The 57671-nt window shown below is 50.2% G+C and carries 38 protein-coding genes, 7 tRNA genes, 1 rRNA gene and 1 pseudogene (1 of these 47 running past the window's edge); 43 read left to right on the forward strand and 4 right to left on the reverse strand.

All coding sequences use genetic code 11. The features are described 5' to 3' along the window. From ACFQ0N_RS28205 to ACFQ0N_RS28340, 28 genes are all read left to right on the forward strand, one after another. A 23S ribosomal RNA gene (locus tag ACFQ0N_RS28205) occupies window positions 1–124 on the forward strand; the annotation flags it as partial. Window positions 125–229: 105 nt separating this feature from the next. Further along, window positions 230–305, forward strand: a tRNA-Asn gene (locus tag ACFQ0N_RS28210). A 3-nt stretch (window positions 306–308) separates the two neighbouring features. Further along, window positions 309–384 (forward strand) — tRNA-Thr (locus tag ACFQ0N_RS28215). Between the two features lie 30 nt (window positions 385–414). Further along, window positions 415–489: transfer RNA gene (locus ACFQ0N_RS28220), tRNA-Glu, on the forward strand. 43 nt (window positions 490–532) lie between these two features. Beyond that, window positions 533–608 (forward strand) — tRNA-Val (locus tag ACFQ0N_RS28225). Between the two features lie 3 nt (window positions 609–611). Then, window positions 612–686: transfer RNA gene (locus tag ACFQ0N_RS28230), tRNA-Gln, on the forward strand. Between the two features lie 4 nt (window positions 687–690). Then, window positions 691–766, forward strand: a tRNA-Lys gene (locus ACFQ0N_RS28235). Window positions 767–803: 37 nt separating this feature from the next. Continuing rightward, window positions 804–886 (forward strand) — tRNA-Leu (locus tag ACFQ0N_RS28240). 102 nt (window positions 887–988) lie between these two features. After that, window positions 989–1204 (forward strand): hypothetical protein, encoded by a 216-nt coding sequence (locus ACFQ0N_RS28245; protein ID WP_379332719.1) that lies wholly within the window; start codon window positions 989–991, stop codon window positions 1202–1204. Next, window positions 1176–1877: a hypothetical protein gene (locus ACFQ0N_RS28250; protein ID WP_379332721.1), complete on the forward strand. Its 702-nt coding sequence runs from the start codon at window positions 1176–1178 to the stop codon at window positions 1875–1877. Before ACFQ0N_RS28245 ends, ACFQ0N_RS28250 begins: the two co-directional genes overlap by 29 nt. After that, on the forward strand, window positions 1877–2071 hold the full coding sequence (locus ACFQ0N_RS28255; RefSeq protein ID WP_379332723.1) for a hypothetical protein: 195 nt from the start codon (window positions 1877–1879) through the stop codon (window positions 2069–2071). The genes ACFQ0N_RS28250 and ACFQ0N_RS28255 overlap by 1 nt, the downstream gene beginning before the upstream one ends. Further along, window positions 2019–2150, forward strand: coding sequence for an SEC-C metal-binding domain-containing protein (locus ACFQ0N_RS28260; protein WP_379332725.1), 132 nt, complete (start codon window positions 2019–2021; stop codon window positions 2148–2150). The genes ACFQ0N_RS28255 and ACFQ0N_RS28260 overlap by 53 nt, the downstream gene beginning before the upstream one ends. Before the next feature lie 226 nt (window positions 2151–2376). Next, window positions 2377–2550, forward strand: coding sequence for a hypothetical protein (locus tag ACFQ0N_RS28265; RefSeq protein WP_379332727.1), 174 nt, complete (start codon window positions 2377–2379; stop codon window positions 2548–2550). A 145-nt stretch (window positions 2551–2695) separates the two neighbouring features. Continuing rightward, a complete protein-coding gene (locus ACFQ0N_RS28270) occupies window positions 2696–5575 on the forward strand; it encodes an S-layer homology domain-containing protein (RefSeq protein WP_379332729.1) in 2880 nt (959 codons plus the stop codon). 160 nt (window positions 5576–5735) lie between these two features. Further along, window positions 5736–6275 (forward strand): hypothetical protein, encoded by a 540-nt coding sequence (locus ACFQ0N_RS28275; protein ID WP_379332731.1) that lies wholly within the window; start codon window positions 5736–5738, stop codon window positions 6273–6275. Continuing rightward, window positions 6250–6780 carry a hypothetical protein gene (locus ACFQ0N_RS28280; RefSeq protein ID WP_379332733.1) on the forward strand — a complete coding sequence of 177 codons (531 nt, stop codon included), beginning with the start codon at window positions 6250–6252 and terminating at the stop codon, window positions 6778–6780. The genes ACFQ0N_RS28275 and ACFQ0N_RS28280 overlap by 26 nt, the downstream gene beginning before the upstream one ends. A 442-nt stretch (window positions 6781–7222) precedes the next feature. Then, a complete protein-coding gene (locus ACFQ0N_RS28285; protein ID WP_379332735.1) occupies window positions 7223–11188 on the forward strand; it encodes an AAA family ATPase in 3966 nt (1321 codons plus the stop codon). Window positions 11189–11537: 349 nt separating this feature from the next. Continuing rightward, complete coding sequence (locus ACFQ0N_RS28290; protein ID WP_379332955.1) at window positions 11538–12827, forward strand: MFS transporter; 1290 nt, start codon at window positions 11538–11540, stop codon at window positions 12825–12827. Continuing rightward, on the forward strand, window positions 12817–13734 hold the full coding sequence (locus ACFQ0N_RS28295) for a polysaccharide deacetylase family protein (protein ID WP_379332737.1): 918 nt from the start codon (window positions 12817–12819) through the stop codon (window positions 13732–13734). The genes ACFQ0N_RS28290 and ACFQ0N_RS28295 overlap by 11 nt, the downstream gene beginning before the upstream one ends. 187 nt (window positions 13735–13921) lie before the next feature. Then, window positions 13922–16540: a right-handed parallel beta-helix repeat-containing protein gene (locus ACFQ0N_RS28300; RefSeq protein WP_379332739.1), complete on the forward strand. Its 2619-nt coding sequence runs from the start codon at window positions 13922–13924 to the stop codon at window positions 16538–16540. A 148-nt stretch (window positions 16541–16688) separates the two neighbouring features. Next, on the forward strand, window positions 16689–18458 hold the full coding sequence (locus tag ACFQ0N_RS28305; RefSeq protein WP_379332957.1) for a cache domain-containing sensor histidine kinase: 1770 nt from the start codon (window positions 16689–16691) through the stop codon (window positions 18456–18458). A gap of 3 nt (window positions 18459–18461) precedes the next feature. After that, entirely contained in the window at window positions 18462–19946 is a 1485-nt protein-coding gene (locus tag ACFQ0N_RS28310) for a response regulator (protein WP_379332741.1), read from the forward strand. A 200-nt stretch (window positions 19947–20146) separates the two neighbouring features. Next, a complete protein-coding gene (locus ACFQ0N_RS28315) occupies window positions 20147–21007 on the forward strand; it encodes an ABC transporter permease (RefSeq protein WP_379332959.1) in 861 nt (286 codons plus the stop codon). Next, window positions 21001–21861, forward strand: a complete 861-nt coding sequence (locus ACFQ0N_RS28320) for a carbohydrate ABC transporter permease (protein ID WP_379332743.1) — start codon at window positions 21001–21003, stop codon at window positions 21859–21861. The genes ACFQ0N_RS28315 and ACFQ0N_RS28320 overlap by 7 nt, the downstream gene beginning before the upstream one ends. A 14-nt stretch (window positions 21862–21875) precedes the next feature. Next, complete coding sequence (locus ACFQ0N_RS28325) at window positions 21876–23435, forward strand: extracellular solute-binding protein (protein ID WP_379332746.1); 1560 nt, start codon at window positions 21876–21878, stop codon at window positions 23433–23435. A 483-nt stretch (window positions 23436–23918) separates the two neighbouring features. Then, window positions 23919–24854, forward strand: coding sequence for an ABC transporter permease (locus ACFQ0N_RS28330; protein WP_379332961.1), 936 nt, complete (start codon window positions 23919–23921; stop codon window positions 24852–24854). 17 nt (window positions 24855–24871) lie between these two features. After that, entirely contained in the window at window positions 24872–25780 is a 909-nt protein-coding gene (locus ACFQ0N_RS28335) for a carbohydrate ABC transporter permease (protein ID WP_379332749.1), read from the forward strand. Between the two features lie 47 nt (window positions 25781–25827). Further along, on the forward strand, window positions 25828–27459 hold the full coding sequence (locus ACFQ0N_RS28340) for an extracellular solute-binding protein (RefSeq protein WP_379332751.1): 1632 nt from the start codon (window positions 25828–25830) through the stop codon (window positions 27457–27459). Window positions 27460–27530: 71 nt separating this feature from the next. Here the strand turns inward: ACFQ0N_RS28340 and ACFQ0N_RS28345 are convergent, their stop codons facing one another. Then, window positions 27531–29822 carry a helix-turn-helix domain-containing protein gene (locus ACFQ0N_RS28345; protein ID WP_379332754.1) on the reverse strand — a complete coding sequence of 764 codons (2292 nt, stop codon included), beginning with the start codon at window positions 29820–29822 and terminating at the stop codon, window positions 27531–27533. Between the two features lie 125 nt (window positions 29823–29947). On the opposite strand from ACFQ0N_RS28345, the gene ACFQ0N_RS28350 reads away from it, so the two are divergent. The 5 genes from ACFQ0N_RS28350 (at window position 29948) to ACFQ0N_RS28370 (ending at window position 34881) form a co-directional block, all read left to right on the forward strand. After that, a complete protein-coding gene (locus ACFQ0N_RS28350) occupies window positions 29948–31333 on the forward strand; it encodes an alpha-L-fucosidase (RefSeq protein WP_379332756.1) in 1386 nt (461 codons plus the stop codon). 54 nt (window positions 31334–31387) lie between these two features. After that, complete coding sequence (locus ACFQ0N_RS28355; protein WP_379332758.1) at window positions 31388–32425, forward strand: glycoside hydrolase family 18 protein; 1038 nt, start codon at window positions 31388–31390, stop codon at window positions 32423–32425. A gap of 184 nt (window positions 32426–32609) precedes the next feature. Continuing rightward, complete coding sequence (locus tag ACFQ0N_RS28360) at window positions 32610–33413, forward strand: HAD-IIA family hydrolase (protein WP_379332760.1); 804 nt, start codon at window positions 32610–32612, stop codon at window positions 33411–33413. Next, window positions 33403–34281 (forward strand): metallophosphoesterase family protein, encoded by an 879-nt coding sequence (locus ACFQ0N_RS28365; RefSeq protein WP_379332762.1) that lies wholly within the window; start codon window positions 33403–33405, stop codon window positions 34279–34281. The genes ACFQ0N_RS28360 and ACFQ0N_RS28365 overlap by 11 nt, the downstream gene beginning before the upstream one ends. Before the next feature lie 18 nt (window positions 34282–34299). Then, window positions 34300–34881 carry a glycerol-3-phosphate responsive antiterminator gene (locus ACFQ0N_RS28370; RefSeq protein ID WP_379332765.1) on the forward strand — a complete coding sequence of 194 codons (582 nt, stop codon included), beginning with the start codon at window positions 34300–34302 and terminating at the stop codon, window positions 34879–34881. Between the two features lie 316 nt (window positions 34882–35197). Here the strand turns inward: ACFQ0N_RS28370 and ACFQ0N_RS28375 are convergent. Then, window positions 35198–35398, reverse strand: a pseudogene (locus ACFQ0N_RS28375) (transposase); the annotation flags it as partial. A gap of 509 nt (window positions 35399–35907) precedes the next feature. Further along, complete coding sequence (locus tag ACFQ0N_RS28380; protein WP_379332767.1) at window positions 35908–36057, reverse strand: hypothetical protein; 150 nt, start codon at window positions 36055–36057, stop codon at window positions 35908–35910. A gap of 574 nt (window positions 36058–36631) precedes the next feature. On the opposite strand from ACFQ0N_RS28380, the gene ACFQ0N_RS28385 reads away from it, so the two are divergent. From ACFQ0N_RS28385 to ACFQ0N_RS28415, 7 genes are all read left to right on the forward strand, one after another. Then, window positions 36632–38209, forward strand: coding sequence for a response regulator transcription factor (locus tag ACFQ0N_RS28385; RefSeq protein ID WP_379332769.1), 1578 nt, complete (start codon window positions 36632–36634; stop codon window positions 38207–38209). Window positions 38210–38233: 24 nt separating this feature from the next. Then, window positions 38234–40978 (forward strand): sensor histidine kinase, encoded by a 2745-nt coding sequence (locus tag ACFQ0N_RS28390; RefSeq protein WP_379332771.1) that lies wholly within the window; start codon window positions 38234–38236, stop codon window positions 40976–40978. 92 nt (window positions 40979–41070) lie between these two features. Continuing rightward, a complete protein-coding gene (locus tag ACFQ0N_RS28395) occupies window positions 41071–41997 on the forward strand; it encodes an ABC transporter permease (RefSeq protein WP_379332773.1) in 927 nt (308 codons plus the stop codon). A 29-nt stretch (window positions 41998–42026) separates the two neighbouring features. Then, window positions 42027–42926, forward strand: coding sequence for a carbohydrate ABC transporter permease (locus ACFQ0N_RS28400; protein WP_379332775.1), 900 nt, complete (start codon window positions 42027–42029; stop codon window positions 42924–42926). Window positions 42927–42994: 68 nt separating this feature from the next. Then, a complete protein-coding gene (locus ACFQ0N_RS28405) occupies window positions 42995–44713 on the forward strand; it encodes an extracellular solute-binding protein (protein WP_379332778.1) in 1719 nt (572 codons plus the stop codon). Between the two features lie 75 nt (window positions 44714–44788). Next, a complete protein-coding gene (locus tag ACFQ0N_RS28410; protein WP_379332780.1) occupies window positions 44789–45997 on the forward strand; it encodes a family 10 glycosylhydrolase in 1209 nt (402 codons plus the stop codon). Between the two features lie 250 nt (window positions 45998–46247). After that, window positions 46248–51110 (forward strand): glycoside hydrolase domain-containing protein, encoded by a 4863-nt coding sequence (locus ACFQ0N_RS28415; RefSeq protein ID WP_379332782.1) that lies wholly within the window; start codon window positions 46248–46250, stop codon window positions 51108–51110. 821 nt (window positions 51111–51931) lie between these two features. On the opposite strand, the gene ACFQ0N_RS28420 is transcribed toward ACFQ0N_RS28415, so the two are convergent. Then, window positions 51932–53254, reverse strand: coding sequence for an aminotransferase class III-fold pyridoxal phosphate-dependent enzyme (locus ACFQ0N_RS28420; RefSeq protein ID WP_379332784.1), 1323 nt, complete (start codon window positions 53252–53254; stop codon window positions 51932–51934). Window positions 53255–53434: 180 nt separating this feature from the next. Between ACFQ0N_RS28420 and ACFQ0N_RS28425 the strand changes: the two genes are divergently transcribed. The 3 genes in view from ACFQ0N_RS28425 to ACFQ0N_RS28435 are tightly spaced (at most 32 nt apart) and all read left to right on the forward strand, a layout consistent with a single transcriptional unit that may run on beyond the window. Next, entirely contained in the window at window positions 53435–54382 is a 948-nt protein-coding gene (locus ACFQ0N_RS28425; protein ID WP_379332787.1) for a helix-turn-helix domain-containing protein, read from the forward strand. A 3-nt stretch (window positions 54383–54385) separates the two neighbouring features. After that, on the forward strand, window positions 54386–57097 hold the full coding sequence (locus ACFQ0N_RS28430) for a sensor histidine kinase (RefSeq protein ID WP_379332789.1): 2712 nt from the start codon (window positions 54386–54388) through the stop codon (window positions 57095–57097). Between the two features lie 32 nt (window positions 57098–57129). Next, window positions 57130–57671, forward strand: the beginning of a protein-coding gene (locus ACFQ0N_RS28435; protein ID WP_379332792.1) for a response regulator transcription factor. The gene runs 982 nt beyond the window's last position; the window shows 542 of its 1524 coding nt (coding positions 1–542); its start codon is at window positions 57130–57132; the stop codon falls past the right edge of the window.

The raw sequence follows: 57671 nt of genomic DNA on the forward strand, positions 1-57671 counted from the left end.
CCCCCTCAAGATGAGATTTCCCAATTAGTAAGACCCCTGGAAGACGACCAGGTTGATAGGTTCGAGGTGGAAGCGCAGCAATGTGTGGAGCTGACGAATACTAATCGGTCGAGGGCTTATCCTAAAATTCACGAAGTGAACACTTACTTCGGAAGCATAAACACAGCTAAAGATTTTCATTCTAGTTCGTATCCAGTTTTCAGGGTGTAATAACACTACTGAATAATGTTCCCTGATAGCTCAGTTGGTAGAGCACTCGACTGTTAATCGAGTTGTCACAGGTTCGAGTCCTGTTCGGGGAGCCATTTGCTCTCATAGCTCAGTCGGTAGAGTGCATCCATGGTAAGGATGAGGTCACCGGTTCGATCCCGGTTGAGAGCTCCAGCTTTACTTTAATGGTATGCTTGCGGTTTTGGCCCGTTGGTCAAGGGGTTAAGACACCTCCCTTTCACGGAGGTAACAGGGGTTCGAATCCCCTACGGGTCACCATTCTTTCCTTATGAGTAAAACGAGTACATACCGGCAATACTATGGAGGCTTAGCTCAGCTGGGAGAGCATCTGCCTTACAAGCAGAGGGTCGGCGGTTCGATCCCGTCAGCCTCCACCATATTGGGGATTAGCCAAGCGGTAAGGCAACGGACTTTGACTCCGTCATGCCTAGGTTCGAATCCTAGATCCCCAGCCATTTTGAGCCATTAGCTCAGTTGGTAGAGCACCTGACTTTTAATCAGGGTGTCGTAGGTTCGAGTCCTACATGGCTCACCAGTTTTCTAGAAATAGAAGACGGTGTAATAATAATTGTGCGCGTATGGCGGAATTGGCAGACGCACCAGACTTAGGATCTGGCGGGAGACCGTGGGGGTTCAAGTCCCTCTACGCGCACCATAATTGATAATCATGCTTTCAAGAGGGTAAAATCTTTTGAAAGCTTTTTGTGTTATAATAATAAAAAAATTAACGATCGATAATGATTGCAGGAGAAAGTGCATGAGTCGAAAAGATGCAGGAATCAATCCAGAGCTGATTGCTGTGATAACCGGAGGAAAGCAGCAGGTGGATGAAGTGCCTACTGCAGCGAAATTGCCGGGAAATGCAGCACGACTGGTTGCCAAGCGAATCAAAAAAGTTGCTCCTATCTATAAACCGAACAAGCAGCTGTTAAAGTGCATAGTGCATGCGATGCGATTACATATCTGTATATGATGTAGGCTTGACTGCTTTTGACATTACAGGTTGGGAGAAAAGGGGGGAAGATAGCGATCGTTTCTCCAATTCGGACACGAATTCCGGTATGCGGCAGAAGCTGATTGACCACATGCAATTTACCGGTTACATTCGTTGCGTCAATTGTAATGGAGCAGGGGCATGGGAGTTCATCTCGCCTCATTTCACGTTGGGGCTAATGGGACAACTTTTAGGGGCAAATGAGGATGTGGATACAGGCTCTATGGTTGGCCAACTGCAGTTATATGACGAAACGAGCCCGCAATGGCAAAGTGATGGAGAAGAACAGTTTCTGGAGCGGCTCAAGCTTGACCCTGAAGATAGCTATCTATGGAGCAAGCTGGGGAATTTATACAAGACGGGCGGGCGGCCCGAGCTGGCAGCGGCTGTTTTCGAACATTCGGTTGAAATTGATGCCTCGCAGGTGGAGTCTCATTATTCGCTGGCTGCTTTGCTGATGCAGATCGGGGAACTGGAACTGGCCGCGAAGCATTTTCGGCAGGCTCTTGTACATGCTCGCGTATATACCAAGCTGGATGCTTTGAATTTACGGGAGCTTTTGGCACACGGCCTGTGTGATCTGTTGGATATCCATCAGGCAACGAAAGAACAAGGTCCTTTTCTGCCCACACAGGAGGAGGTTGCTGTGTAATGAAGCAACTGGCTGAGGCGGACGCCGCTGGATTGCATGATTTACATATGTATGATTTTGATTTGGAGCCGGGAGAAACGGATTCGTTTCTGGCGCTGGCGGAAATGTATATGGGGAAATTAACCGAAGGCATTCCTGAACATGAGCGAAAGCTGGGTAAGCCTTTGTCCATGCGGCAGCGGTACGAAATATAAGTTTTGCTGCGCAAAAAAGATGAATAATTTTGATAGGGACGATTATTTGAAAACTTTTGCTAACGAAACGTCAGCATGAGCAGACTCTATTGCAGGTCCAATTACGAGAACTTTTCGTAGTTGGACTTTTTTTGTGCGGAAAATAAGAGTGGGCACCAGCGCTCACCTGCCAGTATGAACAGCGTGTTGTGTTCAAGAAAAATACACCTTTCTAGGTATAGAGATATCAATGCTTTTGCCCTATCTTATTAACACAACAACTTATTAATTGCATTAAGGAACTAGGAAGGATCTGGTGATCAAGAATGGAAAATGCACTCATTGCTTTTGTCAGCATTATGCTTTTGGGGGTTGTTATATTTGTAAAGTTATGGTGGGACGATGGCGCAATTATGAGTTTTAAATTTACAAAGTGGTACTTCGGTATTTTTTTCGTTGCAGCATTGATCGTTGGAGGGGTTACTTTTTTTCTCAGTTGATCTCCTCCTCTGTACGGACGTTGCGGGCTGCGGGTTAGAAAAATACCTCCTTTTAGGTATGGAAAACATAGTGGGCTGCGTTTTATGCTGACTTATCATGATGATTGATTGATACATATTGAGGGAGAAGCGGAGCGGTGAGTATATGAAGTTAAGACGTTGGATCACGATATTAGCGATGTTTATTTTGTTTGCGGGAGTTCTGCCTCAGTATGCTTCTGCCGGTGTTCTTACCGAATGGGAGGATCGTATCGTTCTGATCCCGGACGGAAGCAGTTTTAATGGCATTGCCTACGGCAACGGTTTGTTCGTAACGGTTGGCACTGACGGAATAATTATGACGTCCACTGACGGAAAGGGATGGGAGAGCCAAACATCAGGAACCGATAAAGATCTTGTCGCCATCACTTACGGCGGCCCTTCGAATCAAGGGGAATTTGTCGCGGTTGGCAGAGAGGGAATGATCGTGACTTCTATCGATGGGGAACATTGGAATGTTCAAGCTTCGAATACGGATGAAGATCTTTCCGGTATCGCTTATGGAGGCGGTGCCTTTGCAGCCGTAGGGGATAACGGGGCGATTGTGGTGTCCAGGAACGGCGAGATCGAGAAGTGGGAACCGCAATCGATGAATAACATTGACTTTAAGGGGATCGCTTATGGCGCAACTGGTACGTATGTGGCTGTCGGCAGCTATAATTATTCTCCTTTCCTTTTTACCTCGAATAACTTAGAAAAATGGAATATGATTGAACTCGACGCAGGTGATCAGCTTAATGGAATTGCTTATGGCAACGGAAGGTATGTGGCAGTTGGGATTTTGCCGGATTACATAGGGGGGATAATCGTTTCCTCAAATGACGGAGTAACCTGGGAGGAATATAATATAACGGAAAAGCCGATTGCAATTGCCTACGGTAATGGGACATTTGTAGCAATTGATTATAGAACGATAATTTCCTCGAATGACGGTAAGAATTGGCATAAGCAATCGTCAGGAGCGGCGGAAGGTTTCAGGGGCATTACCTATGGCAATGGAAGCTATACCGTTGTGGGTGATAGCGGAACGATCCTGCAATCCTACTCCAAGTGCGCCGTGACCTATAACGGCAACGGGAGCACGGGGGGCAGCGTGCCGACGGACAATGGAATATACAATCAGGGAAGCGCAGTTATGGTATTAGGAAACACGGACAATTTGGTCAAAACGGGATACACGTTCGCGGGATGGAATACGCAGGCGGACGGCAAAGGAACGGATTACGCTCCGGGCGTCGTATTTAGTATGGGCAAGGAAGATGTGGTGTTATACGCCAAGTGGAAAAGCGGCAACGCAAACTTGAGCAGTTTGACGTTGTCAGGCGTTACGCTCAACCCTGCCTTTGCGCCGGAAACGACCGCTTATACAGCAAATGTGGCCAACAGTGTGGGCAGCACAACGGTAACGTTAGCGGCAGCGGATGCAGCCAATGCTGCAGTGACGGCCAGTGTATACAATAACGGAGCAGTGACGAGCGGCCCGCATTCGTTAACGGACGGTGCGGCGTCCCCATCGCTTCCGCTTAGCGTGGGCGGCAATACAATTCAGTTAATCGTAACGGCACAAGATGGCACCACCAAAACATACGCGGTAACGGTAACGCGGGATTCTGGTTCGGATACGCCAACGCCTTCCAACCCGGATTCCTCTGGCAACACCCCTTCGGGCAACACCTCATCAAGCGGCAGCTCGGACAGCGCAACCAACAAGGCGGATTTCCGCGTATTGATTAACGGCAAGGAGCAAGAACGCGCCGCTGCCGCTGCTATAACCCGTGAGAATGGGCGGGATGTGTTCACCGTAACGGTTGACGCGGCCAAAATGGCGGCACAGCTTGCCAAGGAAGCTGATAAGCCGGTGGTTTCCGTTATCGTTACGCGCAGCGCGGACAAAGTAACGGCAGCGCTGAGCGGAGATATTGTAAAGACGTTAGAAGAGAAGCACGCCGTTTTGGAAATCCGGACACCTGGCGGAGGGTTCAAGCTGCCTGCGGCTAAAATCGGGATCGATCGCTTATCCGGGCAACTGGCCGGCAATACGAAGCTTAAGGATGTTGTTGTTCAATTGACTGTTGCGACAAGCGACGCTGCCAAAACTGCGCTGTTGGATACCGCAGCGAAACTGGGAAGGTTTGGCGTCGTTGCGGCACCGGTCGAGATGGCGATATTGGCCTCATACGAGGGCAAGACGGTGAAGGCAGACAAGTTCAGCTCGTATGCGGAATGGGAAATTCCATTGCCCGGCGGCATAGATGGGAGCAAGATTACAACGGCTGTCAAGCTGAATGAAAATGGAGCGGTTCATCATGTTCCGACACGCCTGACATCTCGCGACGGAAAACATTACGCCGTCGTTAATAGTCTGACGAACGGCACATTTGCGCTAATTTGGCGCCCGGTCGCATTTGCGGACGTTGAAGGGCATTGGGCTAAGGCCGCTGTAAACGACATGGCGTCGCGGACAGTCGTGAATGGAGTCGATAGCGAGCGATACAATCCGGACGCTGCGATTACCCGCGCAGAATTTGCGGCGATTATCGTGCGTGCGCTGGGGCTGGACGATCATGGGGAAGAAGCAAACACGGCTTTTACGGATGTGTTGTCTGCCGACTGGTATGCCGGTGCGGTGGCGCAAGCCAAGGAATTCGGAATCGTCAACGGGTTCGTAGACGGAACGTTCCGCCCGACGCGGACGATCACGCGCGAAGAAGCGGTAGTGATGATCGCGCGGGCGATGAAAGTGGCCGGATTGGAAACGGGCCTGGGCAGCGAAGGAGCCGATGATATATTGTCGGGGTTCCGGGACGGCGCAGCGATCGGCGCGTGGGCCAAGGTACCCGTTGCGGCAGCGGTAGAGAGCGGGCTGGTTCAAGGTTCGGCAGCGGGGCTACTGCCGAAGAACGAGATAACAAGAGCGGAAACGGCCGCTATTGTGCAGCGTTTGCTTGTCAAGGCGAAGCTCATTGACAACAAATTGATCAATTAAATTTTCGGCTAAACGGACTCTTGCGGGCAGAGAGTCCGTTTCGTATAGAGATGGGCGATCGGAGTGTTTAAGCATATTAACGAATAAATACCTCTTTTTAGGTATGGTTAGATGGGCGTATCGGGTTTATGCTGTGCATGAAAGAAAGGAGAAACGGTCGATGTTGACGTGGAAAAGTTGCAGTGATGATGGGGATTTAGCAGAAGCGATTTTATTTATTCTGGGCCGCCGCCATGAACTCGGTTTGCCTTATGCCTTCGAAACAGTCATCGGTTCGCTTTATCTTGCCATCGATCAGGGAGATATAATGCTTTGCCGGGATGCCGGCAATCGGCCTGTTGCCGTTATTGTGAGCACGCTGGGCACCGATACCGGTGAATATGCGGATGTGGAGAATATGGAAGTGCTGATCGCCTTTACCGTCAAGGAGCATAGAGGCAGCCTCTTGTTCGCTGACGGGTTGGCCCGCTTGGCGGACAGGGTCAAAGCTTCTGGAGTTCGTCACGTGATGTTCTATGCCGCCCCTCAAGCCGATTATCGAAGATTGTTCGGGAAGTTCGCCAGCCGCGAGGATACGGTGGAGAAAGCGTGCGGGATGTTGGATTTATACCGCGTTTCGGCAAACGACCTGATCCGCTATGCGCAGACCATTCACAGACAGGAGAAAGAAGAGCATGTCTATTCAAATGCAAAAGTGTGAAACGGATGAGCAATGGTATCGGTTATCCGAGTTTTTGATCAAGCACTCCAACAAGATGAATCCGCTCCTGCATCCTTCATCCATTCTTTTGGAACTATTGACATACAAACAAAATGGCGGAATCTTGTATGGGGAAATCCGGGGGCAGATCGTCTGTTCTCTCGGGTATTGCATCGGTACCCCGGACCGCCAATTCGCCAATCCATCGGACGCTTTCATCGGTTCCGCCATCCTGCTTGAACAGTTTCGATTCAGCAAGCTTTTTTATTCGGGGTGTGGGGCGTTTATCGAGGAGATGAAGGCTGCGGAAATTCCGATAACCCGAGTTTATTTCAACACATTGCAGAATAACGAGTATCTGAATCGCCTGTACGGTAAATTCGCGCAAAAAACAAGCGAGTTTCACAACGAGTACGGCGCATATTGCACGTATGTCGCGCGGTTTCAAGATTTCGCGAGCCGTTTCGGGTGCATCAGTTCCAGAATCGGGGAACGTGCAAAATAAAAACACCCGAAGAGTTCGGGTGTTTGCCGCGTCAAACTTATTTCTTGACGATAACAGCATTCTTCGCGGTGAAATGCATACCTCCGCCACGAATTCCAGGATACCTAGGGATGATCATGATGTGTAAACCTCCTTTAATGTCGATGTTATAATGCATATTCAATATAGTTTATTAATGAAAATATGTCAATAATTATTTTTAATATAATAAAATGTAAAATAGGTGAATCGGATATTCCACCCGATCAAGATTTGGAGCTGCTGGAACGTAACGTAACGAATCTGTCGAGTCTGTCGTTTTAATTTGGACAAGCCTCCGTCAACCACATGGATTAAGTGGCTTCGGGGGCTTGTTTGAGTTTGTTCGTGCTTTATAATAGAGCTATATATTCGTGTCGTTTTGGGAATGCCAACAGACACAACTGCCACCGAGGTGCCTTACATGAATCGCAAACCTTCACAACAAACATTAAACAGCCTGACGATCCTTCTCGAAGGCAACCCTATAAGCTCTGAAACAACCTTTGAAACGAGCAAGTTGGAACAAACCGAAACATGCGCGGACGCGGCGCAAGGCCCAGATGCACCATATCGTTCGTTCGACAAGCAGGGCCGGCTATACGGCAGAGAACACGAAATTTCCTTGCTCTCTCTGGCTTTCCAATCGACCTGTTTCGGTTCCGCCGAAATCGTATACGTCTCGGGTGCAGCGGGAATCGGAAAAACGAGTCTTCTTGAGGAAGTATTCCGAGGGGAGCAACAGCATCCGCGAAAACCGGTCTACCTTGCCGGCAAGTTCGAGCAAATCCCCAAGGATAGCCCATATTACCCGATTGTTCAGGCGTTTCGCGGATTGATGCGGCATCTGCTTGGGGCAAGCTCGGATCAGGTCGAAGCTTGGGGAAAGAAGCTAAGGGCAGCTTTGCGCTCCAACGAAGCGGTCATTGCCGAGCTTATTCCCGAGGTCAAGCTGCTAATCGGCGATACCGCAGCCGCCTGGGAGCTGCCGCCGGATGAAGTGAAGATGCGGTTCATTTACGCTTTTCGCAAATTCGTGCAGGTGCTGGCGACCAAAGAGCATCCGCTCGTTTTGTTCATCGACGACCTGCAATGGGCGGATGAGTCGTCGCTGCAGCTGCTTCACTTCCTGATGAGTGATCCGGAGAGCCAATATGTCATGTTCGTTGGGGCTTATCGTGATGGAGAGATCCAGCGGAGCAAGCTGCCTGGCTGCCTGGGCGATGGAAGTGTCGAAGCGGAGGTCAACGTGCGCCATATCCGCCTTCGGGAACTGACATTGGACCAAATGAACCTGCTCGTTAGGGATGCCCTCTGCTGCGATGCCGACGAAGCGATGCTGTTGACGGAAGTGCTTTATCCCCAATCCGGGGGCAATCCGTTTCATTACAAGCAAATATTTCAGCGTTTGCTGGACGACCATTTGTTGACCTATGACGCCGGGGGTCGGAAGTGGCAATGGAACTTAGAGGATATGTTCATACGGGAATCGCAATTTGACGTGAACGATCTTGTGGTGCGCAAGCTGATGCGCCTCTCCGGCCAGGTACAAGACACGCTCCAGGTGGCTGCATGTCTGGGAAGCGAGTTCGAGCCTCTGTGGATCGCGGATGTAACCGGCCGGACGGCCGCGGAAATATGGGTCAATTTGTGCGCTGCCGCTGATGAAGGCTTCATTATGCCGCTTGATCCGGACAAATTCCGGTTCCTGCACGATAGCATCCAAAAAACGATGTACAGCCGGATGGACGAGGAAACGAGACGGCAAACGCATCTTGCGATCGGCAGACAGCTGAAGGAAGCCGTGATCGAACGGCCAGAGAGACTGTTCGAAGCGGTGAACCATCTCAATATCGGATCGTCCGGCATCCATGCCGAACAGGAGCTGCATGAGCTGATCGGGATGAACTTGGATGCCGGTACGCGGGCCAAGGCGTCGGCGGCTTACGATATTGCGCTCCTCTATTTCAGAAAAGGGGTAGAGCTGCTGCCGGCCGACGCTTGGTACCTCCAATTCGATTTATGCTTCGAGCTGCATGCGGAATGCGCCGAATGCGAGTATTTATGCGGGAACCATGAGGATACGGAACAACTGGTCGATTATTTGCTGTGCAAAGCCCGCAATGCGATCGAACGGGCCAGGGTTCAGAGGATCCGGATCACACAATGCATCAACCTGGGGAAATATGCGGAAGCAACAATGCTGGGCTTGAACAGCTTGAAGGAATTTCACATTCACGTTTCGCCGGCCCCGACGAAGGCGACGATCATAACCGAAGTTCTGCGAGTTGAAGCACTGCTCCGCAACCGGATTCACCGGCTTGCCGACTTGCCGCAAATGACGGATAAAAACCGGATCGCCGCAATCCATACGATATTTTCGATCGTGTCCTCGACCTTTTTTACGAATAAAAAAGTTTTTTTTCTGCTGGTGTGCAAAGCCGTACAGCTATCGCTCAAATACGGGAACACGCCGGTGTCCGCTGCCGTTTATTCGGCATATGGCATGTTTGTCGGTATCGCTCTCGGAAAATACGTGCGAGGCTACGAGCTGGCGAAAGTTGGACTTGAGCTATCCGAGCGGTACGATGTGCCTTCCATTAAGAGTAAAACGCATGTCATGTTCGGCGGGGTGTTGTGTCAATTCGCGGGAAGCGCGAACGAAGGCGATGTTTACCTGGAAAAGGCGCTCCGCTTCGGCATGGAAGCGGGAGATTATGTGTTTTCGAGCTATGCGATGGGAGCTCATGTCAATTCGTTGTACGCGCGGGCGCCGCTAAACGTATTATCCCGGGTGATAGCGGCCTATATGACCGTGTTGGCGGAAACGAAGGATGAATTCGTGCTGCAAAACTTTTATTTGTACCGTCAATTCCAGCTGGCGCTGCAAGGAGAGACGGAGGAACCCTGCTCGTTTGAAAGCCCGGAATTTGCGGAACAACGGTTTCTCGAACATATCGGCAGTGAAGAGACGTATGCAACGACGCTGTTTCAATACAACACCTACAAGGTGCAACTGTGCTACTTGAACGGAAAATACGAGGAAGCGATTCACTGGGCGAAGGAAGCGGAGGCGTATAAATCGTATGCTACGCATTTACCTCATTTGCCGGAATGTCTTTATTACGAATCGCTGGCGATTTTGTCGGCGAACAGCACGGATTTGCATATGGGAAAAAGACGCAAACGATTAAAAAACAACCTTCGCCGGTTCAAGACATGGGCGAAATGCAGTCCCGGCAATTTTCTGGCGAAGATGCTCGTGATCGAAGCGGAGCTGGCCCAAGCGACAAAGCGTTTTTCCCTCGCAGAGGCGGGTTACGACAGAGCGATCCGCGAAGCCCGCGAGCAAGACGACATACAAGTCGAAAGCATCGCCTGCGAGCTTGCGGGCCGTTATTATGCCAGCCTGGGGAAAGAGAAGCTGGCAATCCGCTATCTGCAAACCGCGTACGAAGGATACGAGCGGTGGGGGGCAAGGTTGAAAGCGCGGCAATTGGCGGACTGGCTCGCCTCATTGGGAGGAGGTATCCGCGAGGTGAAAACGCCCCTTGTGGACGAGCGGCCGAAGGCTGGCCATTCCGCGTCAGCGTCGGAATCGTACGCGGCGGGCGACCTTGGGGAAGCAAGTGCGATGGATGGGTTGGACCTTGCTGCAATCCTTAAAGCGGCACAGGCGATGACCGACAAAATGGATCTGGATGCCGTGCTGGCGGAAATTATGGGCACCTTGATGAACTATGCCGGGGCGCGGAAGGGCGTGCTGCTGACGGACAACGGTGGCGAGCTGTATGTGCAGGTTTGGGCGGATGCGGAGGTTCATGTTCTTGACGAGCCGGCGCCGCTGGAGGATGACGAGCTTCTGCCTGGCGGTATCGCCCGTTATGCAGCAAGAACGCAAGAGCCGGTCCACTATGCTGGAGAAGAGGACAGCTGGCTGTATCATAGTACATATATGGCAAAGCACCGGCCGCAATCGGCCTTATGCTTGCCGGTAATTGTCCACGGAGCGCCGGTTGGCGTGCTTTATCTGGAAAATCCGGCACCTGGCGTTTTTTTGCCGGAACGGATCAATATCCTGCGCGCGCTGGCTTCGCAAGGAGGTTACATCTGCGAATTGCTTCGATCACTAAGTCAACATGACGGCGAATCGGACGAGGACAAGGACATGGGCACTATCCCCGCTGGCATTGAGGAGCCGCTGACGGACCGGGAGATGGAAGTGCTCGCGCTGCTGGCGGCGGGACTGTCCAACAAGGAAATTGCCGAACGGCTGGTGATCGCGGTCGGTACGGTCAAGGTTCACGTCAAAAATATTTTTGCGAAATTAAAGGTAAATCGGCGCACGAAAGCAATCGCTCAGGCAAAGGAGCTTCAATTGTTGAAATGAAGGCAAGCGAGCTCCTCGAGAGCCTTGCTGTACATCACAGCAACCTGAGCGGATCGTCTGTCCGCACGACACATAGTTGTCCGCTTCTGCGGCAAAAAATCGTCGTTGTCCGCAGAAAATCGACAGCCTCCGCAGGTCCGCATGCCTCTAGGCTCCCGTAGAGAACAAACATATTTTCTAATTTCTATATATTTATCCCTGTGTTAGCATATTTGTATAGAAGAAAAAGAGGAAATGTGATAGCGTTTACAATTAGCTGTGAATGCCCCAGGAGGGGAAGAGGCATTAAAGCATGAATCCGATAGTAATTCAGTTTGCAGTGAAAACGCGGCGGAGGGTGTTGGTGCAAATGCGACAAAAGCAGCTTCTGAATTCCCCGATGATGTATGCATTCGGGATGTTTGCCATGATGATTCCAAGTCAGGCATTTAGTACGTTTTACAGCTATTATTATGTAGAAAAGCTGGGTCTTGGCATCGGTCTCGCTACACTGGCCCGTACGATCTTTCTAATTTGGGATGCGGTGAACCAGCCTATGTTCGGGTATTGGTCAGACCGGACGAATACGAAATACGGCCGCAGGCGCCCATGGATATATGTGGCCGTTCCATTGTTCATGCTCGCGTTTATCCTGATTTTTTCCCCGCCTGGCAATATGTCGGAAATCGGACTGTTCACATGGTTCCTTGTTGCGCTTATCTTCTATGAAGCGGTGGCGACGATTATTTGGGTGAACTATGGCGCGTTGTTTCCTGAGCTTTTCAAAGGAGACCGGCTTCGTACAAAAGCTTCGGCCGTACAGCAAGGCTTTCAGATTCTGGCTATACTGCTTGCTACGTCGCTGACGCCAATATTGTTCACCGCGGTCGGCTTCGGCAGCATGGCGATCATTTATGCGCTAGTATTTGCCGTCTTCATGCTTATATTTCTCCGATATACTAAGGAGGACGAGGAAGCGAGCAAAGCGCCGCAAATGAAGCTGAAGGAAGCGTTCAAGGAGACGCTCAAGAACAAGCCGTTCTGGCTTGTCAATATCTCTAACTCGTTTGCCCAGACGGTAAACGGGCTGCTTAGCGCGACGATCCCCTTTTACGCCAAGTATGTGCTGCAGATTCCGGAAGAGCAGAATACGATTTTGTTTGCCGCGGTATTCGTCTCTGTCATTCCGCTAGTCGGGGTTTGGTACTTGCTGCTGCGCAAGCTCGATCCGGTCAAAGGCTGGAGATGGTCCTTCGTTGTTTACGCGCTGTCTGTTATTCCTTTATGGTTCGGAAGCAATCTGGTTAGCGGAATCATCGCCGGCGTGATCGTGGGATTTGGATTGGCGGGCTTTCTGGTTTCCCCGCCGATGGTCAACAGCCGGATTATCGATCTGGATGTGGAGAAGACCGGCAGCCGCCGCGAGGGCGTTTATACCGCAGTCAGCGGCTTTATCGTCCGATCCAGCGGTCTGATCTCAGCACTCGCTTTCCTGATCGTTGGCATCATCTTCGGGTATGAAAGCGGGGACAATCCCGGGCCTGATCCGGAGTCCACGTTCCGTTACTTGATCAGCGTCGTTCCATTCATTTTGCTGGCTATTTCCATCGTCATTTCTTTGTTCGTAAAGTTAGAAAGGAGACCGGAGCATGAGTCCTAAGCATCTGATCATCAACTGCGACGATTTTGGCCAAAGCCCGCCGATGAACCAGGCCATCATGCATCTTCTCGAAGAACGCAAAGTATCTTCGGCTACAATCATGGTTCCGGCTCCGGGCTTCGAAGAAGCTGCCGCATGGTGCCAGCGCAGAAAGCAGGCGAACGTCGGACTGCATATGACGCTTACGAGCGAGTTTGATGCCATCCGTTGGGCCAGCCTGACCGGACATCCCACGCTTCATGACGAGAGCGGCAAGATGCATAAAACAGTCGAAGCTTTCGAGCGGCGGGCCGATACGGCGGCCATTATACAGGAACTAATCGCCCAATACGAGAAGCTGATGAGTTACGGCATCCGGCCTTCGCATGTTGACAATCATATGGGCAGCCTATATGGGATCGCTGCCGGCCGAAGCCATATTCCGCAAGCTTTGAAGCTATGTGCCAAGTGGAAGCTGCCGTTCCGCCTCTTCCGCAAAGTGCATTCGGGCGATCCGCTGCTTGCCACGATTCCCGGTGTCGACCGCGTAGCGGCCAAGGGTTCGGCCCTTGCCGGCATGCTTGGCGTCGCCCTTCCTGATTACTTGCTGTCGCATCCTTTTCATCTGCGGGAAGGAGAGACATATGAACGGTTTAAGGAAGAGATGATTGCGAAAATGTACGATCTGCCAGAGGGCATCAGCGAGACATATATCCACCCGGCTGTTGAGGACGCCCGCATGCTGGAGATGGTCCCGCACTGGGAGAAGAGAGTTTGGGAGTACAAGCTGATGCTGGATGATGATTTTGCTTATGCAATCAAGGACGCAGGAGTTATACTGACGGATTACTCGTACGTTCAGGAACACGGGAGAGCGCCGAGAATCGCCTCCGCGTTCGCGCTGGCAAGAGAGCTGTTAAGAAAATAAGCGATTCGACCTTCTGTTTTTGCCTCACACTTGCTCCATACGATACGCGCAAGCGTGAAATTAACTTTCTTCATGCAAGATCTTAATTTTGTTCTATCATGATCAAAACGATGTGAATGATATCCGATTGGCCGGCATGATACAATGAACGTGATTCCATTCATTTGCGAGAGGGAGGAAAGAAGCGATGGGCTTCTATCTCATTGACTTGACTGCGTGGGGCATCAAGAGCGACGGATCGAACCCGCTGGCAACGACACAAGGAATCAACAATGCGCTCCTTTGGGCCAACCAGAACGGATATACGTATGTAAAACTTCCGGAAGGCGTCTACACCGTAGCGAAAGGTTTGGCTCCGAAAGATACAAGCGCAAACGCTTGCATACAGCCGCAAAGCAATATGACGCTGGATTTGTACGGTTGCGTCATTCAGAAAGAACCGAACGGTTGGGATTTCTATGCCACGATGAGCATCGTGGAGAAAACTAACGTGACCATCCTCGGCGGCAAAATTACGGGCGATCTTCTTGGGCATGATTACGCTACAATAGGAAACTCCATCCACGAAGGCTGTGTCGGAATTGTCGTCGAGCGCGGATCGCGCAATATCACGTTGGACGGCGTAGAAGTTATGAACTTTCCCGGATATGCCGTAGCCCTTTCAGGCACGTACAGCCAGTTGGCGACGACAACGTCTTCCGACTGGGAAGCCGGAACATTCGATCCCGTTACCGGCGCTACGGTCGTTCAGGCCGCTTACATGAGAATGAATAAAACGATCAAACTTGCTTCATTGGCCGTTTCGTCGGGCGGAAGACCTAACACTGCAACGAACGGCGGATACTTCTGTATATGGGGGAACGGTTACGGTTCCTACGGTACGCGATATGACGGCAACCCAGCCAATTTAAGCAAGACGATCTTTGAACTATACTGTTATGATGACAGTATGGCTTACAAAGGGAAAATCCGCAAGCGAGGCTTCGACGATATTCATCTCAACATCTTGCCGGCTGGAACGACACAGTTTAAAATCACCTTTCAATATGATATAGCTCAGATTATCCCAAGCACGTTTTGTCTGACCATTAACGCCTTCCAATTTTTGCGCGGCATTCGTCTGCTGAATTGCAACATTCATGACAGTTATGCATTAGGAGTAGCGATTACCGGCGCCCAGCAAGTCGTCATCGAGAACTGTGAAATTTACCGGGTAGGAAATTCGACTCCGGTAGCCGGCAGACGACTGTATCCGTCTCCAATGGGAATTGACATCGAGGACGGGTCGAACATCAATCAGCACATCGTCATCCGCAACAACATCTTCCGGGACAATGAGAGTCTGCATATAAGCGTCGTGCATGGACGGAATATAACGATTGAGAACAACAGGTTTGACTCCGTGACGAACGGATTAAGCACTGGTGTCGTGTTCCAGGGATCGAGAGGGGCGAATATCGTCTCCCAATATAATCAATACAACTGCGTAGTCGGTACAGGGCAAGGGACGAACGGTTACGCGCTGTTCAAACGGGATACGTTCCTCAACGCAACGCTGGCGATCAGCTATGAATCGGTGTACGAAGGCTGTATGTTTGAAGACGTATCCTTCCTTATGATGATGTCGACGTATCCCGACTTTGCCGCAGGAACGAATTATGCAGGCAACGTTGGTACGGCTGTCCTTCCTTCTATCAAAAATGCTGGTTGGACAAGCAATCCGCTCTGTCATGTCCTCATTGCTCCGGGGGCTCTTCCTTGGACTTCAGGTATCCTGTATACTGCCGGACAACAAGTGACCCATGCCGGGAAAGTTTACCGATGCAAAACGGCAGGAGGAGGCAAAGCTGCGAATGCGCCGGCTCACTTAACAGGCGATCAGGCGTACCCGGACGGTTATACATGGACGTTCACAGATGCAATGACCGAGCCAGTATGGGCGACAGCTGCCGGCAGCAAGACAATTGAAGTGACGGGGAGCGTCTGGCAAGCTGTCCCTTATCCCGAACTCCCTTACGGAAGCGTTACGTTCGCCGATTGCAAATTCAACTATCAGAAAAAAGAAGCGGGATGGCTGAATCGCCGGGGAGCAGTACAGTTTCATAACTGCACGTTTACGTTGAATACGCCTTCCGGTTTTTTTGCAGACAATTCCGCAAATTGGGATTATACCGGGAAGAATGTTATGCGTTTTCGGGGTTGTGAGTTTTTTATGGCGAACGCGGCCGCGAAGCTTGGGCAGTTACAGCTGAATCAGCTGTCTTTTGCCGATTGCACTTGTTACGGTCATAAAGACGGTTGGGCAGCGGCTGGCGCCTGGAAGGCGAATGAGGCTGTCGTTCGGGATTGTTCCTTGCATAATTTCGATATGAAGCTTTCCGGACTTGCGAATGGGAACCACAAATCCGTTCAGCTCCAACGTAATCGCATTGTGCTGAATAAAACGAACCGGGTATTCGGAGCCAATAATGAAGGCATTTACATCACCAATTTTGAGAACGTATATATTGAAGAAAACGAGGTATTCATGCAACATTCGGCACAGCTAAACAGGCCAATAACGATTTATGCCGAGCACGTGGTCAAAGTAACCGGCAACATGTTCGAATCGAATTATAGCGGCAACAAAATCGAACTGTTTGGCGCCTTTCGAAATGCCGCCTACACAGCAGTTATTCCGAAAACAACCGCCACGATCCATGACAATCTCGAGCATCAGATATCGTTTCAGCAAGACTTTTCGTTTACGAGTCAACTGTTGAAATTGCTGAGCGATCTGTCTACGGACATCAACGCGGTTGATTGAAGCGTGAACATGCGTCTATGCCGTTCTTATGCCGCCTCTCGTCCGGGGCGGCCATTGCTGCATTCACCCCGATTTCTCGCATTGAAGCGGCAGGGTGAAGGTGATAAAATGACAATAATTACAATTCGAGGGAAACGCGGTGACAGGGATGAATGCTGTGAAGCGGATCATAAGCTCGATAACCCCCGCCAAACTCAAGTATCGATTTTTCTATGCGTTTATTCTGCTTGTCCTCATTCCGATTATCGGCATTCAAATTTTTCAATTCAACAAGATCGAAAACAGCATTGAATATCGGATTAATCAATTAAATCATAATCAATTGGAACAAATCGCGAAATCATTCGAAGAGATGAAATCGAGCGTCATTTTGTCCATGTTGATTTTGGAGAAGGACAGCAGCATATTGGACATCTTGCAAACGCCGGGGCATTTCGAGCGGGCGGAGAGAACCGACAAGCTTGAGGAAAGATTCAATACGCTGCCGACGCATGAATATAGCGCATATGTGCAATATTCGCTAACTGATGAATATGGAAACCGCTACAGCTCCTCGCAATCGGCAGACGACGGTAAGCGGCTTATTCCGGAGAAAGGACTGGAACGTTTGCTTGGAGGAGGCACTTCCTACCATTTGCTATTAACAGAAGCGGACAGCAAGGCATTATGGGGTCGTTCGCCCCTGTTTACGTTATTCTCCGTCGTCAAAGATTCGGATGATAAAATGGTCGGCCTGCTGCGGATTCGCGTTCATTATCAAGAATGGTTTAAGTCAATCGCCAAGGAAATATCGACCGATCAACGGTATTTCATTGCGGATGCCGAAGGGAATGTGATTGCCCAGACGAAAAGCGGCCTGCCGCTGCAACCCAGTATCGTCCAACAACTGATAGCCAAACAGCGGGCCGGCGACTTGTCCGCTTATGCGATTGATAGAAAGACGAATGCGCTTATTAATGTCCGCTTGCTCCCATCTTTGGATTGGTATATCATCAATCTTTTTCCGCTGGATATGTTTCTCGGGGATTTAAAGAGCACGCAGGATCAGGTATTGCTCACGTTATATATCATGTTCGGGATTTTCACGGTCATTACGTTGCTCGTTTCCGCCTCCATCACCCGTCCTCTGCAACAATTGCAAAAGAAAATGGTGGGCATGGTCAAAAGCAACTTGAAACAGCATCTTCCCGAGGATCGCTACAAAGGGGAAATTTTAGGGCTTCACCAAGCCTTCAACCGGATGGTTCACGATATTAATCATTTGGTAGCCCAATTGAAGATTGAAGAACGGCAGAAGGAAGCGATTCACTCCCAGATGCTTCTGAATCAAATCAATCCGCATTTTTTACTGAATACGTTGAATTCGATCAAATGGATTGCCTTGGATCAAAACAACGATAAAATCGCAGAAATCTGCGTATCGCTGGGGAGATTGCTGGAAGCGGGGCTAAACTCGGAGGTCGAGTTGATCTATTTGAAAGATGAAATCGATTTGGTCGGTGCTTATGTTTATATTCAAAAATATCGCTATGATCAACTGTTTGACATCGAATACGAAGTCGATCCGTCGCTCGATTATGCGCTGGTACCCAAGCTTGGCCTGCAAACGCTAGTGGAAAACGCGATCCATCACGGACTATCCCAGATGGAATCCGGGGGACTCATCGTTATTCGCGCTTATGCGGAAAATAAGAAGCTGTTTATTGAAGTGGAGGACAACGGGATCGGAATCGAACGCGCAAAACAACTGGAACCTAAGCGGACCCGAAGAGGAATCGGGCTATCCAATTTGCGGGCAAGATATCACCTCCTATTTAAAGAGGAGGCGGAAATTCAGGTCATTCCGCTGTCCCAAGGTACGAAAGTGATGCTATCGTTCCCGTTGCTGGTTTCTACTCCTTACAAGCTGGAGGGATGAATCGTGTGGAGCATTCTGATTGTGGAAGATGAAGTCCATGTAAGAAAGTCGTTAATCAAAAATATAAATTGGAATGAAAGCGGATTCGAGGTGATCGGTGAGGCGAGCAATGGTATGAACGCGCTGGCGTTTATAAAAGAACATCAACCGGATCTTGTCATTTGCGATATCGTCATGCCGATGATGAACGGAATCGAACTTCTGAAGCAGACGAAAGAAGCCGGCTTGTCCTGCTTGTTCGTCATGCTGACGTGCATGAATGAGTTTGATTACGCCCAGCTGGCCTTGCAGCACGGAGCGGTCGATTATATTTTGAAGCTGTCCATGAATGCTGAATCGTTGCGGGAAGTATTAAGGAAAGTCGACCAACAACTGCAACGAATAGCGGGCCAAAAATCGCTGCGATTGTATGTTGAATACCAGCAATTCTATGCAGATATGTGGGACAGAATAACGGATGTCATACGCGAGGAATCGGAACCGGCCGACAGCCGGGAAGCGGACATACTGCCGTATGTGGCGGTTTGTTCCGTGCTAAACGGGGCCAGCCGGTTTTCGATTGAAGATTTCAAGGCACTCGGATGGGGAGATTGGGACGCCCACGTCGTGATTCATCAGTTTGCTACCATGGGACAAACCACGCTGTTCTTTTGGAGCCGGAAGGCCATGGACGTACAGCCGCCGCATCATGTAGGGGAGACGCCATATCCGGTGGTCCTGTGCGCATCCGTTCCGAGCGGCCACTTGCTGGATGCGTGGAGAAGCACGCTCCGGAAACTGGATGAATTCTGGTACAGCGGGCAAAACGGTTTCCATTATTTCGAACGGAAGGGGAGCATCGAAGGAAACGTTCATTCGCTCTCCTGGAAAATCGAGCGCAAGTTTATTCATTATTTTGAGCAGGGTAAGGTCGACGAATGCGAAGCATTGCTTGGGGAAATATGGGACCGGATGGAACAGGGCGTCTTTCCGATGCATGCGGTGAAACATACGGCGAATCGCCTGGACAAGTTGATGTCCCGCATTGCCGATTATTCCGGCGCTGAACCGGACGTTCTGTCCGAGTGTACCAGTCACGGCGAACTGCTCGCCAAGCTGACGGCCAGAATGAGGGACGGGGTGCGAAACGGCAAGAAAGTGAGCCGCACCGTGACCGATCATAGCGAAATCAACAAAATACTGGATTATATTCACGAGCATTATAATACCAACATTACGTTGAAATCGCTGGCTCAGTTCGTTGCGCTGGAGGAGCATTACCTGAGCAGTTTGTTCAAGAAAAAAACCGGAGTCAATTTCATCGATTATTTGCATCGCCTCCGAATCGAGAAGGCCAAGCATTTTATCGACCATTCCGATCTGACCGTGAACGAAGTGGGTGGGCGTGTAGGGTTTGTGAACGATAATTATTTCATTAAAATCTTTAAACGATATACGAACATGACTCCGAATATGTACAGAAATGCAGGAGGAAAGAAAAATACGTAATTTTGTTCTACAAACTTCAAAACGATGTGAATGTTATGTGAAGGTAAAGCGTATTACAATAAATTTGTAAAGAAAGCGGTAGCCCGCCATTCGGAATAAAAAGGGGTAGGTATGAAAGCGGTCTTACAAACTGGGGAGGGGAATGGGTGCGAGCAAGTTCAGTCTTAAAAAGGTCGTGGCAGTTCCGGGATTTTTACATCATGCTGATCCCGGGGTTAGTATGGTTTGTCGTGTATAAGTATGTTCCGATGTACGGTGCAATCATCGCTTTCAAAGATTACGATTTTTTGGGGGGGATATTGTCCAGCCCGTGGGCTGATCCGTGGTACAAGCATTTTCAGCAGTTTTATGATTCTCCTTATTTTTCTCAGCTGCTGGTCAATACGCTTACAATCAGTTTTTACAAACTGATTTTTGGCACGGTGCCGCCAATCATCATGGCGCTGATGCTCAATGAATGCCGGTCGTCCTGGTTCAGAAATCTGATCCAGACGCTCAGTTACATGCCTCATTTTCTATCTTGGGTGATCATTTACGGTGTTTTACTTTCCTTTCTTTCCCAGTCAAGCGGTTTATTGAACCGGCTGATTGTAGATTTGGGGGGAGATGCGATTCCGTTCCTGCAGTCGACGGAGTGGTTCCGCAGCATACTCGTCGGCTCGGATATATGGCAAAATGCCGGCTGGGGAGCCATTATTTATTTGGCGGCGATGACCGGAATCGATCCGACGCTGTATGAGGCCGCCCGGGTTGACGGAGCGAGCAGATTGCGAATGATCTGGCATATTACGCTGCCCGGCATCCGAAACGTGATCATCTTGCTATTGATTATGAGACTTGGCTATATGCTCGACGCAGGATTTGATCAAATTTATATTCTTTATAATATTCAAGTTTATTCGGTTGCCGATATTATCGATACCTGGGTGTTCCGCACGGGGCTCCAGCAAATGAACTACAGCCTGGCTTCGGCGGTCGGTTTGTTCAAATCCGTGATCGGACTCATCCTTGTTCTCGGGGCGAACAAGATTGCGAAAAAATGGGGGGAAGGCATTTGGTAAAGGGAACCGAAGATAAAATATTTAACGCCGTTGTCTATACGGTTCTGGTTCTCGTCGGGGTTGCCGTGCTTTTTCCGCTTCTCTTCGTTCTTTCTGTTTCACTTACGCCGATGGCCGAAGTGCTGAAAAACGGCGGGTACATCGTAATCCCGAAGAACATCACTTTCGCAGCTTATGAGGAGCTGCTCGGGGACCGGGCGATCCCGAGGGCGTTTCTGGTCACGGTGTTTGTGACGGTCGTAGGAACAGCGGTGAATATGGTTCTCACCCTGCTCATGGCCTATCCGTTAAGCCGGAAATTGCTGCCGGGACGGAGCTTCTTTCTATTCGTCATTCTCATTACGATGCTTTTCAACGGCGGGATCATTCCTCTTTATTTGACGGTGAAAGCGACAGGCTTGTTGAATACGGTCTGGGCGATGATCATTCCGGGAGCGATCGGAACGTTTAACATTTTAATTATGAAAAGCTTTTTTGAGAATATCCCGGAAGAGCTGTTCGAATCCGTGCGGATGGACGGCGCCAGAGAAATGCGGATTTTGCTGCAGCTGGTCATGCCTTTATCCGTCCCCGTCATGCTGACGATCGGACTTTTCTACAGTGTAGGACATTGGAATGCATTTTTCAGCGCGATCATGTTCATTACAAATCCGGATCTTCATCCGATCCAGGTCATCGTGCGCAATATTTTGGCAGAGCCGTCTGCTTCGATGGACTTTACAGATGTGCCCGTCCCGACGGAAGCGATGCAGATGGCGGCGATCGTAGTGGCTTGCGTTCCGATTATTGCGGTGTATCCATTTATTCAGAAGCACTTTACGAAGGGCATGCTAATTGGTTCGATAAAAGGTTGAGGGGGAGATTGTCCATGAAGACAAAGAAAGTAGCACTGCTTTTGGTCACCACGATGATTTCGGTTAGCATGATTATGACCGGTTGCGGGAAAACCGGAGAGGGCGGGAACGGCGGAAATAGCGGGAAAAGCGGAAACCCGCCTGCCGAAAGCGGCGGCAACGAAAAGCCGTCGCCGTCCGAAACGGATGACACGAACAAGAACGAGAAGGTCGCGATTGAAATTATGTCGGACGGCAATGGCACGGCTTTGCCGGAAAACGACCGGATCAAAACGATACTTGATGAAAAATTGAATATTGATGTTAAATTGACGCTGTTTGGCGGGGATCCGGCCAATCAATTGAATTTGCGCATGGCTGCTGCCGACTATCCGGATATTATCAACGTTACCCGCTTGCAGATGCAGGAATACGCCCGGAAAGGGCTGCTGCTCGATCTCACGCCATATATGGACAAATTGGATCAAGCCAAGCAGTTTATCGGCGAAGACAGTTTGAAGAAGGGCATGGTTGACGGGAAAATTTATGCGCTGCCCAAGAGAGAGTCATTTCCGTTCCATAATATTTGGATCAGAAAGGACTGGCTTGCGAAGTTGAACTTGGAGATTCCGACAACACTGGACGAATTTCTCAACGTAGCCAAAGCGTTTACAGAACAAGACCCGGACGGCAACGGCAAGAAGGATACGTACGGCCTAACGGGCTTGACAATTAACACCTTCGATCCGATTTTCAGCGCTTTCGGCGTAGGGGGGATGGACACCTTCTATTTGAAAAATGGGACGTTAACGAATTCCTTTCTGGATCCGGCGATGAAAGACGCATTGGAATTTATTCGCGAGATGATTAAAGCCGGTGTTGTCGACCCGGATTTGCTGGCGAATTCAGGAACCCAGCATGAGAAAAACGCTTTCCAGGGGAAAGCCGGCATGATCTGGAACGGGTTTCCGAGAATGACGTCAACTGCCAGCGTGGAAGAGTATAAAGCGGTCAACCAGGACGCCGAGTGGGTGCAGGTTCCAGCCTTGAATGGTCCTGGAGGCCAATATGCCGGATTCTGGGATGTAGGGTCGTCCCCAGGATTGCATGTCATTCCCAAGGCGATCGAGAAGGACCCGGTCAAGCTGCAGCGCGTGTTCGACCTGCTGAATTATGTCGCCAGCCCGGAAGGGAACTCGCTAGTTGCGCACGGGGAAGAAGGAAGGCACTGGAACAAGGAAAACGGCAAAATTGTCCGTACGGAGTTAAGAGCCAAGGAAGTAGTGTTCATGTACCAATTGCTGGGCAGGAATGAAATGGAATATCTTGAAGCGGGATATCCGAAAGAGGCCATCGAGTTTTCCGCAAACACGCCACGCATCGAGATCTACAACGGATTCCTGGATATTCCGGAAGGATATAACCCGGCAGACGCCTATCGCTTTATGGAAGAAGAGATCGCCAAATTTATCTATGGCAAACGTCCGATAAGCGAATACGACGACTTTGTGGAGAAATTAAAAGGGACGTTTAAATACCAATTGATGCTGGATTCGGCCGAAAAGCAGTTAAAGGATTTAGGGATTGTGAAATAGGTTATGTTGGGAGAGAGAGAGCGCGATAACACGCTCTCTCTTTTTTTGTTGTTTGGACGGATGGCCCCTGCTGAGTTGCCGCGGCAACCCGCCAATAAAGTGCCGTTCTTACCGCTCCCGCCATCTTGCCGCAAATGGCATATCATTGAGAACCTGACAATTGGTTTAATTTGCGGTTGGTGCAGGTTGTGAGTGATTTTAGCGCAAAAATAGCACATTAAGGGCACATTATCGCTATTGCCAGAATTGTCGCGGCTGCTGATCAGAATGGCTGCTTCCTTTTAGTAATGCGCTTTCATGGCCAATCGAAAATGACATATTTACGAGGTTTCAACAAATCCGCTATGTTGTAAATGTAAGCGGTAGCATTTTACAAAAGCCATTTCGCCACCAATTACGTGACCATATGGAGTGTATCGATTTTCAAGAAGGGGTGAGTTTGTGCAACAGGCTGAAAGCGTCATCGCGACAGACAGTGAAATGATGGAATCGCTTCCGAAACCGCAGAGGCAGAGAAGCAGATGGCGAAAAAGGGTGTTAAATAACTGGGAGCTCTATTTGTTCATTACACCCGCATTTCTATTTTTTCTTATATTCGCTTACGGTCCGATGTACGGCATCCAAATAGCCTTTAAAAATTTTATCCCGATAAAGGGGATTATGGGCAGTCCGTGGGTAGGCTTTGATCATTTTATCCGGTTTTTTAATTCTTATTATTTTTGGGACTTAATATGGAACACATTAAGTATTAGCTTATATGAATTGGCGATTGGTTTTCCGATCCCGATTATACTGGCATTGGCATTTAATGAGTTAAGAAGCGGGTTTTTCAAGCGACTGGCGCAAACGGTTACTTATGCCCCGCATTTTATTTCAGTCGTTGTCATGGCGGGGATGATTATTACGTTTCTGTCGCCTTCATCGGGCATTGTCATCCATCTTATTCAATGGCTCGGATTTGATGCGCCTGATTTTTTGACAGATCCCCGCTGGTTTAAGACGATGTACGTATTATCGGGTGTCTGGCAAAGTGCAGGATGGGGGACAATCATTTATTTGGCTGCACTTTCCGGTGTAGATCCTGGACTGCATGAAGCAGCGATTATTGACGGCGCATCGCGCTTTCAGCGGCTTCGTCATATTAACATTCCGACGATTATCCCTACGATGACCATTCTGTTAATTTTGAATATGGGCAATTTGTTGGGCGTTGGTTTCGAGAAAATATTGCTGCTGCAAAACTCGCTGAATATGGGAGCGTCGGATGTTATTGCGACCTTCGTTTATCGCTCTGGGCTTGTAGATGCCCAATACAGCTTCTCAACGGCGATTGGCCTGTTCAATTCCGTTATTAATCTCATTATTCTCGTTACTGTCAATCAAATCGTACGGCGTACCAATGAGAACAGCCTGTGGTAGAAAAGGGGGATCCATCAATGACAAGCGCCGTTAAAGAATCAAAACGCGATCGAATATTTTTGTTTTGCAATTATGTTTATGTATTTCTTGCTTTCCTTATTGTGTTTTATCCATTAGTCTATATGGTCAGTGCGTCGATTAGCGATCCGAAGCTGGTCAGTTCAGGTGAAATGTGGCTTTTGCCGAAAGGCATTACGTTCGAAGGCTATGAACGGGTCTTTCAGGACGCCAGCATTTGGACAGGCTACGGAAATACGATTCTTTACACCGTAGTCGGCACAGCCGTTAATCTGTTCGTAACGCTGCCAGCAGCATACGCGCTAAGCCGGAAAGATTTTGTCTTTCGCAACTTTTTTATGGCTATGTTTATGGTCACGATGTTTTTCAGCGGCGGTTTAGTTCCGACCTATTTACTTGTCAAGGAATTGGGCATGGTAAATACGATGTGGGCCATTATTCTTCCATCAGCCGCGACAATCTATAACATTATTGTATCCCGTACATTTTTCCAATCCTCGATCCCTAATGAGCTGCAAGAGGCCTCGCAGATCGACGGTTGTACGAATACCGGACTTTTTATCAAAATTATACTGCCATTATCCATGCCGATTGTTGCCGTAATGGCTTTATTCTACGGAGTAGGCAACTGGAATAGCTACTTCTCGGCGCTCATCTATTTGAACGATGCGGATAAATACCCGCTGCAGCTTGTTTTGCGGCAAATCCTTGTCCTGCAGCAAATGGCGGCCCAAGGCGGCGGCATGATGGATGCGGCATCGGCATCGGCGCTGAATAACAAGGCCGAGATAGCCGCTTTGGTCAAATATGCGGTAATTATTGTAGCGTCTGCGCCTGTTATAGCGATTTATCCGTTTTTGCAACGTTACTTTGTTCAAGGGGTCATGATTGGATCCGTTAAGGGCTGATCTTACTCATAAATTAAAATTTCATTAAACGGGGAGAGGTTTCAGGTATGAAAAAGCTACGCAAAGCATCAGCAGTTCTAATGAGTTTAACTCTGCTCACTTCTGTGATGGCAGCCTGTGCTTCATCGGAAGAAAAGACTCCATCTAATGGGGCGGACAAAACAAATGCAGGCGGAACCTCAGCTACAGCCGAAGGGGTAAACAAAGAAGGCTTTCCGATCGTGAGCAAACCGCTGACGCTGAAAATGATGTCGCAGGATGCCGGCGTAGCCGACTGGAACAAAATGCCGGTTATTCAGGAAATGGAAAAATTAACAGGCATTAAGCTTCAATTCCAAAACTCGCCGATCGATAGCTTTGAAACGAAGAAAAACCTTGTCTTCGCCAGCGGTGATTTGCCGGATATATTTTATGGAGCGGATCTGAAGGCGGCAGAGCAGGTAACCTACGGCTCCCAAGGCGTGCTGATACCGCTGGAGTCTTATATTGATGGCGGTTATGCCCCGAATCTGAAGAAAATTTTCGATGAAAACCCGGATATCCGCAAATCGTTCACGACGCCGGACGGCCATATTTACGCTTTGCCGTTCATTGATAAAGCGGCGGTCTGGTACCGCGGCCCAATGTGGTATAACGGCAAGTTTTTGAAATCGCTGGGTGTGACGGAATTGCCGAAGACGACCGATGAGTTGTATGCGTTTTTGAAGCGGGTGAAGGATGAAGATGCTAACAAAAACGGCAAGCCGGATGAAATTCCGCTTACTTCTGTGAAGCTGGATGATCTGCGTATGTACTTCCTTGGTTTCTGGGGCATTTATGATGAAGTCATCTATGTGGATAAGGAGCATAAGGTGCACTATACTCCACAGCAAGAGGGGTATAAAGGCTATTTAACCTTCTTGAATCGGCTCTGGAATGAAAATTTACTTGACCATGAGACGTTCTCGCAAACCGATGACCAGAAGAAGGCGAAAGGCAAAAACAACCGGGTAGCACTATTTAACGACTATAATGCCCACTTCACATTAGGCGGGGAGCCAAGTCCGGATAATCCGTTAATGACGCCCGTGAAAAGCGAAATTGCCGGTTCCCCGGTTTACGGCATGCATCCGGGCATTTCGAAGAACGGCACCTTCGCCATTTCGAGCAGCAATCCGGCGCCGGAAGCGACGATGCGCTGGATCGATTACTTGTATAGCTATGACGGAGCAACTTTATTTAGCCAAGGGCCGGAAAATCTGCTTTGGAAGTATAAAAACAAGGAAACGCATGAGAAAGAATGGCTTCCGGTTCCAGGCGGCGGCGACCGTAAGGAATACCGCGGAACGATTACGCCGAACTATGGCATTTTGACGCCGGGAATCAACCTTAGCGAGCTGTCCAAAGGACTGCGAAGCGAGTTCGACGAATGGATCGACAAGGAAAACGCAGAGAAGCTGGTGCCGATTGGCAAGGCTCCTTATCCGAACGTTTATCTGACCAATGAGGAACAAAGCGAAGCGTCTGCATTGTTGTCCGATCTGAACACGTATGTGAAGCAGATGGAAGCGAAATTCGTTACTGGTCAGGAATCGCTGGACAATTGGGACAAGTATGTGAACCAAGTTAAGAAAATGGGCGGAGACCGCCTCACGGAGCTGTATCAAGCGGCCTACGATCGTTGGAATACAGGCTCATAAGAGCTGGAGTTCTAAGCAAGCAGGACAAATACCCGGTCACGAAAACAAATGGCCGGGTATTCGTCTGCATTTTATTCTTCTTCCGGATCAGAAGCGGGATCGGCTTGTCCGTTTTCCATATGAAGCTTGCGGTATTGGCCAGGCGTATAGCCGGTTTCCTTCTTGAATTTACGGATAAAGCTTGGCGTATCCAGATAACCAACCTGAATAATGATATCTTTCAGCGGCTCGTTCGTCGTTTTTAATTGGTGCAGCACTTCGTCCAACCTTTTTTGCCAGATATACTGCGTAAAGTTAGTTCCCGTCTTTTCTTTGAACGTCCGGCTGACATGAGAGGGCGACAAGGCGAATTCAACCGCAATCGTCTCCAGACTGAGCGTATAGTCTTTATAATGACTGTCGATATAAGCGACGATCTTATCCATATGAGACTGCTCTTCATGCTGATTGATCTGCTCCACCTGGTTGCAAATTTGGCAGGCGAGACTGAGCAGCCCGCTTTCAATTTCTTCATTTAACGGGTTGTTACCCATCGATGCGGCTACTTCATGCGTCAACGTATGAATCCCGAGCTCAGCCGCGGCTCGCAGCATCGTGTTGAGAAGGTCGAAGCAGATGCAGCGTTTGAGCAGCACCGACAACCCTGAAGCATTCAGCTCCTGAATGGATGAGCTGATGATTTGCGCGGCAACATCGTAGCTTCCTTGCTTTAGGCTTTGTGAAAGCTTCATCAATGTGGCGCTTGAAATCCAGTACGAATGATCTGTCGCGTACGACAATTGCTCAAAATAAGAGATGGTTCCAGGCTCGTCAGATGCCCGCAATTCAAATACGGAGCAAGCTTCAATAAAGGATTGATTCAATTGATCCGGGCTTGGATAACAAGTACCGACTCCCAATATCGGTGTATGATTAAAGCTTTCCATCATGCTGCTGCGGATCGCTTCGGCAATGCGGCGAACATGGTCGAAGGGCGCTTCTTCCAAACGCAAGTCAAAGCTGATAATCAATGCAAGCTGGTCGAGCTGCGCCAGTTCTACGCCATAGACATGCGCATTCAGCTCCGGAAATTGGATTTGGGCAAAGAGCTCGCTCAGTTCCTGACGCTCATCTTCCCGGGCTTCTGATCCGCCCCATCCGACTACAGCAACGAAATGATGCGCATGATCGAAGCGGACATCCAGCGCTTCCTGCAATTCCGGCGTCAAATGCTGGGCATTGCCGTATTTGAGCAGCATGGACAGCAAATGATTGCGTGCATATGGCTCTTGTAAATCGACACGCGACCGGTAATCCTGCAGCGCTGTCCGGATATGATCCAGCTCATTGCCAGACTTGGCAATGCCCGCTGCAGACTTGTGGGGCCTGCTTTCGGTATTCGCATAATCGACCAATGTGGAGATGGGCTGATAGTTCATTTTGGCAAGTACAAGGGCAATTGCCGCGCCGACCAGCACAATGATACTGAAAAATAATATAATAATGCTGCGCACATGGACAACGCTGCTAAAAAACTGTTCAGTCGGCATAACGGTTGCATACGTCCATCCATTTGTTTCTGAAGTAACAGAGACAACGGAAAGTTGTTTTCCGTCCAGTCTTTGATTATGGATGCCGTCTGTCAGGCCATGAAGCAAATTAGCCTCGTTAATAATTAGTTTTTCTCCCTGCCGGTTGTCCAATAGAACGTTACCTTTGCTATCAAGAATATACGTGGTTCCTTGATATTGCCCCAAAATCGAGTCAATCAGACTCATCAGCTCGGCTTCCTTGATCAAATACAGGATCGTTCCGTGCGGGTTAGGGCTGTTCGGTTTAATAGGAACAAGGTAGGCAAGCATCGTCTCTTGCCGATGAGAGCCGCGGTTGACCAGATCGGATGGATACATGGTTGGAAATTTAACATCATTAAGATCGCGGTAAACGTTTTCTTGTTGCCAATTGCGAAAGCTGAAACGATCTGTAAAGACATCCAGGCTCGACATGCCGGAGGCAGAATAGATGTTCTGATCTTTGTGAAAATATAAGAACATTTCACTGATAATCGAGCTGGTCGCCTTATATTGATCGAGCGCTTGAATGGCTTCTCCGCTATAATAAGCATCATGGACCCGAAAAGGGGTCAGCCGCTGGTCATAGGAAACGCGGGAAGCGATTTCGCTCAGCTCTTTCATCCGTCCGTCAATGATGGCTTTCGTCTGCGATAATTGGTTCAGACGGGATTGTTCAATTTCGGAGCGGAGATTGTTCACGGCGTTCTGATAAATAAATACTGTCATAATGGCAAGCGGAACAAGTAAAATAAACAAGTAAGACAAGAAATATTTTAAGAATAGCTTGGATTTGAAATAATTCCGATACATTCTTTCTACCTCCTGCTCTAGAACAAGTCGCTATTAATCATAACAGTAATTTGACCATTTGGACATAGGTTACAAAATATAGAAAAAAAGATGATATTATCAATTTTTTTGAGGAGGCAATGATCATGAGTGAAATGAATCGCAATGACGAACAGCAGCAAGTTGTCGAACAGGGCATTCACAATTACAGCAGCGAGGACAAATGGGTAAAGCCGGCGGATCCTTTGCTGCTCGAGCGTCTGGAATGGTTCAAGGACCAGAAGCTTGGGCTGATGATGCATTGGGGGCCATACTCGCAGCTTGGTGTCGTAGAGTCTTGGGCATTAGTTGATGAGGATGAGGAATGGTCCCGCAATGAAATCGACTGGGATGTGGATGCAGAGGAACTGAAGCGGCAATATTTCGGCTTGAACAAAACGTTTAATCCGCTCCGGTTTCAGCCGGAATTGTGGGCGGATTTGGCTGCGGAGAACGGCTTCAAATATTTAAACTTTACGACCAAGCATCATGACGGCTTCTGTATGTGGGACACACGCACGACAGATTATCGGATTACGGCTCCCGATTGTCCGTTCCATACGCACAAGTATGCCGATATTTGCAAGCAGCTGTTTGATGCTTTCCGCGCACGGGGCCTGGCGATCTCCGCCTATTTCTCCAAAGCGGACTGGCATACGCCTTATTACTGGGCGCCGGATATGGAGCGGGGGACGTTTACCGCTCGCGGCCCTTCTTACGATCCGCAGCAATATCCCGAGCTGTGGGAGAAATTCGTGCAATTTACGCATGAGCAAATTATGGAGCTGATGACGAACTATGGCCGTATTGATGTGCTCTGGCTGGATGCGGGATGGGTAAATGATTATCGCAGTCAGAATATCCGGCTTGGAGAAGTAGTGGAAAAAGCGCGGAAAATCCAGCCATGGCTCCTGTCGGCTGACCGGACGGTCGGCGGGCCTTACGAGAACTTGATCACGCCGGAGCAGACGCTGCCGGAGCGTGCGCTTCATGTGCCGTGGGAGAGCTGCATTACGATGGGAAGCGCCTTCTCCTTCCGTTATGAAGATAACTACAAATCTGTGCGGCAGTTAATTCACCTGCTGATCGAGATTGTAGCTAAAGGCGGCAATCTTGCGCTTAATGTCGCCCCTCAGCCTGACGGCCGGCTGTCCAGAACGGCCATTGACCGGATGAAGGGGATGGGGGAATGGTTGAAGATTTATGGCGAAGGGATCTATGGCACACGAACTTGCGAGCCATACTCGTCTGGCCGCTGCCATTTTACGAAAAAAGACGGGACGATTTACGCCTTCTATTTGTACCGGGATGAGCATGAGGCGGTGAGCGAAGAATTGCATCTGCCTGTGCAGCAGCCTTTCTCCCGGATTGATCTGGTCGGCGGGCCGGACGAGTTGCCCTTCCGTCATACGGAGGATGGTATCGCCGTTCGTTTGCCGGAGCAAGAATGGACAGCTCCCGCACCGATTGCCCATGTATTCCGGATGAAGTAGCAGGGCGTACGCCTAAGGAACAAGACTCATCATATAAGGTTGGAGGGACTGGGAATGGAAAAGCGGAATTATATCGCGGCAGGATATGCTGTCGACTCCAAACTTCCCGATTTGACCGGGGAAGATTTGCAAAAATTAACGCACTTAAATGTAGCTTTTGGCCATGTTCGAAATGATGAAATTGTCACCGGCCATCTGCAGCATACGAACCAGCTGTGGCGGATAAAGCAGGAGCATCCCGGACTGACATTGATTCTGTCTGTCGGCGGCTGGAGCGCGGGCGGCTTCTCTGAGGCGGCATCTACGGAAGCGGGAAGAGCGGCTATGGCCGATTCGGCCCTGCGTGTATTGAATGATTATCCGTTTGACGGCATCGATCTCGATTGGGAATATCCTTGCTACGGGGAAGCGGGAATTGCCTCCAGCCCTGATGACAAACGAAACTTTACGCTGCTGCTGAAGGCGCTGCGCGAGGCATTGGATCGGAAAGGCGCGCAGGATGGGCGGCATTATTTGCTGACGATAGCCGCGGGAGCGGACCAATATTATATCGATGGCACCGAGATGGAGCAAGTTCAGCAATATCTGGACTTCGTGCAATTGATGACTTATGATATGCGCGGCGGATTCCAGATATTGACCGGTCATCATACGAATCTGTATACGCCCACCGGAGATTTGTTCCGCATCAGTACGGACGCTTCCGTCAACCTGTTTATCCGGGCAGGAGTTCCGAAAGAGAAGATCGTGATCGGGGCGGCTTTTTACTCCCGTATGTGGAATCAAGTGCCAAATCGCGACAACGGCTTGCATCAGATGGCTGGAAGCACAGGCGGATACGGCCCTGACTTCACTGCCTTGGCTGCAGAGTATATTAATAAGAACAATTATGTCCGTTACTGGGACGATGAAGCCAAGGCGCCTTATCTGTTTAACGGTTCAAGCTTCATTTCCTATGAGGACGAGCGATCGATTCAGCATAAATGCGATTATGTGAAAAGCCGCAAGCTGGCCGGGGTCATGTTCTGGGAATATAGCTGCGACAAGACGCACCGGCTGCTGGACGCTATGTATCAAGGACTCAAGGAGTAGCTCGCTCTGCAGGTATTCAAGCAAACAATGACTTGTTCATCCATTATTAGCCATGCTATAATTTCAGTATCGCATTGGAGTCAGAGACGAGAGGGAACTCCAAACGGTCAGCAGACAGTCAGCAATTACTGTCTGGTTTCCGTTTGGAGTTTTTTGTGTTTCATTAAGGAAGGGAGGGCGAGGTATGGTGAAGGATTTGCGTTATGCTGTGTGGTTGTTTGATCTGGATGGGACGCTGTATTTTGGTGAACAAGCGGCACCGGGAGCGCAGCAAATATTAACGGCTATTCGAAGTTCTGGCGGGCATGCGATGTTTATTACGAATAATTCGCGTCACTCTTCACAAGAGATCAGTAAGAAGCTGGAGATAATGGGGATCGAGGCTCCTGCAAGCGATATTGTGACTGCGACAGAGGCGACAGGAAAATATTTGAAAGAGCAATATGGTGAAATGCGTGTAGCTGTCGCAGGAAGCGGGGAATTGCACAGTTCGCTTCAATCGTTGGGCCATGCTGTTACTTCACTTGAAGATCAGGAGCTTGAAGCAATTGTAGTTGGGCTAGATACAGCATTTTCATATGACAAGCTGGAAAAGATCGTAGATGCGGTAGGTCGGGGCGCAAGGCTTATTGCTGCTAATTCTGATCTTTCTCATCCTGGTAGGGAGAGGAGAAAGGTTCCGGAAACAGGAGCATTGGCAGCCGCGGTAGAGGCAGCATCAGGGATAAAAGCCGAGTATGTGGGCAAGCCGGCCCCCCATCTATTCCGTTATGCGCTGGCGTTGAGCGGCTATACTCCCGAGCAGGGAGTGATGGTAGGCGACAATTATAATACGGATATAATCGGCGGCAAGTCTGCCGGGTTAGCGACGATTTGGGTGAAAGCGGAGAATGTAGAACGGGACGCATACCGGGAAGCGGATTTGATTGTGGCAGACCTGCCGGAGTTAAATGAAAAATTAAGAGGAGGAGATTGGAGTGAACTTTGAACATATTTTCCCTTACCACAATGATAAACAGACGCTTATTCGGGTGGAAGGATTACAAGATGCAGTCACTCTGATGCATATTACGGACAGTCATATGAATGAGACTGATATTCGCGATGGTGCAGCTGCCTTGACGGAATCCGTTCGGCTGTACAATTACGATGCCATGGATACGCGGCTGAAATTTGAGGCCACTCTGACCTACACTTGTGAGATTAATGCGGATGCCGTCGTGTTTACAGGGGATATGGTCAATGGAGCGACCGTTAACAATCTGGCGCTGCTGGAGCGCAAATTTCATGCACTGCCTATGCCTTGGCTGTACACGCTCGGCAATCATGATTGGGAGTATCCCGGTTGTGAATGGGGAGAAGCAACGCGCCGCGAGCAGTATCCAAAGTTCAAGCCGCTGACAGGAGGGAATCCGGCATGCGAGGCGAAAGAAGTTAAAGGGGTACTGCTTATTACGGTCGATAACAGCACTTATCAAATTAGCGAAGAGCAGCTGGCCTTTGTAAAGCAAGAACTGTCGCGCGGCTTGCCGGCTTTGATGTTTATGCATATTCCGATCTATATTCCGTCCTTGCTGCCCAGTGTCATGCGCGACTGGCAGTCGCCAATTATGCTGGCTGCGGAGGGCTGGGATAAGGAGCAGCAGCAGCGCTGGATGGTTGAGTCAGCGACTGAAACGACAAAGGCCTTTTATCGTCTCATGTGGGATAATCCATACGGAAATTTGCTGGGCAGCTTTTGCGGCCACGTCCATAATGCCCATCATGACCGGTTTGGCGACAAAAGCTACCAGTACGTCACTCAAGCCGGTTTCGCGGGCGGTTACCGCGTAATTCGTTTAGTGCCAGGCCATTAGTCAGGAGGTCAGATTTCAGTGGCGTTATTGCATCGTTTAGCGCAAAGTCCGGTAATTGCAGCTGTCCGGTCGCCGGAATATATGGAAGAAGCATTACATAGCAAAGCGGCCAATCTATTTATTATGGGAGGATCAATCAGTGAGCTGCAGCATATGGTGCAGGCCGCTAAAGAGAGAGGCAAGGGGACATTTGTCCATCTTGATCTCATTCGGGGACTATCCAGCGCAGACAAGGAGAGTGTACTTTTTATCCGCGATTTTGTTGGCGCCGACGGCATTATTACGCCGAAAAATCATCTGATAAAGGAAGCCAAGCGACTCGGGGTGTATGCAATCTTTCATCTGTTTATTATTGATTCACATGCGTTGTCCAGCAGTTTAGCGCTGACACAATCGGCACAACCGGATGCTGTTGAAATTATGCCGGGCGCGATAGCGAAGGTGGTCCGTCATTTTTCGGAGCAATTGGAGCATATTCCAATCGTAGCAAGCGGGCTGATCGAGACGGCCGAGGAAGCGGCTGAAACGCTGCAAGCGGGGGCGACCGCGGTATCGGTGAGCGAACGCTCCTTGTGGGAGTTGACGTTTGAAGACTTATAGTCTTTTGAACAGAGCGGGTGTTCTCAAAAACTTTTGAGACATACCTTGGGCGATTTATTCAACTTTTGTATCATTACTTTCGAATTCATGTTTAAACCCGCACGGTAAGAATACTTGCAAAAGATACAGTGAAAACTGAGGCAAGGTAGTGCATAAGTTGCGCGGGCGACAACTATTGCAGTGAAAATCGGCGGATGTGGCCAATTAGGTGCGCACTGTGTAACTAATCACTACTGAAAAAGTCGAAATCTGAAGCAAGCTCAGAGGATGTCACTTGGTTTTGGGGACCATACTTCCGCCTTGTTGTCCCTCTGTCTTAGTTTTGGAGCATTTTTGCCGCTCTTTGCAGGTTATGGTTCAGAATTCGGAATCCAACCCAGAATTTGGAGTAAGCAAGGCCCCGGTACCTGCTACGGTTCAAACCGTACTTACGCTTGAGAAGACTAAACTTCGCTTCTCCCCTGCAGGCCCTTGAACCATTTCCCGTTTTCTTGTTCCGTTCGCGCAACGCCTTTCTGACTTTTTCTCGGCAAGCTGGCTCGCTTCACGTCGAGTGCGGTAATCGCCTCTTCGTTCTTCTTGCTGGAGAAGCTGCGATCGGTGCTACGGCCTGCGGGGCTTTGCCGAACTGCTTGATGTGCGCTTCAATAGCGGGAACGAGCAATTCGTCGTCTGAGGGATTTCCAGCATACACGGCATACCAGGTGACGAAGCCACTTTCCGTCTCGTCGATTCGCACCTTGTAACCGAACTCAGTGCCTTTGGCTAGCTTGCCTTTCTTGATTGGCCTTGCTTCCGGGTCAAAAAAGCTGACAATGCGATCCGCAATGATTCGATTCCGGACACGCTTATACGTATTTCGGTGCTTGGAATATGCTGATAAAGAGGGCGGAGCGGACCGTAAAGAAAGCTTGTGGAAGGGACAAAAGCTGGACAGCTCCTACAACGAATTGAAAGAGGTCGAATTCGACGCGGTGGAAGAGCCTGGGGAAAAATTAGGGAGAAGCTGGGAGAACTTATATAAGCTTATTTTGTCCTCACGGCAAAGCCGCCGCCGCGATTTTTCAAATAAGGAAAGACAGCAAAGCGCTGGCTAACGCGTAAATCAACGCTGCCAGCGTCTTTGCTTGCTGCACAAGGTAAATAAATTGTTGCCAGGAAAATCCATCTTTGCAACTTTACCATTCAATCCTGTTTCGACAAAGACACTTCCGAAACTGCTACATAAAAGGCGGGTGAAGCGTCTTTTTGATTTTATTGGCCATGCCACCAAGACTCAACAATTTGATGAGCGGTTGGACCGTTGTATCCTTTTCCCATCAAGTAGCTAAGGCCGCGGCTTCCCTCAGGCATGAGCAAACGAAATCAGTTGCGCTTCCTCCAAGCCGTGTTCAACCATAGGCTCGATTGCCGATAACGTTTCGTACTTTCGTACATCAACTGATGCGGATGCTGGTAGAAGTGCGAGTAATGAGGATATAACACTGCTTTACATCTCCTTTCGTCTGGAACACAATACAGCATATGCCTACAATCATTTTTGTGGAGCCCAAATCATGCACAGCTGCACATGCCCGAAACATAGGAGAAGGTATCCATAGCAATGCGGAGCAGGAGCAATATAAGGTTTGATTTCGATTAGGTTCGCGGAAATGAGGCGCATATTGATCTGACAACCGAAACATAGTACATTTGAATTGGCAAACGGTACCAGCATGCCTGTATGTACATCAAGGGCGGAGGATGATTCATGTACAGATTGTTGATCGTCGAGGACGAAGAAGTGATAAGAGACGGCCTGAAGGAGCAAATACCGTGGGAGCGATATGGCTTTCAGGTCGTCGGGGAGGCGGGCAACGGCAAGGATGCCATGGAATTAATCCCGCTATTGCTGCCCGATCTGATCCTAACCGATATCGTTATGCCCGTTATGGGCGGGATCGAGCTGATCGCTTGGACGAAGGAGCGTTATCCGAACATTAAATTTGTTGTATTAAGCGGGTACAATGAATTCGAATACGCTAGGAAATGCATTGAATATCAGGCGTTCAGCTATTTGCTCAAGCCAACCGAGACGGAAGAAATCGAGCATCTGTTCCGCAGAGCGAAAAACGAACTCGACGGATCGAACCATTCCGTGAAACGGACCCGGCGGGGGGCGATCCAAGCGCTCGTTGAAGGGAAACCGGACGCTGCCCGGCACCAGTTCCTGCAGTCGGGCGACCGGGGGGCAACGGCTCATTATACGGTAATGCATGTTCGCAACGATGCCGGATCGTGGCCAGAAGTGCTCATGAACAACGAGGAAGATATGGCGCGGATGATTGAACCGGATGGGACAACGGCGCAAATAATGGAAGTGTTCAGCATTGATACCCGGACATTCGGCGTCGTTTTGATGAGTAAAACTTCATCTCCGCAACCGGTCTGGCGCCGCATCGCCGAGCAAATAAGGCTAAATTTGCACACCGCGATTTCACGGGATGAAGGCGGCGTGCGCACTTCGATCCGTATCGGAATCGGCAGTACGATTGCAGAGCTGCCGCAAATAAGAATGTCATGGAAGGATGCGGCGTTCGCGTTGAAAGTCGGATTTTTCTCCGGACCGGATTCGATCGTCCATATTCAGGATTGGGCGCAAGAAAACGGCTGTGCCGCATCCGTCGGCGATGAGGTCGACAGACTGATGACGGAAATCGTCGAACATACGCTGTCGTGCAAGGACCTCCTTCTCAATCGGTCGCTCGACCGCTACTTCGATCTCATGGCCGGGCTGAATGTCGGCGACGAGGAATTCATCTATATGAGAACGGTAGAGCTTATGGTCCTGCTATCGGTAAAACTGGCGGACAAAGCTGTTGACTTCAAACAGATTCACGAGCAAAACTTTCATATGGAAATCAGGAAGATCGTCGATTGTGAAACATTGCCGAATTTGAAGGCATGGGCAGGCGGCATTTGCGAGAGCGTCATCAGATATTTGGCGGTAATTGCCGGAGAACAGGGTGTTGATCCGGTTATCGAGCGGGCTAAAGCCTATATCCATGAACATTACGACAGGAAAGTAACGCTTGAAGAAGTATGCGACCATATCTTTATGGGTCCTTCCCACTTCTGCGCCCTGTTCAAGCAGAAGACGGGCCATACCTTCGTCGGCTACCTCACGCAAGTGCGCATGTCCAAGGCCAAGCAAATGTTGAAAAATGCCGATATGAAAATATACGAAGTTGCTGTTGCAGTTGGATACGAGGACTTCCGGCATTTCAGCAAGCTGTTCAAAAAATATGAAGGGATGAACCCGAAGGAATGGGTCGCTCAGACAAAATGATCGTACAAATCGGGGAGTGAAAGCATGCGCGCAAAATTCAACCTGAAAACGTATCTGTTTCTTTTCTCCTTGTTTCTGGTAACGCTTTCATTGGTGCTGATTAGCTCCGTTTCCTATCGGATCTCCGTATCCGCCGTCCTTGATCAGACGAAGAAGATGGACGAGAGCAACCTGAAGCAGGTCAATAACCAAATCGTGTACGCCATCGGGGAGATCGAAAAAGTGACCCGCAACCTGGCCGGCAACGGCGAGCTTCTCGCAAAGCTCGATGCCTACAAGGCAAGCGGCACGATCTACAGCAAAATGAAAGCGGAACGGGATCTGAGAAACGTGCTGAACGAGTTGAAGGTCGGATACGAGCAAATCGTTCGGATCGAGCTGTTTACGCCGGCAGGCAGCGTCAGCTCCGATATCGAGGCGCTCCCGGCAATCGAATACAGCGGCTCGGACGTTTACCGGAAGATCAGAAATGAGCAGACGAATGTACATCTGTTCGCTCCGGGTACCCGCGACGTTCTGTTCGGACAAAAGCTTCCCAACTTCACGTTCGGCACCCTTCTCCTCGACGGCGGGGCGGAACAGGGACTGATGTTCGTCGTCATGAGTCCCGTCTGGATAGACCGTATGTTCCGGGATGAGAAGGTGCTCATCGCCAGCCGATCCGGAGTGGTATGGTCTTCCGACACGGAGCTGGGGGAGAATGTCCGGATTGCGGACAATCTTGCATTCGAACAGGGCGATTTTATATTGAGGCCCGGCAAGAACGAGATGCAATTTTTCTACATGAAATCGCGCTACAACGACTGGTACAATATGACTTTCAGAAGTCTGGAGGACATATATGGACCGATCGAGAATATCCGCAACAACGTCTTCGGCGCAGTTATCGTCAGCTCGCTCATTTCGTTCGTGCTCGTCATTTCCGTGGCGCGAAACATCGTCAGGCCGCTGCATCGTTTGAAACGAAGCGCGCAAAAGTACAGGGCGCAGGATATTTTCGAATATACCTTCAAAAACGGGAGAAGCATGGGGATGAGGAAAATCGTCATGCTTTATTTCGTACTGATCGTTACGATCCCCATGTCGGCTTACATCCTCATGTTCCATTATTTTTCCTCGCATGTCGTGGAAAATAAAGTAAAAGCGTCGATCGTCCAGACGTTCGCCCAGACAGCAAGCAATATCGACGCCTTCATCGCGACGAACGAGCGGATTTCGACCAATATTATGACCGACCCGAACGTTCAACGCTTCCTTGCCGCGCAGTTTGTTCCGAACGCCGAACCGTCCCGGCTGCACGAGCGGATCGGCATAACAATCGATACGAATCTTGCGCTCGGCAACGATATCTTCGAGACGTCGCTGTTCGACAGCAGCTATCGGCAGCTGTTTTCGACTTCCTATTTTACGAACCGAGAGCTGCTCGGCGAGCGAGCCGGCGCATATGCCGGGCAACCGCTCTGGTTCGGCTACGATGTCGACAAGTACAACCGCAACGTTATCCGGTTAATCCGGAAAGTGCGAAGCATCCGCGAAGACGGATCGTTTCTGCAACCGCTCGGGTATTTGCAAACGACCTATTATGAAACGAACGTAGAATCGCTCTATCGCGAAGTGAACGTACCCGGCAACGTTTATATCGTGGACGCGGAGGGGACGATTATTTCCCACAGTTCCAAGTCGCTGATCGGCACCAAGGCGGATATCCGGGTTCCGGAGCAGCTTGGACGGGCGGAGGCACGCATTCGCTCGAACGCCGGCCGGACCCGTCTCGTTGTCACGGCCGAGTGCAAGCGGATACCGTGGATGGTGGTCGGGGAGATTGATGACAAGATCGTGAAGAGCGACAGCGCGAAGATTCTGGCGAGCAATTTGTACACGATGGCGCTGATTGCCGCCGCAGTTCTTTTGGTAGCCCATGCGCTCGCCGGCAGACTGACGCGATCGATTGTGCAGCTGAGAAGGAAACTGCGCTTATTTGGGGACGGTCACGTTCAGGTGCGCTTTTACGAGCAAACGAATATTAATGAAATCGACGAATTGGCGCTCGCCTTTCAGGATATGGCCAGCCGGATCCGGGAACTGATCGATTCGATCTATCGATCGGTCGCCAAGGAGAAGTCGCTCGAGCACGAGAAGAAGGAAGCGGAGCTGATCGCGCTTCAGGCCCAGATCAATCCCCACTTTCTGTACAATACGCTGGAATCGATCAAATGGATGGTGAAGGGCGGCAAAACGGAACAAGCGGACCATATGATATCGGCTCTCGCCAAACTGTTCAGACTCGGCATTCAGCGGGAAAACAGGTTGATCCCGATTGATCGGGAGCTTCGCTATACCCGCGCCTACATCGATATCCAGAAAGTCAGGCTCGGGGACAAAGTGCATTTCTGGTGGAGCGTCGACCAAAGCTTGCTATCCTGCTTGATGCCCAAGCTTATGCTGCAGCCGATCATCGAGAACGCGATCGTGCATGGGATCCATAACAAGGAAGAGGGCAACATTAGCATTTATTGCTACGAACAGGACGATGCTGTTGTCTTCAAAGTAATTGACGACGGAGTAGGGTTGAAATCCGATGGCGCCGTCGACGTGGAACAATTAAAACATCACGCGAGCAGTACAGGGATCGGTCTGTACAACGTACATCGAAGAATCAAGCTTTATTACGGCGACAATTACGGCGTAACGATGGAGAGCAAGCGGAACCAGGGCACCCGGGTGACGATTGTCATTCCCAAGGTGACGGAGGAACAGCCGAAAGCGTAAAATTACCCACTTTTCGGCAGAAGATCGGCCACATGTCCCGAAACATGCTGAGGTATAGTTAAAGCATCACTTGATTGAGAAAAGGAGGTATCATGAAAACGTTCACAACAAGGCTGAACCCGACACTTGCGCATGTCAGGAAGCATCTGTTCATTTACCTGCTTGTTTTGCCGGGATTTGTGTACACGTTCGTCTTCCATTACATCCCCATTTACGGGATTACGATCGCGTTCAAGAAGTTCCGAATGAGCAAGGGGATTCTCGGCAGTCCGTGGGTCGGCTTCGACAATTTCATCGTGCTGCTGCAGGACAAGTACTTCTACAAAGTGTTGTGGAATACGGTGCTTCTGAACGTGTACGGATTGGTTTTCGGGTTTACGTTCATTATTTTTTTGGCCCTTATGTTGAATGAAATCAAAATCATGGCGCTGAAACGTTTATTTCAAACATTCGTTTATTTGCCCAATTTTATTTCCTGGGTCGTTTTTGCAGGGTTGATCAGCATTTTTCTGTCTCCTGCGGAAGGCCCGGTCAACTTCATCATCAGCAAGCTCGGGTTCGAGAAAATTTATTTCTTGACGAACAACGACTGGTTTCGAACCGTGCTCGTTTCTACGGGCATTGTCAAAACGGCCGGATTCGGAACGATCGTCTATCTCGCCTCGATGGCCGGGATCAACCCGGAATTATACGAAAGCGCGATGGTGGACGGGGCGAACAGGCTGCGTATGATGTGGCACATTACGCTGCCCCGTATTCGCCCTACCATTGCGGTGATGCTCATTCTTCAGGTGGCGAACATGTTCAATTCGAACTTCGAACAAGTATACAACCTGTACAATCCGCTTGTGATGGATAGCGGAGATGTTCTGTCCACTTATTTGTACCGCACTGGCTTATTGGAAAGCAAATTCGAAATGGCTACTGCGCTAGGACTGATTTTTAGCTTGATCGGCCTTGTACTCATTATCGTCACAAACAAAATCATTAAGAAAATGGACGTTACCGGGATTTTTTAACTTCACCACAAATAGAGAGGTCTTCAACGATGAGATATGCCAAGATGCGCAGATACAGGATGTCTTCTGTGATGTACGATACGGCTGTACTATTATTTTGCACCGTTTTTAGCCTTATTTGCTTTTATCCGATCTGGTACGTATTTCTTGGATCGATTAGCTCCCCTGATTCCGGTGCGACGCAAGCGATTTCGCTGCTGCCGCCCGTAAATCCTTATTTCGGCTACTACAAAACGATCTTGCAAGGCGCTGTGTTTCAGCGGGCGATGTTCGTTTCCGTGACAACGACGTTGCTCGGCGCTTTCCTATCCGTGCTTATTACGGGGACGATGGCTTACGGCGTGTCCAAAACCAAAATCAAAGGGATGCGTGCGGCCAACTTTTATATGGTGGTGACGATGTTCTTCAGCGGGGGTTTGATCCCTTACTTCCTGCTCGTCAAAAATATAGGCCTGTACAATACGTATCCTGTGCTAATTATCGGGCATCTTCTGCCGATCTGGAACTTTATTCTCATGCGCAATTACTTTGCCCATGCCGTCCCTGTGGAATTGGAGGATGCTGCAGTCATTGACGGCGCGAACGATGCGATCTTGTTCTTCAAAGTGATCATGCCAATATCCATGCCGCTGTTCGCGACCATGTTTCTCTTGACAGCCGTAAACATATGGAATGACTGGTTTACGTATATGATCTTCGTCAATCGCATCGAGCTTCAGCCTTTTACCGTCGTGCTGCAGAAGCTGCTGATCGATCCGAATCAATATTTGAACCGGCTCGGCACGCTCGTCGGCTACAACACAAATATGGTGCCAACCGCTCTGAAAATGACGACGATTATGATCGCGCTGATCCCGATTTTTGTATTGTATCCGTTTTTGCAGAAGTATTTTGCCAAAGGAATGCTGATTGGAGCTGTAAAGGGATAAGGCGATTGCGCTTTTATTCGTCGCAAGACGGTAAAATAAATAGACAATCAAGGGAGGCAACGAGAAGGATGAAAAGAAAGACGGAAATCCGTAAGGCGATACTCATCGCTGTAATGCTGCTGCTTGCGCTCACTGCGTTCGGGTGCAGCAAGAACGATCCGCCCGCGGAAAAAGGGAACGGGGAGGAAGGCACGCAGACGCCTGGGAATAAGCAGGTATCGTTAACGATGTTCCAGCAAGGCATCAATCTGGACAATATCGCGGGGATCAAAAACGATCCGGTCAAAAATTTTGTCGATAACAAATTCAACCTCAATCTGGAGCTATTGACGGGCGATATGGAAAAAATCAAGCTGCTCCTAAGCACCGACCAGTCGCCCGACATCGTTTCCCTGCCCTTCTGGTGGACGGGAGCTTCACAGCTGTACAAAGATGGAGCGAAGGAAGGCATGTTTGTCGACATCGGGGACATCGTGGCCAAAAATCCGGGCAAATATCCGGTTCTCGCCAAGCTGATCAAGGACAAAGACTTCAAATATTTCAACCAGCAATATACCGGTGACCCGAACAAAACGTACGGCGTCTGGATCGGCTCCAACGCCATCAATGTGAACGGAAGCCCGCTGTTCAATATGCGGATTTTGAATGAGCTGCATCTTGCCTTGCCCACGACGGTGGACGAATTTATCCAAGTGTTGCGGGAGATCAAGCAAGGCAAACCGAATATGATCCCCTTCGGATATTTGAACTACAAAGGCACCAATTTCCCGCTGGAATTAGACCAGATCTTCTTCAATACGAACGGCACGACCGCTTCCGGAATGTCTCTGAACGAACAAGGGAAGTGGGTAGACAATGCGATCAATCCGGAAAACAAAAAAATATGGAAACTGCTTCAAGATCTGTACAAGGAAGGATTGTTCGACAAAGAAGCGTTCTCAAAAGACAATTATTATCACGGCACGAACGATTTTGCCCAGCAAAAAACGGCTGTCATCACGACGGCTTTGCCGAATTCCAATGACGGGATGTACAAGTGGATGTTCACGGAATTCGCGAAGGCGAATCCCGGAGCGACCTCTAAGGACGTGCAGCTGCTCCCGCACCCGCTGACCGGACCTGGCGGCCAGGAGGTCGTGGAAGCGTCCGCTTTCAATATCAACGACGTCATCTTCATTCCTAAGAGCAGCAAAGATCCGGAGCGGGCGCTCGCATTCGTCGAATGGGCCTTGTCCAGCGAAGGGCAAGCGAGCAAATATTACGGCATCGAAGGTGTTCACCATACGAAGGATGCTGCGGGCAACCGGCAATTAATCGACCCGAGCGAGTGGAAAAAAGTGACCGACGTTTGGAATATGAACGGGGAGCACGGGCTCATGTACGGTTTGACCTATTCGGCGGACAACGGGATGTTTGATTACGAGAAATACGGCTGGATGGAAGCGCATAAAAATGCCGTTCGCAATATTATCCCGGAAAGGGCGGGAATAACGGAGGAATCCACGTATGCAAAAGGCATCATTGCGACGTGGCAGAAGGAAGTTTATAAAGAGCTGCCCTTTTATTACAACACTCCCTCGTTAAGCGATGAGAGTAAAAAAATTGAGACGAAGCTTAAGGACATTCGCGACAAATACTTCGTTAAGTTTTTTGTCGGCGAGCTTGATGTAAACGGCAACTGGGATAAATTTGTCCAGGAGTATACGAATGCGGGCTTGGACAAGTATATCGCCGATTATACGAAAGTGACGCAAGAGGCGAAGCAAGCTTACGAAGCGATCAAGTAAGTCTCTTACAACCGGGCATAAGTTGCGGTGGCACTATTACCATCGCGGCTAGTGCACCTTCGGGAGGTTCACAGCATGGATAATCAATTGATTTTTTCGTCACCTTTAACGTTCACAGACTGGCTGCATCGCGATCGAACGCTTGAGAACGGGCCGGATGGCGTGTATCAAGTGCTGTCTCGGTGTAAGGATTTCGGTTTTAACAAAATATATTGGCGTGTGTTCGATGCAGGACGCGCCACCTATTTCAGCAAGCTGGTGGAACCGTTTCGGTGGAAGGATCTTGCGGAGAACAATCACTTCTCCCTGGGGTACTTCGATTGGCCCGCACCTGATATTCTTGAGAGGTTAAATCGCATTGTATTCGATCATTTCGACAGCTTGGCCGCCGCGGTTCGGATCGGACACGAGCTCGGCTTGGAAATTCACGCCTGGATGTCGATCAATGAAGACGATCACGGGGTCGGTTGGGAAAGCAAGTTTACGCGGGAGCATCCCGAATATCGTTGGGTCAGAAGGAACGGCCGCCGCTTTCACTCGCAATTGAGCTACGCTTTCCCCGCAGTGAGGGAATACAAACTGGGGCTTGTGAAGGAAATGCTCGCCTACGACATCGACGGCATCTTCCTCGACTGGATTCGTACGGGCGACATCAGCGACAATCCGCAAAACGATGATGCCGGCGTCGTCGATTACGGCTACGAACAGCCCAATATAGCCAGGTTCAAGGAAATGTACGGCGAAGATCCGTTCGCGATCAGCAACGATGACGAACGCTGGATTCGCTGCCGGGCCGAACCGGTGACGCAGTTCATGCGCGACGTCAGGGAGCTTGTAAGCCGGCATCCGAAACCGCTTCCGCTATCAGTCATGGTGCAGCATCCGTGGAGCTACCGGGGTGTATTGCCGGGGATGACCGAGGACAGGAAGATGCTGAGGATGGGCGGCAGCCGCATTGACGGCGCACTGAACGGACTTCTCTGCGATATCAAAACTTGGGCGCGGGAAGGGTTGATGGATGAACTTGTCGCTGCCGGGTATTATACCGGCGAAGGTACGCCGGAAAAAGCGACTTTGTATGCCATTGAAGAAACGGAGAATCGTTTGCCGGTATGGCTGTATGGCTGGGTTCCGAAGAATGCGGACGATTTACGGCGGGACATCGCCCTGGCGGAGAAGTTGACGAGACGCCAAATCCTGTTCTGGGAAGCGGATTACATCGATTCGATTCCGGCGGCGGACCGCAAAAAAATAAGCGAGGCGATACGCGGATATGGCAAGTAAACTTCCTGCGATAAGAAGGAGGAAAAGAACTTGACAAGGCATAGGGATGCTCAAGCTGGCATCCCCAATGCTGACCGCATCTCTGATTTACGGTTACGGGAGCGGCCTGCCAACCAGGGAAAGTTCCGCGCATGCGGTCACTGCAAGCCCGCAGGGGGCAACGTCTTGAAGGAGCCTTGATCCGTTTTTGGGAGTTTGGAATGTCTCTGGATTCAAAAATGTATATTAATTGGAAAGGAGCACAAACCTTGTGAAAAAAAGAAATCCATTATTTCGAAGTCTGGCGATTGGCGTCATAGCAGCTTTATTGGCCTCATCCATTCCGGTATTTAGCGAAGGCAAAGCGAACGCGTCTTCATTTCCGATATCCGTTTGGACCGTCGATGCGCTCATGAAGGTATTCCAATCAACCGTGGAGCCACAGAACTCTGCCAATCAAATCCGTTTGATTGCGGCGAAAAACGAGAGGAGGGCGGCACAGATTGCGGTGCGGTCGCATTCTGCGCTTACCGGCGTGTCCGTTATGGCCGGTCCGCTCACCGGCCCAAACGGCAGCCAGATTGCCGCTGCAAACATAAGCGCCCGGTTCGTCGATTTTATTCATGTGTCGACCCCTACGGTCGGTCTATCCCCGGATAAGCAGCTCGTTCCCCCGGGCGGCGGCATGGATTATCCCGACCGCATCACGAACGAAACGTCGCGAAATTTGGAAGCGAATACAACCCAGCCGATCTGGTACAGCGTGGATGTTCCCAAGTCGGCGCAAGCGGGGACCTATACGGGGATCGTTACGGTAAACACCGCGCAAGGAACGTATGACGTCGATGTCAGCTTGCAAGTCTATGACGTGACGCTGCCGGATCCGAACGAATCGGCGTATCGCGTCGACAACTGGTTTACATCGGTCGGTTGGGGCCCGACTGCATGGGAGACGTTGGAGCGGCAGTTAGGGGTTACGAAATTGTCGCCCGAATGGTGGCAGGCGATGGATAATTTCGCCAAGTATATGCGGTTGCACCGCAACAATACGATTTTCATCGATCCGGTCGCTCTTTTGGAACCGGTTACACAAATTGACGCCAACGGCCATTACACGTTCGACTGGAGCCTGTTCGATCGTATGGTGCAGCAGTTTATCGATGCCGGCGCGATGAAGTATTTGGAGGGGGTCAGCCTCTACAATAATCGAATCGGCGGCCGCTTCGCCCTGCAGACACTCGCGAAAGTCGACGGGCAGACGAAAATCGTCTACGCGCCGGCGCAATCGCAGGCCGCTGATCAATGGCTGAACGTGTATCTTCCCGCATTGAAGACTCATTTGCAGCAAAAAGGCTGGCTGAACGTCTTTTACCAAAGTGCCGGAGACGAGCCGGGCGACACAACAGACCGTCAGGACGACAACTGGCTTTATGACAAAATTCATGCACTCGCGCCGGGAATCCGGACGATCGAGGCGCTCCATCTGACGCATGCCAGCGAGTTCGAAGGAAAGCTGGATACGTATGTCGTCTTACAGTCCCTTTACGACGCCAAACCGTACTATTACCAACAACGTAAAAGCGCCGGCGATGAAGTATGGATGTACATTGCTTCGACACCGACGGGAGATTTTTTGACACGCAACATCGACGCCCCGCTCGCACAGGTGCTGCTGCCGCATTGGTACACATTTAAGAACGGGTTGAGCGGCTATTTGCACTGGGGCTTCAACTATTGGTTTTTTCGCCCCTATACGATCGGAGCACAGTCGGTATCCGCGTCCAGTTCGATTGAAGCGGACGGCTGGTCGAAATCGCACGCAGTCGATAATGTGACGACTTCAACGGCGACGTCGAAAGGGTGGAGCAGCGTGAGCTATTCCGACCCCGCGCATACGGAATGGATCAAGCTCGACCTGGGTGCAGCAAAAACTGTATCGCGGGCAATGGTTTATCCGTACCGGAGCAGCGTGAACGGGACGGTATACGGGTACCCGAAAGATTTTACGATCAAGCTTTCGGAGGACGGCAGCAATTGGACGACAGTCGTCAGCGAAGCCGATTACCAGGTAACGGACAGCAGCGCGCGCGAGTTTAATTTCCCCTCGCACTCGGCCCGATATGTGATGGTCGAGGCGACGAAGCTGGCAGCGGATGAGCAGTCCAAATACAGCATGCAGCTTGCCGAACTGCAAATATGGAACGATGACGTCAGTCGCGAAGCGGACCCGGTTCCGGGCGACAACTGGCTCGTTTATCCGGATAAAGCTAACCATGATTTGTTCAGCTCCATCCGCGCGGAGACGATGCTCGAAGGCATACAGGATCACGAGCTGCTGGAGCTGCTCAAAAATAGCGGCAAAGTCGATCTTGCGTACAATATCGCCGAATCGCTCGTCAGCAACGGAACGAATTACAACATGAACCTGGATGCGATCAGGCTGGCTCGCAAAGCGGTGCTCGATTGTTTGACCGATCAAACGGCGACCGAGACGTTTGTCGATCAGCTGAACGATTACTCGAACGTTGTTTACAAATCGTCTAAGCTGAGCATCGATTCGAGCAATCCGGTCTTATTCGGAGGCGATACCGGACGAATCGTCAGGCTGGAAAATACGGATCAGTTTGTCGTTTATTACAAACCGAACATCAGAAGTTTTACGGCGAAGCTTTATTCCGATTCGTCGGGCGACATCGAAGTGTGGGGGTCAGCCGACAACAATACTTGGACGCCGATCGATGTGACGGTAGGCAATCGCGTAAACACGGCTTTCGGCTGGTTCGGATTTCCGGTTTCTTCTTCTGCCATACCGTGGGGAACCAACTACTTGAAAATCGTCATCAAGGGAAGCAACGACAAGCACTGGGTGCCGCAGATCGGGGAGATCAGCATCACCTACGGGGGCGATCGGGTGGAAACGCCGAGCCTCGTGGCGAACAGCGGGTTCGAGTCGGGCTTATGGGAGCCGCGGACAAACGCTGCGCTGGACACCGCTGTGAAGTACAGTGGCAACCAAAGCGCGCGAATAACGGCGGGGAGCGCGGCGAATTTTATGTCGAGTCCCATAGTGAAAACCGAGTTGGGCAAAAAATATGCGTTCTCGCTGCGGCTGAAGACGGAAGCGATCTCCGCGCCGGATGGCGTGAGAGTGGAACTGATGCAGGTGGACGCGAACGGCAATGACATCGGAATATACGGCGGTAATGCAGGCGCGTTTACGACGGGCGGAACGCAAGATTGGAGGAAGTATACGATTGACGGCATTGTTGCGCAGGCCGCCGGTTTGCGAGTCATCGTCAGAACGGCTGCGGGCGCGACAGGCACGGTCTGGGTCGATGACGCCGTCATCTCCGCAGCGAAGCTGCCCGATACGTTTACCGATCAGCTCGATACATTCGACGGCATCTTTGAACGATCCGCTAGTTTGTATATCGACAGCACGAACCCTTCATATTTTGAAGGGGATAAATTCCGATTGACGCGCATGGGGGCCAACACCGATCAATACGTCGTTTATAACGGAGTTAATATTAGCAGCTTTACCGCAACGTTCTATTCGGATTCAACCGACAATGTTGATTTCTACGTTTCGCCGGACAACGCGACCTGGACTCCGCTAACTGTTGCGAGCAGCGCAAGGGTGCCTACCGTGTCAGGGTGGTACAAAGTAGTCAAATCGTCCTCTTCGCTTCCCTCGGGAACGAACTATGTGAAGATTGTATTCCGTGACACCAATACGTACTTATGGGCGCCGCAGCTCTCCGCGATCTCGTTAACTTACGATTACGCGAATGCGGCGTATCCGGCGCCGGTGAGTCTGGTGCGCAACAGCGGTTTCGAACTGGGCGGATGGCCGGTTTGGCAGGGGGCCAGCCTCGATACGAACATCAAGCGTGACGGCGATGTGAGCGCCAAGCTGACGGCGGGGACGAACGGCGCTTCGATCGGGAGCGATGCGGCGATAATCGATCCGCAGAAGCAATATGCGCTGTCGCTATGGCTGAAGACGGACGGGGTAACGGAGCCGAATGGGGCGAAGGTGGGATTGATGCAGGTGGATGAACACGGAAACGATATCGGCCTGTATCAAGGAGCCGGAGGCTCGCTGTCGATCGGTGGTACATCCGATTGGACGAAGCACGCTTTAAGCATCCTGGGACCGTTCGCCAGCGGAACCGCTGCCTTGAAAGTATTCGTGCGAACGGCTCCGGGCGCTTCCGGAACTGTATGGGCGGATGATATCGAACTGAGGGAAGCCGGCAGCATGTCGCAAGTAGCCAGACCGACAGCGGCTCCCGACAGCGGTAAAGTACCCGCCGGAACAGCGGTCGCCTTGCAATCTTCGACTGTTGGCGCAACACTACACTACACCACGGACGGCACCGAACCGACTCGCAACAGTACGAAATATACGGGACCGATTGAAGTGCGAACGGCGATAACGATCAAAGCGATTGCCGTCAAGGATGGTATGGCCGATAGCGAGAGTATTTCGAAAGACTATACAATTGCGATCGAACAGGACAAAGACGCGCCGAAGACGCAGGCCGCTATCGAACCCGGAGAGCCTGACGGCGATAACGGTTGGTACACGACCGACGTCTCGGTGACGCTGAACGCATCGGATGCCTTGTCCGGCGTGGCGCGCACGGAATATCGACTGAACGGCGGGGAGTGGGAGGCGTACGAAGGCGCCATCGCGGTTACTGCCGAAGGGAAGAACATGCTCGAGTACCGAAGCGCGGACCGGGCGGGCAATATCGAGGAGACGCGCAGCATTGTTCTGCCGATCGACAAAACGGCTCCGACAATTCTCGTAAAGCCGGACCAATCGGAGCTGTGGCCGCCCAACGGACGGATGGCGCCGATCAAGATGACCGTCGACGCGGCTGACGGCCTATCCGGCATAAGCTCGGTCGCGCTTACTTCTATCGTAAGCAGCGAGCCGGATCCCGACGGTGTGGCAGAAGCGGATTATGGTACAAACGATATGGAGTTTCGACTTAAAGCTGCAAGATCGGGGAGCGGACCGGGGCGCATCTATACGATCACCTATACGGCTGTCGACAAGGCGGGAAATACGGCGACCGGCACGACCACCGTCACGGTTCCGCATGACAGAGGGAGATCATAAACTCGGTTAGCTGCTGTGAAAACTGCTCTTCGGAGCAGTTTTTTTGTTTTGGTCTCCGGCTTCCCGCAAGACGATACCGAAAGGCTCATCGATCTGCGCCTAATGGTTTCAGATGCGTGGAGCCTGACCTATTGCTCAATATGCGTCGAGGCACACCGGTCCCTCTGTTCTGTACAAATATTTGTATGAGGCTGGAATTCCCTGGCTTGGAGCGGAATTGATTTGATTTACGGGCTGCATGAAGTGCTCGTGGTCAACGCGTCGTTGGTGGATGAGAAGACGAAAAAAATCTGATCAACAAAGAAGTGCTGGTTCATCCCGAGAATATGAAAATGGCGGCCTTAATGCTGACGATATTGCCAATTATTGTGGTGTGCCCGTTCGTGCAGAAGTATTTTGTACACGGACAGTTGGTCGGCGCGGTGAAAGGGTAATCGTAGAGCATCTATTCAAAAATCGTCCGTTACCGGACGCAAGGAGGAATCAATGTGGCTGAGGATTAGCCGGAAGATGACCGCCATATGGTTAAGCTGCATTCTGATGTTGATCGCGGGATTGCCGAAAGGGATTGTTCAAGCCTCCGAAGTTGCCGAAACTTCCGATTCGCCGATGCAGGTATGGGGTTCCGCCCGCCCTGGAGAAGGTGCTGAGAGATCAACCGGCACCAGCGGTGCCGAGAGCCATGAAGCTCGGTATCGGCGCCGCCCGCAACGAATACGAAGGCGGGCAAATTATCGTTCGGGCGGGAGCCGATCCGTTGCACTTGCAAGTGGAGGCTAGCGACCTGAGCCGGCAGGCGCGCCAGGCCCCTGCTTTTAGCATCAGAGCAATCTGCGGAAGCCGCTATGCGCCACAGCGCCCTGCAAGCTTTGCTCAACTTGATTCTCGCGCAAAGCATTTGCGATGATAGCAAACGATTCGTCAACAGCTTCGTCGTAGGCACGGACGATTTGTTCTGTATGTGCAAGCGTCGGGTACACGGTTGTTCCTGCGAGAAAGCCGCGTTCAAGCATGAGCTGGGTAAACAACGTGCGGAGCGGCTCGGATAGCTCGTGCCGGAACCGGAAGTTGGCGAGGCAAGCGTAGCCGTCCCCAGGTTCGACCGGCAGGGAGTGCCTGGCGGCGTTAAGTGACCATATCTCCTTGACCTGCTCCCCAATGGTGTTGATATATGCTGCTGCATCACTTTCTTCCATCCGCGCCAGTGCGGCTAGCGCTGCGGCAGGGCCGACACGCTCCGTCCAGTATGTGCTGCTTATAAAAGAGTGATGCGCCCCTTCCATCGCGGCTGCAGTTCCAACTACTGCACCGATTGGATGACCGTTGCCGAGCGCTTTGGCAAATACCGCAATATCTGGCGTTATGCCAAGATGCATATGCGCTCCCCCATAAGTAAGCCTCCAGCCGATTGTAATTTCGTCAAAAATAAGCAGAGCGCCGCCGCGATGTGCTTCATCGCGTATAAATTCGAGAAAGCCAGGCTCCGGATCTTTGTAGCGGCAAGGCTCCATAATGATGCAGGCGAGTTGCGAGCCATATTGCTGCATGATCGACAGAAATGCTTCGCGGTCGTTGTAGCTGAATACTGGTGCTGTACCACCAAGCTCACGCGGTACACCGGATGGGTCGAGTCCTGAAAGCAAGTGGCCGCCGAGTGCATCACTGTGACCGATATTCGCGGCCAAATACCAATCATGCCAGCCGTGGTAGCCGCAGATTGCCACGATCGAACGGCCTGTTGTCGCCCGAGCAATACGGACTGCTACTGCGCATGCTTCACCGCCGCCGCGGGTTAATTTAACTTGCTGCGCCCATGGATGAATATTGCAGAGCCGTTCGGCAAGTTCGACTTCCTCCGGCGGATTGAGTGTACACATGCTCCCATTTTCAATCGCACGAATGGCTGCCCGGGATACCTCCTCGTCACGGAAACCGAGGAGGCAGGAGCCAATGCCATTCGTTGAGAAATCGTAATAATGCCGGTTATCGAGATCCCATACTTCACATCCGCGCGCTTCATGGTAATAGGCCGGCCATTGACCAGGCGCCATTTGTTCAGGCCGCTTGCTCAGCAAATGGACACCGCCCGGAATGCGCCGCTTGGCGCGCTCGTATAACTGTTGGGTAAGGCTTGCAGGCAACATCGACGTTCCCTCCTTTAATGGGTCATATGCAGAAATTGTAGTCCTTTCGTACATCCTTCACAACGCTATAAATAGACATCTTTTTAGCAATAATGACTGAAACGACTAGCCCGGATTGGAGACAGATGGTAAAATGCAGGGGAACATATTTTTTACCATCTCCGACTGGAGTGAATACCAATGAGCAGCGAAAAGCCGGATGGATGGGCGGGTCAGCTATCACTTCCGGAACAATTCGAGTGCCGGGTGGATATTGGAGCTTTGCGGTTTCATGTATGGCTGGATTATGGATTTTTTCATACCGAATGTGTTTCGCATGTGTTGAAGCATAATCATGCCGCCTATGAAATTCAGCTGGTTCACAAGGGAACGATTATCCTCAGTACAGAGGACGGCTACTATGCTGTACCTGAAGGCAGCTTGTGCTTCATTCCCATTGGCCTGTACCATGGGCAGCAACACCCCGGCGCCGGCGAAGAAGCGATCCACAAATCATGCTTATCGTTTCGCCTGGATGCACTGCATCGCCCCAATCTTGATGATGAGGCGGTTGATACAGAGGAGATACGTTCGGCTTTGACGAACGCCCCGTTCTTCATCGTACATGATTGCCATGAGATGATCGTACAGCTTGCCGCGATCAAGCGGGAATTGCATGCGAAACCTGTTGGTTATCTTGCTAAAGTGAAAGGTCTATTGACGCAAATTATTGTGGATGTCATTCGCGCTTCGCCCCAGCTTCAAGCAGCACCCCGTTGGACGGTAAGGCATCAGGAAGGCGCCGATAGTCGATTGCTTATAATTGAAGCCTTTTTCTCCGAACATTTTCATTGTTCGCTAAAGGAAAGTGACCTCGCCCGCTTGTTGTATGTAAGTCCCCGGCAGCTAAATCGGATTCTGCACGATCTGTATGGCATGTCATTCCGCCGGAAACTGCTGCAAACCCGGATGGAAGTGGCGATGGATTTGCTTAAGCATACAAATTTGCCCGTAAAAGAGATTGCGGCACGGGTAGGTTACCTCTTCTCAGAAAATTTTCACGCCTATTTCAAGGCGCATACAGGGATGACGCCGGTCGCTTTTCGTCAGTCGGCCGATATGAAAGCGTTTCAATTAGCGGGCAGGTGAGGCATGAATATTCGTAGCAAAATTATTTTACTGACGCTGCTATTAGGGATTATCGTCTATCTATCGACCGCCGCGGTCTCCTACTACTTGTCCATTGCGAGTGTAAACGAGGAAAAGGAGAAGCAGCTGGCAGGCATTCAGGAACAAGCTGCGCGCAATATTGCCGCTGTATTCGAACAAGTAGAGAAGCTTGCACTCATTTTGTCCGAGAATGGTGATCTGCTGCAAGAAGTGGCTCGCAAAGGAGGCGATGTGCTGGAGGAGGCGCGCCGCATAGAAAAGATTGAATCCAGCCTTTTTCGGATGAATCCGATCATTACCCCGATCATTGATACGATTCAGCTGTCCGAACGGAACGGTGCTGTCTATGTATCTGCTAATCCTTACTTTTTGACGACAGAAGACTGGCAAGCGATTAATTTTTATCGTATTCCTCAGCTTACAAAAGCACTGGTTGGCCGCAATGAAGCATGGCTCCCTCCGCTTGATTTTTCGAATATATCGCAAAACCGAATGTCTGGCAGCAAGCTCTCCGATTTGGAAATTGTATATAAAGACCGCTTTGTGTATGTTAAGCAAATTAGTGATGACATTGTCGTGTCCGTAATGATTAATTATCGCAAGATGCAGGCGCTTATTGCCAGTGATTCTATTTTTAATTATGAATTAATTCCTGTCACCGACGAAGAGGCTGCGGCGGGAGAAGATGGAATGTCGCGATTCGGGTTGCGGGTAGCTGCCTCCTCGCATGATGCCTTCGCAGAGCAGATAAAACGGCAAAATCGGCAGATGCTTATTGCTGCCATAGTGCTGCTGAGCATCATCGTATTGCTGGCGGCAAGAAGTTTCACTGCAAGGCTGATGCGACCTATCGCCAAGATCAGGCGGCAGATCGAAGATGTCAAAAAGCTGGATTCTGTAGCCGGGATTTTAAACTACAAGGCAGGACGCATCCGGCCGCTCAGCTTTCGGGTAAAAATATTTGTGTTTTTAGCCGTCGTTTATGTTGCAGGGGCTTCGGTTCTGTTCGTGATTAACTACAGTTATGCCTCGCGCTTAATTCAATACAACCTGGAAAAATATTATGGAGAGTATGTCTATCAATCCGGCAATTGGATCGAGGCGATGCTGCGCAGCTCGGAGCAGGTGCTGAATACCATTGTTAGCGACAACAAGCTGCAGCAATATTTTACTTCGGCAGCCAACTATGAAGAGATGCACAATGAATTCAAAAAGTCATTTTCATATCATCATGTATTGAGCAAAAATATTAATTATATTAACTTGTATGACAGCCGCGGGGAGCTGCTGTTTTCGACGGTCAACAGTTTTTTGAATGAAGGGCCGATCCAGACCCGCAACGTTTATCCCGCCCTGCAGCAAACGTCCGGTGAAACGATCTATTTTAATGAAAATAGAGATCCATTTGGCGATCATGTCATTGTAGCAGCCAAAAAGATATACGATCTGGGCAGTACGCCGCGCATCATCGGATATTACATGTTTGCCGTTAATGAACGGGAGCTGGAGCTGTTCAACAACAGTTTCGGGCTGAATTCCCTTGATTTTCTGATTGCCGATGCGGATGGCACAACTGTGTACAGCAAGAAAAAAGAGCTGATCGGCAAACAATGGCCTGGCTACTGGTCGTTGGCCGCTGCCGGACAAGCGGTGACCAGACAAACGGTTGATGGACGCGAGGCCGTTGTCATGCATGAGATGATGAACAAGACCAACTGGACCATTGTAAGCATGATTGATCCGGCGGAGACGTTTCGCGGCGCGAAAGATGTGCTGCTCGTTAATGGTTATGCGCTGCTTATCATCCTTCTGCTGCTGATGACGATCATTTATTTTATGGCCAAACGAATAGCGCAGCCGATTCAGGAGCTTAACCGTCATATTCGAGTCGTGATCGACAATAAATTTAAGAAGACGACGGTACCGGTGTTTGCAGAAAAAGATGAGATTGGCGAGCTTGCGGCTCATATTCGTGCGATGATTCAGAAGATTCAGGATCAGATGAACCACATCTATGATGTTGAGGTGCGGCATCGGGAAATTCAGTTGGAATACAAGAAAGTAGAGCTATCCCGTTTGCTTGAACAGATTAGTCCGCATTTTTTATATAATACTCTTGAAACGATTCGCTGGATGTCGATGGAAATGACGAATGGAGAAAATAAGGTAACGAAAATTATTCGTGCGCTCTCTGTCTACCTCCGTTCCGGTGTTCATGCAGGAACCCGCAGCGTCACAGTTAAAGAGGAACTGGATCATGTACAGGCCTATCTCTATATTCAGCAGGTTCGTTTGGGCGGAAAACTGAAAGTCAAATGGGTAATAGACGAGCAGTTGCAGCATGTTACGATGGAGCGCTTTGTGCTGCAGCCGATTGTCGAAAATGCGCTGATGCACGGAATTGAAGGCAAAGAGTCACAAGCCTATTTACTTATTCGCACAAAAACCGAGGCTGGAGAGCTTATCATCGATGTTTTCGACAACGGGGTTGGCATTGAACCGGCCAGGCTGCAGGAAATCCATGAGCAGATGAAAAAGGATAAGGGCGGGGGAAGTGTCGGTCTGCGAAACATTAGCCGGCGGCTTGCACTCCTTTATGGCGAGCAGGCCTCGCTGTCTATTTCCAGTGAACCGGGACGCTGGACGCGCGTCCGGCTGGCAATTCCGCTGGACATAGCTGCACCAAAAGGGTAAGTTACGAAGTCGGATGGGGCGGAGGGATGGCAATGTATTCAGTCATGCTGGTCGATGATGAGGCTGTATTGCGCAATGGAATGCGAAATTTTATCCCATGGCAGGAGCTCGGATTTCAAGTAGTAGCAGAGGCAGAGAATGGGATCAAGGCGCTGGAGAGACTTTCTCAAGGGGATATTGATGTCGTATTCGTAGATATAAAAATGCCGCGCATGTCTGGCATCGATCTGCTCGGCGAGCTTGTTAAAGGTGAAATCGGCGTTATCCCCATTGTACTTAGCGGGTATGAAAATTTCGAATATGCCCGCGCTGCGGTTAAATTTAATGCAGCCGAATATTTGTTGAAGCCGATCGATATGGATGAGGTAATTGCGCTGCTTAGAACGATTTATGACAGGCTTGAGCAGCGTACGCGGCAGGCCGAGATGCAGGGAACGGTAAGAAGGCAAATACTTGAAGCCATGCTGCTCAAGATGGCCGGCGGACTGGCGATCGCATCACAAGATGAGGAACAGGACGGATTTGTTCGTCATTTTGCCGGCTGCCGGCTGCGAATCGCTGCAGCAGCCACGGA

It is taken from the genome of Paenibacillus sp. GCM10027626, from assembly GCF_042676285.1.
Classification (GTDB): Bacteria; Bacillota; Bacilli; order Paenibacillales; family Paenibacillaceae; genus Paenibacillus_Z.

Excerpts from the sequence above, each read along its gene's own strand:
- ACFQ0N_RS28245 (WP_379332719.1), top strand. The coding sequence starts at position 989 with ATGAGTCGAAAAGATGCAGGAATCAATCCAGAGCTGATTGCTGTGATA.
- ACFQ0N_RS28250 (WP_379332721.1), top strand. The coding sequence starts at position 1,176 with ATGCGATGCGATTACATATCTGTATATGATGTAGGCTTGACTGCTTTT.
- ACFQ0N_RS28255 (WP_379332723.1), top strand. The coding sequence starts at position 1,877 with ATGAAGCAACTGGCTGAGGCGGACGCCGCTGGATTGCATGATTTACAT.
- ACFQ0N_RS28260 (WP_379332725.1), top strand. The coding sequence starts at position 2,019 with ATGAGCGAAAGCTGGGTAAGCCTTTGTCCATGCGGCAGCGGTACGAAA.
- ACFQ0N_RS28265 (WP_379332727.1), top strand. The coding sequence starts at position 2,377 with ATGGAAAATGCACTCATTGCTTTTGTCAGCATTATGCTTTTGGGGGTT.
- ACFQ0N_RS28270 (WP_379332729.1), top strand. The coding sequence starts at position 2,696 with ATGAAGTTAAGACGTTGGATCACGATATTAGCGATGTTTATTTTGTTT.
- ACFQ0N_RS28275 (WP_379332731.1), top strand. The coding sequence starts at position 5,736 with ATGTTGACGTGGAAAAGTTGCAGTGATGATGGGGATTTAGCAGAAGCG.
- ACFQ0N_RS28280 (WP_379332733.1), top strand. The coding sequence starts at position 6,250 with ATGTCTATTCAAATGCAAAAGTGTGAAACGGATGAGCAATGGTATCGG.
- ACFQ0N_RS28285 (WP_379332735.1), top strand. The coding sequence starts at position 7,223 with ATGAATCGCAAACCTTCACAACAAACATTAAACAGCCTGACGATCCTT.
- ACFQ0N_RS28290 (WP_379332955.1), top strand. The coding sequence starts at position 11,538 with ATGCGACAAAAGCAGCTTCTGAATTCCCCGATGATGTATGCATTCGGG.
- ACFQ0N_RS28295 (WP_379332737.1), top strand. The coding sequence starts at position 12,817 with ATGAGTCCTAAGCATCTGATCATCAACTGCGACGATTTTGGCCAAAGC.
- ACFQ0N_RS28300 (WP_379332739.1), top strand. The coding sequence starts at position 13,922 with ATGGGCTTCTATCTCATTGACTTGACTGCGTGGGGCATCAAGAGCGAC.
- ACFQ0N_RS28305 (WP_379332957.1), top strand. The coding sequence starts at position 16,689 with ATGAATGCTGTGAAGCGGATCATAAGCTCGATAACCCCCGCCAAACTC.
- ACFQ0N_RS28315 (WP_379332959.1), top strand. The coding sequence starts at position 20,147 with ATGCTGATCCCGGGGTTAGTATGGTTTGTCGTGTATAAGTATGTTCCG.
- ACFQ0N_RS28325 (WP_379332746.1), top strand. The coding sequence starts at position 21,876 with ATGAAGACAAAGAAAGTAGCACTGCTTTTGGTCACCACGATGATTTCG.
- ACFQ0N_RS28330 (WP_379332961.1), top strand. The coding sequence starts at position 23,919 with ATGGAATCGCTTCCGAAACCGCAGAGGCAGAGAAGCAGATGGCGAAAA.
- ACFQ0N_RS28335 (WP_379332749.1), top strand. The coding sequence starts at position 24,872 with ATGACAAGCGCCGTTAAAGAATCAAAACGCGATCGAATATTTTTGTTT.
- ACFQ0N_RS28340 (WP_379332751.1), top strand. The coding sequence starts at position 25,828 with ATGAAAAAGCTACGCAAAGCATCAGCAGTTCTAATGAGTTTAACTCTG.
- ACFQ0N_RS28345 (WP_379332754.1), bottom strand. The coding sequence starts at position 29,822 with ATGTATCGGAATTATTTCAAATCCAAGCTATTCTTAAAATATTTCTTG.
- ACFQ0N_RS28350 (WP_379332756.1), top strand. The coding sequence starts at position 29,948 with ATGAGTGAAATGAATCGCAATGACGAACAGCAGCAAGTTGTCGAACAG.
- ACFQ0N_RS28355 (WP_379332758.1), top strand. The coding sequence starts at position 31,388 with ATGGAAAAGCGGAATTATATCGCGGCAGGATATGCTGTCGACTCCAAA.
- ACFQ0N_RS28360 (WP_379332760.1), top strand. The coding sequence starts at position 32,610 with ATGGTGAAGGATTTGCGTTATGCTGTGTGGTTGTTTGATCTGGATGGG.
- ACFQ0N_RS28385 (WP_379332769.1), top strand. The coding sequence starts at position 36,632 with ATGTACAGATTGTTGATCGTCGAGGACGAAGAAGTGATAAGAGACGGC.
- ACFQ0N_RS28390 (WP_379332771.1), top strand. The coding sequence starts at position 38,234 with ATGCGCGCAAAATTCAACCTGAAAACGTATCTGTTTCTTTTCTCCTTG.
- ACFQ0N_RS28395 (WP_379332773.1), top strand. The coding sequence starts at position 41,071 with ATGAAAACGTTCACAACAAGGCTGAACCCGACACTTGCGCATGTCAGG.
- ACFQ0N_RS28400 (WP_379332775.1), top strand. The coding sequence starts at position 42,027 with ATGAGATATGCCAAGATGCGCAGATACAGGATGTCTTCTGTGATGTAC.
- ACFQ0N_RS28405 (WP_379332778.1), top strand. The coding sequence starts at position 42,995 with ATGAAAAGAAAGACGGAAATCCGTAAGGCGATACTCATCGCTGTAATG.
- ACFQ0N_RS28410 (WP_379332780.1), top strand. The coding sequence starts at position 44,789 with ATGGATAATCAATTGATTTTTTCGTCACCTTTAACGTTCACAGACTGG.
- ACFQ0N_RS28420 (WP_379332784.1), bottom strand. The coding sequence starts at position 53,254 with ATGTTGCCTGCAAGCCTTACCCAACAGTTATACGAGCGCGCCAAGCGG.
- ACFQ0N_RS28425 (WP_379332787.1), top strand. The coding sequence starts at position 53,435 with ATGAGCAGCGAAAAGCCGGATGGATGGGCGGGTCAGCTATCACTTCCG.
- ACFQ0N_RS28430 (WP_379332789.1), top strand. The coding sequence starts at position 54,386 with ATGAATATTCGTAGCAAAATTATTTTACTGACGCTGCTATTAGGGATT.